The organism is Pseudofulvibacter geojedonensis (assembly GCF_042675745.1).
Lineage (GTDB): Bacteria > Bacteroidota > Bacteroidia > Flavobacteriales > Flavobacteriaceae > Pseudofulvibacter > Pseudofulvibacter geojedonensis.
Genome location: NZ_JBHTJM010000002.1, coordinates 57,672 through 115,342, shown reverse-complemented (window position 1 = coordinate 115,342; position 57,671 = coordinate 57,672). Strand labels below are relative to the sequence as shown.

56 protein-coding genes (2 of these 56 cut by a window edge) are annotated in these 57,671 nt (G+C 29.1%); 38 read left to right on the top strand and 18 right to left on the bottom strand.

Features of this window, described 5'->3' with window-relative positions; all coding sequences use genetic code 11:
* The 5 genes from secA to ACFQ1O_RS01270 all read right to left on the bottom strand — a co-directional run.
* Positions 1–1,629 carry the start of a preprotein translocase subunit SecA gene (gene secA, locus ACFQ1O_RS01290; protein ID WP_377712500.1) on the bottom strand. The gene continues 1,740 nt to the left of window position 1, outside the view, so only the first 1,629 of its 3,369 coding nucleotides appear in the window; it begins with the start codon at positions 1,627–1,629; the stop codon falls past the left edge of the window.
* A gap of 59 nt (positions 1,630–1,688) precedes the next feature.
* Positions 1,689–1,910, bottom strand: a complete 222-nt coding sequence (locus tag ACFQ1O_RS01285) for a DUF2795 domain-containing protein (protein ID WP_377712498.1) — start codon at positions 1,908–1,910, stop codon at positions 1,689–1,691.
* Positions 1,911–2,068: 158 nt separating this feature from the next.
* Positions 2,069–2,641: a cob(I)yrinic acid a,c-diamide adenosyltransferase gene (locus ACFQ1O_RS01280; protein ID WP_377712496.1), complete on the bottom strand. Its 573-nt coding sequence runs from the start codon at positions 2,639–2,641 to the stop codon at positions 2,069–2,071.
* A gap of 171 nt (positions 2,642–2,812) precedes the next feature.
* Entirely contained in the window at positions 2,813–3,589 is a 777-nt protein-coding gene (locus ACFQ1O_RS01275) for an O-methyltransferase (protein WP_377712493.1), read from the bottom strand.
* Positions 3,590–3,592: 3 nt separating this feature from the next.
* Positions 3,593–5,455: an ABC-F family ATP-binding cassette domain-containing protein gene (locus tag ACFQ1O_RS01270; RefSeq protein WP_377712490.1), complete on the bottom strand. Its 1,863-nt coding sequence runs from the start codon at positions 5,453–5,455 to the stop codon at positions 3,593–3,595.
* A 109-nt stretch (positions 5,456–5,564) separates the two neighbouring features.
* Between ACFQ1O_RS01270 and ACFQ1O_RS01265 the strand changes: the two genes are divergently transcribed.
* From ACFQ1O_RS01265 to ACFQ1O_RS01095, 35 genes are all read left to right on the top strand, one after another.
* The gene (locus ACFQ1O_RS01265; RefSeq protein ID WP_377712488.1) at positions 5,565–6,365 is read left to right on the top strand and encodes a polysaccharide biosynthesis/export family protein; all 801 of its coding nucleotides are present in this window, start codon (positions 5,565–5,567) and stop codon (positions 6,363–6,365) included.
* A 1-nt stretch (position 6,366) separates the two neighbouring features.
* Positions 6,367–8,814, top strand: coding sequence for a polysaccharide biosynthesis tyrosine autokinase (locus ACFQ1O_RS01260; protein WP_377712486.1), 2,448 nt, complete (start codon positions 6,367–6,369; stop codon positions 8,812–8,814).
* A 10-nt stretch (positions 8,815–8,824) separates the two neighbouring features.
* Positions 8,825–9,688, top strand: coding sequence for an ABC transporter permease (locus ACFQ1O_RS01255; protein WP_377712484.1), 864 nt, complete (start codon positions 8,825–8,827; stop codon positions 9,686–9,688).
* A gap of 3 nt (positions 9,689–9,691) precedes the next feature.
* A complete protein-coding gene (locus ACFQ1O_RS01250; protein ID WP_377712482.1) occupies positions 9,692–10,966 on the top strand; it encodes an ABC transporter ATP-binding protein in 1,275 nt (424 codons plus the stop codon).
* Between the two features lie 16 nt (positions 10,967–10,982).
* A complete protein-coding gene (locus ACFQ1O_RS01245; protein WP_377712480.1) occupies positions 10,983–12,482 on the top strand; it encodes a hypothetical protein in 1,500 nt (499 codons plus the stop codon).
* A gap of 140 nt (positions 12,483–12,622) precedes the next feature.
* Positions 12,623–13,468, top strand: a complete 846-nt coding sequence (locus ACFQ1O_RS01240; RefSeq protein ID WP_377712478.1) for an NAD-dependent epimerase/dehydratase family protein — start codon at positions 12,623–12,625, stop codon at positions 13,466–13,468.
* Positions 13,453–14,409: an ATP-grasp domain-containing protein gene (locus ACFQ1O_RS01235; RefSeq protein WP_377712476.1), complete on the top strand. Its 957-nt coding sequence runs from the start codon at positions 13,453–13,455 to the stop codon at positions 14,407–14,409. The genes ACFQ1O_RS01240 and ACFQ1O_RS01235 overlap by 16 nt, the downstream gene beginning before the upstream one ends.
* A gap of 5 nt (positions 14,410–14,414) precedes the next feature.
* The gene (locus ACFQ1O_RS01230; RefSeq protein WP_377712474.1) at positions 14,415–15,056 is read left to right on the top strand and encodes an HAD family hydrolase; all 642 of its coding nucleotides are present in this window, start codon (positions 14,415–14,417) and stop codon (positions 15,054–15,056) included.
* On the top strand, positions 15,053–15,685 hold the full coding sequence (locus ACFQ1O_RS01225; protein WP_377712472.1) for an acetyltransferase: 633 nt from the start codon (positions 15,053–15,055) through the stop codon (positions 15,683–15,685). The genes ACFQ1O_RS01230 and ACFQ1O_RS01225 overlap by 4 nt, the downstream gene beginning before the upstream one ends.
* A gap of 2 nt (positions 15,686–15,687) precedes the next feature.
* Entirely contained in the window at positions 15,688–16,818 is a 1,131-nt protein-coding gene (gene rffA / locus ACFQ1O_RS01220) for a dTDP-4-amino-4,6-dideoxygalactose transaminase (RefSeq protein ID WP_377712470.1), read from the top strand.
* A 3-nt stretch (positions 16,819–16,821) separates the two neighbouring features.
* Positions 16,822–17,973 (top strand): TDP-N-acetylfucosamine:lipid II N-acetylfucosaminyltransferase, encoded by a 1,152-nt coding sequence (locus tag ACFQ1O_RS01215; RefSeq protein WP_377712468.1) that lies wholly within the window; start codon positions 16,822–16,824, stop codon positions 17,971–17,973.
* Between the two features lie 10 nt (positions 17,974–17,983).
* Positions 17,984–18,766 (top strand): CatB-related O-acetyltransferase, encoded by a 783-nt coding sequence (locus ACFQ1O_RS01210; RefSeq protein WP_377712466.1) that lies wholly within the window; start codon positions 17,984–17,986, stop codon positions 18,764–18,766.
* 6 nt (positions 18,767–18,772) lie between these two features.
* Positions 18,773–19,774: a glycosyltransferase family 2 protein gene (locus ACFQ1O_RS01205; RefSeq protein WP_377712464.1), complete on the top strand. Its 1,002-nt coding sequence runs from the start codon at positions 18,773–18,775 to the stop codon at positions 19,772–19,774.
* A 14-nt stretch (positions 19,775–19,788) separates the two neighbouring features.
* Positions 19,789–20,952: a glycosyltransferase family 4 protein gene (locus ACFQ1O_RS01200; RefSeq protein WP_377712462.1), complete on the top strand. Its 1,164-nt coding sequence runs from the start codon at positions 19,789–19,791 to the stop codon at positions 20,950–20,952.
* A complete protein-coding gene (locus ACFQ1O_RS01195; RefSeq protein WP_377712460.1) occupies positions 20,939–21,871 on the top strand; it encodes a glycosyltransferase family 2 protein in 933 nt (310 codons plus the stop codon). Before ACFQ1O_RS01200 ends, ACFQ1O_RS01195 begins: the two co-directional genes overlap by 14 nt.
* A 1-nt stretch (position 21,872) precedes the next feature.
* Entirely contained in the window at positions 21,873–23,123 is a 1,251-nt protein-coding gene (locus ACFQ1O_RS01190; protein WP_377712458.1) for a UDP-glycosyltransferase, read from the top strand.
* Positions 23,116–24,204 carry an acyltransferase family protein gene (locus ACFQ1O_RS01185; RefSeq protein WP_377712456.1) on the top strand — a complete coding sequence of 363 codons (1,089 nt, stop codon included), beginning with the start codon at positions 23,116–23,118 and terminating at the stop codon, positions 24,202–24,204. Before ACFQ1O_RS01190 ends, ACFQ1O_RS01185 begins: the two co-directional genes overlap by 8 nt.
* Positions 24,205–24,207: 3 nt before the next feature.
* Positions 24,208–25,494: a hypothetical protein gene (locus tag ACFQ1O_RS01180; RefSeq protein ID WP_377712454.1), complete on the top strand. Its 1,287-nt coding sequence runs from the start codon at positions 24,208–24,210 to the stop codon at positions 25,492–25,494.
* A gap of 10 nt (positions 25,495–25,504) precedes the next feature.
* Positions 25,505–26,503 (top strand): N-acetylneuraminate synthase family protein, encoded by a 999-nt coding sequence (locus ACFQ1O_RS01175; RefSeq protein WP_377712452.1) that lies wholly within the window; start codon positions 25,505–25,507, stop codon positions 26,501–26,503.
* Positions 26,504–26,527: 24 nt separating this feature from the next.
* Positions 26,528–27,682 (top strand): UDP-N-acetylglucosamine 2-epimerase, encoded by a 1,155-nt coding sequence (gene neuC / locus ACFQ1O_RS01170; RefSeq protein WP_377712450.1) that lies wholly within the window; start codon positions 26,528–26,530, stop codon positions 27,680–27,682.
* A gap of 2 nt (positions 27,683–27,684) precedes the next feature.
* On the top strand, positions 27,685–28,377 hold the full coding sequence (locus ACFQ1O_RS01165; protein WP_377712448.1) for an acylneuraminate cytidylyltransferase family protein: 693 nt from the start codon (positions 27,685–27,687) through the stop codon (positions 28,375–28,377).
* A complete protein-coding gene (locus ACFQ1O_RS01160) occupies positions 28,378–29,316 on the top strand; it encodes an NAD(P)-dependent oxidoreductase (RefSeq protein WP_377712446.1) in 939 nt (312 codons plus the stop codon).
* On the top strand, positions 29,316–30,713 hold the full coding sequence (locus ACFQ1O_RS01155) for a hypothetical protein (RefSeq protein ID WP_377712444.1): 1,398 nt from the start codon (positions 29,316–29,318) through the stop codon (positions 30,711–30,713). The genes ACFQ1O_RS01160 and ACFQ1O_RS01155 overlap by 1 nt, the downstream gene beginning before the upstream one ends.
* Before the next feature lie 273 nt (positions 30,714–30,986).
* On the top strand, positions 30,987–32,147 hold the full coding sequence (locus tag ACFQ1O_RS01150; RefSeq protein WP_377712442.1) for an MBOAT family O-acyltransferase: 1,161 nt from the start codon (positions 30,987–30,989) through the stop codon (positions 32,145–32,147).
* On the top strand, positions 32,147–33,034 hold the full coding sequence (locus ACFQ1O_RS01145) for a hypothetical protein (RefSeq protein WP_377712440.1): 888 nt from the start codon (positions 32,147–32,149) through the stop codon (positions 33,032–33,034). Before ACFQ1O_RS01150 ends, ACFQ1O_RS01145 begins: the two co-directional genes overlap by 1 nt.
* Complete coding sequence (locus ACFQ1O_RS01140) at positions 33,031–34,104, top strand: glycosyltransferase family 4 protein (RefSeq protein WP_377712438.1); 1,074 nt, start codon at positions 33,031–33,033, stop codon at positions 34,102–34,104. Before ACFQ1O_RS01145 ends, ACFQ1O_RS01140 begins: the two co-directional genes overlap by 4 nt.
* Positions 34,095–35,240 carry a glycosyltransferase family 4 protein gene (locus ACFQ1O_RS01135; protein ID WP_377712436.1) on the top strand — a complete coding sequence of 382 codons (1,146 nt, stop codon included), beginning with the start codon at positions 34,095–34,097 and terminating at the stop codon, positions 35,238–35,240. Before ACFQ1O_RS01140 ends, ACFQ1O_RS01135 begins: the two co-directional genes overlap by 10 nt.
* The gene (locus tag ACFQ1O_RS01130) at positions 35,234–36,805 is read left to right on the top strand and encodes a glycosyltransferase family 2 protein (protein ID WP_377712434.1); all 1,572 of its coding nucleotides are present in this window, start codon (positions 35,234–35,236) and stop codon (positions 36,803–36,805) included. Before ACFQ1O_RS01135 ends, ACFQ1O_RS01130 begins: the two co-directional genes overlap by 7 nt.
* Complete coding sequence (locus ACFQ1O_RS01125) at positions 36,795–37,790, top strand: glycosyltransferase family 2 protein (protein ID WP_377712432.1); 996 nt, start codon at positions 36,795–36,797, stop codon at positions 37,788–37,790. The genes ACFQ1O_RS01130 and ACFQ1O_RS01125 overlap by 11 nt, the downstream gene beginning before the upstream one ends.
* Positions 37,791–37,793: 3 nt before the next feature.
* Entirely contained in the window at positions 37,794–38,345 is a 552-nt protein-coding gene (locus ACFQ1O_RS01120; protein WP_377712430.1) for a serine O-acetyltransferase, read from the top strand.
* Positions 38,345–39,457 carry a glycosyltransferase family 4 protein gene (locus ACFQ1O_RS01115; RefSeq protein WP_377712428.1) on the top strand — a complete coding sequence of 371 codons (1,113 nt, stop codon included), beginning with the start codon at positions 38,345–38,347 and terminating at the stop codon, positions 39,455–39,457. The genes ACFQ1O_RS01120 and ACFQ1O_RS01115 overlap by 1 nt, the downstream gene beginning before the upstream one ends.
* Positions 39,454–40,527 (top strand): glycosyltransferase family 4 protein, encoded by a 1,074-nt coding sequence (locus ACFQ1O_RS01110; protein WP_377712426.1) that lies wholly within the window; start codon positions 39,454–39,456, stop codon positions 40,525–40,527. The genes ACFQ1O_RS01115 and ACFQ1O_RS01110 overlap by 4 nt, the downstream gene beginning before the upstream one ends.
* Entirely contained in the window at positions 40,508–41,872 is a 1,365-nt protein-coding gene (locus tag ACFQ1O_RS01105; protein WP_377712424.1) for an O-antigen ligase family protein, read from the top strand. Before ACFQ1O_RS01110 ends, ACFQ1O_RS01105 begins: the two co-directional genes overlap by 20 nt.
* Positions 41,869–42,873: a glycosyltransferase family 4 protein gene (locus tag ACFQ1O_RS01100; protein WP_377712422.1), complete on the top strand. Its 1,005-nt coding sequence runs from the start codon at positions 41,869–41,871 to the stop codon at positions 42,871–42,873. The genes ACFQ1O_RS01105 and ACFQ1O_RS01100 overlap by 4 nt, the downstream gene beginning before the upstream one ends.
* An 84-nt stretch (positions 42,874–42,957) precedes the next feature.
* On the top strand, positions 42,958–44,337 hold the full coding sequence (locus ACFQ1O_RS01095) for a sugar transferase (RefSeq protein WP_377712420.1): 1,380 nt from the start codon (positions 42,958–42,960) through the stop codon (positions 44,335–44,337).
* A 19-nt stretch (positions 44,338–44,356) separates the two neighbouring features.
* On the opposite strand, the gene ACFQ1O_RS01090 is transcribed toward ACFQ1O_RS01095, so the two are convergent.
* From ACFQ1O_RS01090 to ACFQ1O_RS01080, 3 genes are all read right to left on the bottom strand, one after another.
* Positions 44,357–45,418 (bottom strand): acyltransferase family protein, encoded by a 1,062-nt coding sequence (locus tag ACFQ1O_RS01090; protein ID WP_377712418.1) that lies wholly within the window; start codon positions 45,416–45,418, stop codon positions 44,357–44,359.
* Entirely contained in the window at positions 45,415–46,590 is a 1,176-nt protein-coding gene (locus ACFQ1O_RS01085; RefSeq protein WP_377712416.1) for a lipoprotein N-acyltransferase Lnb domain-containing protein, read from the bottom strand. The genes ACFQ1O_RS01090 and ACFQ1O_RS01085 overlap by 4 nt, the downstream gene beginning before the upstream one ends.
* 150 nt (positions 46,591–46,740) lie before the next feature.
* Positions 46,741–47,820 (bottom strand): putative type IX sorting system protein PorV2, encoded by a 1,080-nt coding sequence (locus ACFQ1O_RS01080; RefSeq protein ID WP_377712414.1) that lies wholly within the window; start codon positions 47,818–47,820, stop codon positions 46,741–46,743.
* Between the two features lie 188 nt (positions 47,821–48,008).
* Between ACFQ1O_RS01080 and ACFQ1O_RS01075 the strand changes: the two genes are divergently transcribed.
* Together ACFQ1O_RS01075 and ACFQ1O_RS01070 are read left to right on the top strand one after the other, a co-directional pair.
* A complete protein-coding gene (locus ACFQ1O_RS01075) occupies positions 48,009–48,770 on the top strand; it encodes a CDP-alcohol phosphatidyltransferase family protein (protein WP_377712412.1) in 762 nt (253 codons plus the stop codon).
* A gap of 3 nt (positions 48,771–48,773) precedes the next feature.
* Positions 48,774–49,604: a glycoside hydrolase family 25 protein gene (locus ACFQ1O_RS01070; RefSeq protein WP_377712410.1), complete on the top strand. Its 831-nt coding sequence runs from the start codon at positions 48,774–48,776 to the stop codon at positions 49,602–49,604.
* A 142-nt stretch (positions 49,605–49,746) separates the two neighbouring features.
* Here the strand turns inward: ACFQ1O_RS01070 and ACFQ1O_RS01065 are convergent, their stop codons facing one another.
* The 3 genes from ACFQ1O_RS01065 to ACFQ1O_RS01055 are packed head-to-tail and all read right to left on the bottom strand — an operon-like array spanning position 49,747 to position 51,962.
* The gene (locus tag ACFQ1O_RS01065; RefSeq protein WP_377712408.1) at positions 49,747–50,790 is read right to left on the bottom strand and encodes a M28 family metallopeptidase; all 1,044 of its coding nucleotides are present in this window, start codon (positions 50,788–50,790) and stop codon (positions 49,747–49,749) included.
* A 59-nt stretch (positions 50,791–50,849) separates the two neighbouring features.
* A complete protein-coding gene (locus tag ACFQ1O_RS01060) occupies positions 50,850–51,170 on the bottom strand; it encodes a hypothetical protein (RefSeq protein ID WP_377712406.1) in 321 nt (106 codons plus the stop codon).
* A 15-nt stretch (positions 51,171–51,185) separates the two neighbouring features.
* The gene (locus ACFQ1O_RS01055; protein ID WP_377712404.1) at positions 51,186–51,962 is read right to left on the bottom strand and encodes a DUF3108 domain-containing protein; all 777 of its coding nucleotides are present in this window, start codon (positions 51,960–51,962) and stop codon (positions 51,186–51,188) included.
* 128 nt (positions 51,963–52,090) lie between these two features.
* Between ACFQ1O_RS01055 and ACFQ1O_RS01050 the strand changes: the two genes are divergently transcribed.
* Positions 52,091–52,432, top strand: a complete 342-nt coding sequence (locus ACFQ1O_RS01050; RefSeq protein ID WP_377712402.1) for a DUF4870 domain-containing protein — start codon at positions 52,091–52,093, stop codon at positions 52,430–52,432.
* A gap of 110 nt (positions 52,433–52,542) precedes the next feature.
* Here ACFQ1O_RS01050 and dnaN read toward each other — a convergent pair whose 3' ends face one another.
* The 7 genes from dnaN to ACFQ1O_RS01015 form a co-directional block, all read right to left on the bottom strand.
* A complete protein-coding gene (gene dnaN / locus ACFQ1O_RS01045) occupies positions 52,543–53,661 on the bottom strand; it encodes a DNA polymerase III subunit beta (RefSeq protein WP_377712400.1) in 1,119 nt (372 codons plus the stop codon).
* A gap of 98 nt (positions 53,662–53,759) precedes the next feature.
* The gene (gldG, locus tag ACFQ1O_RS01040; protein WP_377712398.1) at positions 53,760–55,430 is read right to left on the bottom strand and encodes a gliding motility-associated ABC transporter substrate-binding protein GldG; all 1,671 of its coding nucleotides are present in this window, start codon (positions 55,428–55,430) and stop codon (positions 53,760–53,762) included.
* Position 55,431: 1 nt separating this feature from the next.
* On the bottom strand, positions 55,432–55,980 hold the full coding sequence (locus ACFQ1O_RS01035; RefSeq protein WP_377712396.1) for a hypothetical protein: 549 nt from the start codon (positions 55,978–55,980) through the stop codon (positions 55,432–55,434).
* Position 55,981: 1 nt separating this feature from the next.
* On the bottom strand, positions 55,982–56,707 hold the full coding sequence (gene gldF, locus ACFQ1O_RS01030; RefSeq protein ID WP_377712394.1) for a gliding motility-associated ABC transporter permease subunit GldF: 726 nt from the start codon (positions 56,705–56,707) through the stop codon (positions 55,982–55,984).
* A 61-nt stretch (positions 56,708–56,768) separates the two neighbouring features.
* Complete coding sequence (locus ACFQ1O_RS01025; protein WP_377712392.1) at positions 56,769–57,251, bottom strand: hypothetical protein; 483 nt, start codon at positions 57,249–57,251, stop codon at positions 56,769–56,771.
* A 5-nt stretch (positions 57,252–57,256) separates the two neighbouring features.
* The gene (locus tag ACFQ1O_RS01020) at positions 57,257–57,553 is read right to left on the bottom strand and encodes a putative quinol monooxygenase (RefSeq protein WP_377712390.1); all 297 of its coding nucleotides are present in this window, start codon (positions 57,551–57,553) and stop codon (positions 57,257–57,259) included.
* Positions 57,554–57,555: 2 nt separating this feature from the next.
* A protein-coding gene (locus ACFQ1O_RS01015) for an SAM hydrolase/SAM-dependent halogenase family protein (protein WP_377712388.1) crosses the window boundary here: on the bottom strand, positions 57,556–57,671 show its 3' portion. It continues 718 nt past the right edge of the window; the window shows 116 of its 834 coding nt (coding positions 719–834); its start codon lies beyond the right edge, outside the window; its stop codon occupies positions 57,556–57,558.

Sequence of the window (57,671 nt, the reverse complement as noted above, 5' to 3'; positions counted from 1 at the left end):
ATTTTCTTTTGCCTCTATGGCTTGGTGAAGTCCGTCTGAATAACGACGACCATCCATGATACGACCAGTAGATTCGTCTACGATCATAACCTTGTTATCCATTACCACATACTCAACATCCTTTTCAAATAAAGTATATGCTTTTAATAGTTGATTTAAAGAGTGTATACGTTCACTTTTAATACTAAAGTCTCTGTATAATTCTTCTTTTAAATCTGCTTCTTCTTCTTTTTCTAAACCTTTAGATTCAATTTTAGCAATTTCGGTTCCAATATCTGGCATGACAAAGAAATCTCTATCTCCATCGTCTTTAGATAAAAAGTCAACTCCTTTGTCTGTTAAATCTATTTGATTGTTCTTTTCTTCGATTACAAAATACAATTCAGCATCAATCTTATGCATTTCACGATTGTTATCTGCCATGTATTTGTTTTCAGTTTTCTGAAGCAATTGCTTAATTCCTTCTTCACTTAAAAACTTAATCAAAGCTTTATTTTTTGGTAAACCTCTATATACACGTAATAAAAGAACACCACCTTCTTCTGTATTGCCTTCTTTAATTAGTTTTTTAGCTTCTGCTAATACACCAACCAAATATTTGCGTTGTACTTCAACAACGTTAGCAATTTTAGGTTTTAATTCATTAAACTCGTGACGGTCTCCTTGTGGTATCGGTCCAGAAATAATTAGAGGTGTACGTGCATCGTCTACTAAAACAGAATCTATTTCATCTACAATAGCAAAGTTGTGCTTTTTTTGCACCAAATCATCTGGTGAATGCGCCATGTTATCACGTAGATAATCAAAACCGAATTCGTTATTAGTTCCGTAAGTAATGTCGGCATTATATGCTGCTCTTCTTTCGGCAGAGTTAGGTTGGTAGTTATCTATACAGTCTACTGTTAAGCCGTGAAATTGAAATAATGGAGCCATCCAAGCACAATCTCGTTTTGCTAAATAGTCATTTACAGTTACTAAATGAACACCGTTACCAGTTAAAGCATTTAAGTAAACAGGTAAGGTTGCTACTAAGGTTTTACCTTCTCCTGTTTGCATTTCTGCAATTTTACCTTGGTGCATAGCAATACCACCAATTAATTGAACATCGTAATGAATCATGTTCCAGGTAACGGCAGTACCTGCAGCATCCCAAGAAGTTTGCCAAATAGCTTGATCTCCGTTTAATTCAACAAAATCTTTGATTCCAGAAAGTTCTCTATCATAGGCAGAAGCTGTAACAGAAACAGTATCATTTTCTGTAAAACGTTTAGCTGTTTCTTTAACTACAGCAAAAGCTTCTGGTAAAATGTCAATTAATACTTTTTCTGATATTTCGTAAGCTTCTTCGTTTAGCTTATCTATTTGAGTGTATAAATCTTCTTTTTTGTCAATATCTGAAGTGTCTTCAATTTCGGTTTTTAGTCCGTCAATTTTAGATTTTATGTCAGCTATTGCATCGTTGATTTTAGCTTTAAATTCAATTGTTTTATTTCTAAGTTCATCGTTAGAAATACCAACCAGAGTAGGTTCAATTTTTTTAATTTTATTAACTAATGGTTGAATATCTTTCAAGTCTTTTTTTGACTTATCTCCAACAAATACTTTAAGTACTTTATTAAGTAAACTCATAGTGTGATTTTATAATAAAAAAAGCCTCTAGAAGAGACTTTTTAGTTGTTTTTTATAGTTTAGTATTCATCCTCGTTCCAAAGATAGTCTTCTTCGGTAGGATAGTCTGGCCATATTTCTTCAATAGACTCATATTGATCTCCTTCATCTTCTATAGACTGTAAATTTTCTACTACTTCTAGCGGAGCTCCAGTTCTAATAGCATAATCTATCAATTCGTCTTTGGTTGCTGGCCAAGGTGCATCACTTAAATGCGATGCCAATTCTAAAGTCCAATACATAATTGTAACTAATTTTTAATTCTTCAGCAAAAATAATTTTTTATATGAAAAAATCAAGTAAAAAATCATATTTTAATTCATATATATAAGAACGTGTATTCTAAGTTGTCAATTTGCTAATTTACATTGAGCAAAAGGTTAAGTGCAATCGCCCAAAATTAGAGTTTTTCTGGAACCCATTTAACTTCTTCGGCTTGTAAGTCATGTGACAACTTTCGTGCCAATACAAAAAGATAGTCAGATAGTCGGTTTAAGTATTTTAAAGCTCTATCGTCAAATGGTTCTATTTCGAAAAGAGCGCTAGCTAAGCGTTCTGCTCTTCTGCAGACACATCGTGCTATATGACAATATGACACGGTTGTGTGTCCGCCTGGTAAAACAAAATGCGTCATTGGAGGTAAAGAATCATTCATAATGTCCATTTCCTTTTCTAACAACTCTATGTTTTCTTCTGATATTTTAGGAATATTGAGTCGTTCTTTACCGTTTTTTAGAATCATTTTCTCTGGATCGGTGGCTAAAATAGCTCCAAGGGTAAATAATCGATCTTGAATGTGGATTGAAATTTCTTTTGATCGGGGGTCTATTTCTTGGTCTCTTATAAGTCCAATATATGAATTAAGTTCATCTACAGTTCCGTAGCTATCTATTCTAATATGGTGTTTAGGAACTCTAGTTCCTCCAAATAAAGCAGTGGTTCCTTTATCTCCTGTTTTGGTATATACTTTCATGACTAATAATATTAAAATTGAAAGAAAATGAGTAAAAATTTATCTTCTCATTTTTCTTTTATCGAAAATAGTGTCTCTTTTACTTCGCTTTCTGTTTTTTCTGTTAACATATCCTTTTATAATAAGATAAAAGAAGATTAATGCTAATATAACCCAAAGATACGGCATTGTTTATAATCTTATTTTAAAATGTTTTTGATGAGTGTCTTCTGAATTAAAGAAAACTAAGCCCCAAAAAAATGTGTCTATAGTGGTTTTTACTCGAGTATCTTTTTTAATTACATCCCAAGCCTCTTCCATTTCTTTAGACCAGTGTATATCGTCAAAAATAAAGACAGAATTAGAATTAGAATGTTTTATTAATTTATTAAAATAATTAAGTGTGGCCTCTTTTTGGTGGTTGCCATCAAAATAAACCAAATCATATATACTTGAGGAGTCAATATCGTTAAGGTATTTGTTAAACTCGCCTATTACTAAATCAATGTTTTTAAAATTGAAGTTTGTAAATTGTTGTTGAGCTATGTTACCAGTTTCTGGGCAACCTTCTAGGGTTGTTATTTTTCCTTTTGGGTAGCCCAAATGTAAAGCAGCTGTGCCTAAACCTAAAGAAGTTCCTATTTCTAATGAGTGTTTAGGTTTGAAGTAATTTGCTAACTTGCTAAGCAATACCGCTCGTTTGGGGGCTAAGCCAGCATTTCTAGCAATAGCAGATATTTTTCGGGTATTGCTTTTAAAAACTCGACTCCCAGAACCAAAATCTGTTACTTGAATAGTCTGATGATTTTGATAAAGTTTATGGCGATATTTTTTTAAAGTTGTGTAGAGAGGAAAAAGTTCTTTATTGAGTAAACTCTCGTTTAAAACCTCATTAATAAAAAGCGATTTTGTTCGGAGTTTGCTTTTAGCGATAAATATAAATTTTATGTATGCTAATATTTGAAACATATATTACTCTTCTAGTTTCATAGATAATTCTAACCAACGATCTTCTTTAGTTTCAATACTTGTGATAATTTCTTGAAGCTTTTTAGATGCTTCTTGAATTTCTTCTTGGTTTAAATTTGGGTTGTTGAATATTTCTTCTGTTTCTTTTTTCTGTATGTTTAATTTTTTAATATCGTTTTCTAGTTTGTTAAACTCTTTTTGTTCGTTAAATGAGAGTTTAACTTTACTTTCCTTTTTCCAGGTGTTTTTTTCTTTTTTAGCCTCTATTTTTTTTTGTTCCGGAGGATTGCTGTCTTCATAAGATCTAAAGTCAGAGTAATTACCAGGAAAATCTTCAACGATACCTTGACCTCTAAAAACAAATAAGTGATCTACTACTTTGTCCATAAAGTATCTATCGTGAGATACTACTAGCAAGCAGCCTGGGTAATCTAACAAGAAGTTCTCTAATACGTTTAGTGTTATAATGTCTAAATCATTAGTTGGTTCATCAAGGATTAAAAAATTAGGGTTTTGAATTAACACTGTACATAAATAAAGTCTTTTACGTTCTCCACCTGATAGCTTTTCTACAAAATCATATTGTCTTTTTTTGCTAAACAAAAAACGCTCTAATAATTGAGCTGCAGATATTTTTTTGCCTTTTGCTAGAGGGATAAATTCTCCAAACTCCTTAATAACTTCAATTACTTTTTGTCCCTCTTTTATCTTGATGCCTTTCTGGGTATAATATCCAAATTTTATAGTATCTCCAATAATAACTTTTCCTGCGTCTGGAGTAAGTGAATGGGTTAGTATGTTAAGAAAAGTAGATTTTCCGGTTCCGTTTTTTCCAATAATACCAATTCTTTCACCTCTTTTAAAAGTATAGTTAAATTTATCAAGTATTGTTTTACTTTCAAAAGCTTTACTTACATTATGAAACTCAACAATTTTATTTCCTAAACGCTCCATGTTAATTTCTAGTTGCATAACATGTTCTTTACGTCTAGAGTGTGCTTTTTTCTTTATTTCAAAGAAATCGTCTATTCTAGATTTAGATTTTGTAGTTCTTGCTTTTGGCTGCCTGCGCATCCAATCGAGCTCTTTTTTAAAAACATTTCTCGCCTTGTCTATTTCTACATTTTCAGCAGTTACACGAGCTTCTTTTTTGTCTAAGTAGTAAGAATAGTTGCCTTTATAGCTATATAATTGTTCATTTTCTAACTCAATAATTTCATTACAAACGCGTTCTAAAAAATACCTGTCGTGAGTAACCATAAACAGAGTAATGTTTTCCTTTCTAAAATAGGATTCTAACCATTCAATCATTTCTAAATCTAAATGGTTTGTTGGCTCATCAAGAATTAATAAATCGGGTTTATTAATAAGGATTGTGGCTAATGCTAATCTTTTCTTTTGACCACCAGAAAGTAAATGAACTTTTTGGTTTAGGTTTTCAAGTTTTAATTTGAATAATATTTGCTTGTACTGAGTTTCAAAATCCCAAGCATTGTGTTGGTCCATTAAATCAAAAGCCTTTTGATATGCTTCTGTGTTTTCAGGATTTTCTAAAACTTTATTATATTGTTTAATTACCTGAAGTGTTTTGTTGTCTGAAGCAAAAATGGTTTCTTCTATTGTAAAGTTTTCATTTAACTTGTCTTCTTGAGAAAGAAATGCAACATACAGGTCTTTTCTTTTTACAATTTGCCCTGCATCAGCTTCTTCTAAGCCGGCAATAATATGCAAAAGAGTGGTTTTACCAGTTCCATTTTTGGCAATAAATGCTATTTTTTGATCTTTATTGATTCCAAAAGAAAGATTATTAAATAAAACTCTTTCTCCAAAAGATTTACTGATGTTTTCTACCGATAAATAGTTCACGTAATTATTTTTTTACAAATAAAAGGCAAAAAGCTTAGATAGAGAATATAAAGTTTTATTATTAGGCTTGAAAAGTTATATTTGTAACTTACTTAAATTTATGGGTAGAATGAATTTTAAACTATTTTTAGTTTTTTTACTAGGAAGTTTGTTTTTCACCTCGTGTATATCAAGGAAACAGACAGTATATTTTCAAAATAAAAAAAATGCAGAGTTAGAAAGCGCTTTTTTAAATAAACAATTACCTCCTTATCGTGTTCAGATTAACGATGTTTTGAGTATTAGGATAAAAGCTTTAGATCAAAAATTGGTAGGTATGTTCAATCCAATTGCTTCAGAAGATAATGTAAATGCTACTTCTGGTCAGAATTTATATTTTGATGGTTTTTTAGTAGATGATCATGGCGATGTAAATATACCGACTTTAGGAAAGGTTAATGTTTTGAATTTAACTGTAGAGGAAATTAAGGAGAAAATAAAAAGTCAATTACTTAAGGAATACTTTAAAAAAGAGGCAAATATTTTTTTAACAGTTAAATTATCTGGGGTAAAGTACACTATTTTAGGCGAGATAAAAAGACCTGGAACCAGTATACTATACCAAGAAAGAGTAAATATTTTTGAAGCCATAGCTAACTCTGGTGACATACCTGTTTTAGGAGATAAAAAAGATGTTTTAATTCTAAGACCTTTTCCGGGTGGACATAAAATTCATCATTTGGATTTGACAGATAGTAAAATTTTAGAATCTCCTTTTTTTTATGTTCAACCTAATGATATGATATACATTAAGCCATTGCCTCAAAAATCTTGGGGAACAGGAACAAATGGTTTACAAACTTTTACAACTATTATGTCGGTTTTTACAGCGTTAACTACAACAATTTTGTTGTTTAGAACACTTAACTAGTATGATGGAAGAAGAATTTAAAATTTCGGAAGTTAAGCCGATGCTTAATTTTAAAGACTTGTTTTTTAAGATTATAGCTTTTTGGCCTCTATATGCAATTTTTTTAGCAGTTAGTTTAGTAACTGCTTATCAAATTAATTTAAGAAAGCAATCAGTTTATCAAATGGCAACAAATGTTGTTGTTTCTAATGATAAAAACCCTTTTTTTACAAGTAATACGAGTTTGACTTTTAATTGGGGAGGGGCATCAGATAAAATACAAACAACAATTACTTTATTAAAGTCTAGAACCCATACAGAAAAGGTAGTAGAGTATTTACAGTTTTATGTTAACTATGTAAAAAAAGCAGAATATTGGTCGTATGATGCATATAAAAAAGTACCCTTTTTGGTTGAAGTTGATACCTCTTCATATCAGATTTTAAATCAGTCTGTAAAAATAAAACCAATAGATGATTACAAGTATAGTGTAACTTATACAGAGAAAACTTCTGCAATAGCTCAAAATTATAGTACTAAACATAAAAAGAGGGTACAACAAAAAGGAGAAAAAATAAGTAGAATATTTAATTACGATAGCTTGGTTAAATTACCAAACATGTCATTTAAGCTACATAAGCTATCTGGAGAATTAATAGAAGATTTGTCGCCCTTTAGTATCTATTTTGCTGATTTTGATGCTACGGTATCTCAATATAAAGGGATTTCTGTAAACAGTATGGATACAGGGTCGCCTATAGTTAATTTAGTACTTAGAGGGACTAATAAAAAAAGGTTAGTAGATTATTTAAACGCATCGGTAAAAGTACTTAGTAGAGATCAATTAGAAAGAAAGAATCTATATGCTACAAGAACTATTACATTTATTGATAAGATGCTAGATAGTTTACGATCTCATGTAAAAGATAACGAATCGAACTTAAATGATTTTAGAAGAAAAACGAAATCATTAGACTTGTCTTCTGAAGGAGCAAAATTGTCTGGAGAACTAACTTCTCTAGATATAGAAAAGCAAATGATTGATAAAAAATTTGATTATTTAAAAATATTAGAAGACTATTTAATTAACAGGAAAGAATACCAGCAGGTTCCTGCTCCATCAGTAGCTGGTATAGAAGATCCTAATATTACAGGGAACGTATCTAAAATTCATCAAATATCTATTGAGCGTTCAAAACTAAAGAACAGTTTTCAAGAGACATCACCAGTTTTCCAAGATTTAGATAGAAATATTTCAGCTATAAAAACGGTATTACTAGAAAATATTAATTCTTATAGAAATGCTTTGTCTATAGAATTAAAGTCTGTAAATAGTAGGTTGGCTAAAGTAGAAGGAAAGTTCTCTAAGCTTCCAGAAAATCAACAAAAGCTTATTAATATTGAACGAAAATATAATTTAAGTAATAATTTATATGACTTATTTCTAGCTAAACGAAATGAGGCTGGACTTATAAAAGCTGCTAATGTTTCTGACTTGTTGGTTATTGATACAGCAAAAGATGTAGGTGGAGGATTAATAGGACCGAATAAAAGGCTAAATTATATTTTTGCGTTAGCTATTAGCTTTATAGTACCAACTTTAATAGTGTTATTGTTATTCTTTCTAAACAATAAAATTACTGGACCAGACGATATAGAATTTTTATCTAAAATTCCAATTTTAGGAGCTATTGGTAAAAGTGATAGAACACTTGTAGTTTTTGAGAAAGGAAAATCTTCAGTAGCAGAGGCTTTTAGGTCTGTAAGGTCTAATTTAGAGTTTGTTTATAGAAAATCTCAGAAAGAAGACAGTACTAGAGTAGTATTGGTTACATCATCTGTAAGTGGAGAAGGAAAGACATTTACAACTATAAATATAGCTACAATGTACGCTATGAGTAATAAAAAAACGGTTTTGGTTGGATTAGATTTAAGAAAGCCAAAAATATTTGATGATTTTAAGTTACATAATAATTTTGGTGTTGTAAATTATTTAGTAAAAAATAAGGAATTGCCAGAAATTATACAAAAAACACACATACCCAACTTAGATTTAATTACATCTGGACCAATACCTCCAAACCCTTCTGAACTTTTAATTAGTAAGGAAATGGATGAGTTTATAAATGAGTTAAGAAAGGTGTACGACTATATAATATTAGACACTCCACCGTTAGGATTAGTTACAGATGCTTTAGATCTTACTCGATTTTCTGATGCAAACCTATATATGGTAAGGCAGAATTATTCTAAAAAAGGAATGTTAGGTCTTATTAATGAAAAGTATAAAAACGGAGAAGTTAATAATATAAGCTTCATATTAAATTACTACAAAGCAAAGTCTGGTTACGGTTATGGCTATGGCTACGGTTATGGATATGGTTATGGCGTGTATGGAAATGGATATCATGAAAATGATGTAGAAATACCGTGGTGGAAAAGAATCGTTAATATTTTTAAAAGAAAATAAATCACTTTTAATGAAAAGAGATAATGAGGATAGGTGGTTATACGAAATTAAACCTAGTACTAAACTTTTAAGTCTTAATTTAAAAGAAGTATGGAGTTATAAAGATTTACTTTTTTTGTTTGTAAAAAGAGATGTAATAACTGTATATAAGCAAACAATTTTAGGTCCGTTGTGGTATATAATTCAGCCTTTGTTTACATCTGTTATATTTACATTGGTTTTTAATAATATAGCTAATATTGCTACCGATCCTGTTCCTTCTTTTTTGTTTAACCTTGCAGGAATTACAGCTTGGAATTACTTTAAAGATTGTTTAGTGCAAACTTCTGACACGTTTAGAAAAAATCAAGCAATATTTGGTAAGGTTTATTTTCCAAGAGTTATTATGCCAATGTCTACAGTGGTTTCAGGTTTGTTAAAGTTTGGAATACAGATGCTGATGTTTATTATATTTTATGCAATTTATGCCTTTAATGGTATGCAAGTAAATATCGGATTAAGTGTGCTTTATTTACCCTTTTTAGTGTTGTTTATGGCAATGTTTGGTTTAGGTATAGGAATGTTAATATCATCTATGGTTACTAAGTATAGAGATTTAACTTTTCTAGTTAGTTTTGGGGTACAGTTGTTAATGTATTTATCTGCAGTAGTTTATCCATTAGAATTGGTTAAAACTAAGTTGCCAGCATATTCATGGATAGTTGAGTACAACCCGTTAACGACTATCATAGAATCTTTTAGAAGAATTATTTTAGGAACAGGAGATGTTCTTTTTGTTGATATGCTTAAAATCTTTGCTTTAGCATTGATAACATTGTTGTTTGGTATGGTTGTTTTTAACAAGACTGAAAAGTCCTTTATAGATACAGTTTAGTATATGGAAGATGTTATATTAAAAATTAGTAATGTCTCAAAACAATACAGATTAGGAACTATAGGTACCGGAACTATTAGTCATGATGTAAATCGTTGGTGGGCCAAAATTAGAGGAAAATCAGATCCTTATTTAAAGGTTGGAGAAGAAAACGATAGAGCAACTGCAGGAAGTACTCATGGGTATGTTTGGGCTATAAAAGATATTGATTTTGAGGTTAAAAAAGGAGAAGTGCTTGGGATTATTGGTAAAAATGGGGCAGGAAAATCTACTTTACTTAAAATATTATCAAGAGTTACTGGGCCAACAACTGGAAGCATTAAATCTAAAGGAAGAATAGCTTCTTTACTAGAAGTTGGAACAGGATTTCATCCAGAAATGACAGGAAGAGAAAATATTTATTTGAATGGAGCTATTTTAGGGATGACTAAAAAAGAAATCAATTTAAAGATTGATGAAATTATTGAGTTTTCTGGCTGCCAAAGATATATAGATACTCCTGTGAAAAGATACTCTTCTGGAATGAAAGTTCGTTTAGCTTTTGCTGTTGCAGCTCATTTAGAGCCAGATATATTAGTAGTTGATGAAGTTCTTGCTGTAGGTGATGCTGAATTTCAAAGAAAAGCCATTGGTAAAATGCAAGATATCTCTACCGGTGAAGGTAGAACTGTATTATTTGTAAGTCATAATATGGCTGCGGTAGAAACTTTATGTACAAGAGCTATATCTTTAAATAACGGAAAAGTTGAATTTGAAGGAAGACCTAGCGATGTAATTTCTAAGTACTTAAATTCAAGTGCTCAAAATGAAAAAATAATCGATTTTGAACAAAAAGGAATTTTTGAGGGGAACGATTCTGTACAGATTTTATATGCGGGTATAGAAAATACATCCTCAACAAATATTTATGATGTTATTGATATAACAAATGAATTTATACTTAAAATAAAACTGTTAAATAAAACTCAGAATAGCCAGATATCTGTAGGGTATGATTTAATGACATTAAAAGGCGATGTGGTGTTTGGTTCAGGTAGTATGATCAATTCAAATTTATCTAAAGAAACAATAGTTACTTGTACGATACCTTCTAATTTTTTAAACAATGATGTATACCAAATATGTTTATATATTCATGATGAAAATATGAAACGAATATATTTAAAATCTGAGTTATTGGTTTTTGAAGTGAAAGATGTAGAAAGAGAAAATGGATTTTTAGGAAAAGTGAATGGGGTTGTAAGACCAAAGTTGAACTGGAATGTTTTAAATTCATAATTTATTTATGAAATGGATGCATAAACTTTTTGAAAAGAAAATTTCTGCCACGGGTTTAGGGGTTTTTAGAGCTATATATTTTTTAAACTTTTTTTTTGAAGTTAAATATATTTACAATAATAGACAGCTTTTTTTTGACACTGTACCTTTTATAAAACCTTTTGAATTAGACTTTACTTACCCGTTAATTATATGGTTATCAATACTAATATTTATAGTTATTGGTTATCATACTCGATTCTTGGTTATTATAAATTACTTATTTTCATTAATATTTATTTCTACACTTAGTTCATTTGAGTATCATATGGATTATGTTTATTGTGGAATGAATTTTTTAGCTATGTTTTTACCTTTGTCTAAAGAGTTTTCTATAGACAAGCTTATAAGTCAAGATAATTCATCAGATCATAAAGTTTCTGTTTTGTATTATTATTTCCCTCTTTTTTTATGTGTAGGACTTTTGTATTTTGACTCTGTATTATGTAAGCTAACATCTAAAATGTGGTTAAATGGTTTAGGAGTATGGTTGCCAGCATCAACACCTCAAATAACTATTTTTAATGATCAGTGGTTGTTAAATCAAAAATACCTTATGTTATTTTTAGGGTATCTAACATTAGTTTTCGAGTTTATATTTGTTTTTGTTTTCTTTATTAAAAAACTCAGAATACCCATATTGATTATTGGGGTAGGTTTGCATTTAGGTATCTTATTAGAGTTCCCTATACCATATTTTGCTTTAGGAATGATGAGTTTTTATGTTTTAATGGTGCCTGTTTCTTTATGGGATAAATTATTCTTAAAAATAAGCTCCTGGGAAGTATCGACAAAATTGGTTTTTTATATAAAAAAGATCTTTAAATCAAATGTTTCTTATGGAGTAGTTCCCCAGAAAAGAAAGTTTATGATTTTAAAAGTCTTGTTTATTTCGATGCTATTTTTTCAAGTAAATACAAGCTTTAATGCAGCTTTTATGCAGCCTTTAAATAAAGAAGTTTACAAGGTGTTAAGTATGCTTAATTTAGATAGTAGGTTTAATATGGTAAATAAGAATATTGCTGCTTTTTCAAAAGTAACATTAGGCATAACAAATCATACAGTTTTTTTAGATGGGCATTTTGATGGTTACAATCATGTAGTAGGTATAACTTATGTAAAAGATGGAAAAGAAATTTGGTTGCCGTATGTAAATGAGAACGGTATGGCAAATAAAAATGCCACAGGATCTGTATGGGCTTTTTTAGGCTTTAGAACTAATGGAACACTAGTAAAGCCTAAAAAGTTTGAATATGGAATTGCTAGGTTTACTGCATTTTGGGCCCGTAAAAATGGAATATCATTAAATGATGCAACTTTCAAGATTAAGGTTAAAAAAATAGATTCTCCTAATTGGAAATGGGAAAAAGATTATTTATCAAAACAATTAGATAAACCTTGGCAAGATGCTGGAGAGTTAATTTGGTTAAAAGAAAAAGCACAGATTAATTTGATTAAAGCTATTGAAGAAATATAAAAGAGAATGATTAAACTCTTTTAATATTGAACATTATTAAAGCTATTTAACTAAATAGCTTTAATTTAGGTGTTTGAAAGTTATTTTTTAAAAATGAAAAAGAAGTTTACCGTTGTAAAAACTAAATCAAAGTTTTAAGAATGAAAAATGAAAATTTAGTTGTTGGAGCTAATGGTTTTTTAGGTAGTTATTTATGTAAATACCTTATTTCCCTTAATCAAAAAGTAACTGGTGTATATCATAAAAATAGAGCCAATTCAATAGAAGGTGTAGATTACATCAATATAGAACAAGCCTTGTCGAGTAAGAAAGAGTACACTACGGTTTATATTTTAGCAGCTTTCATACCTAATAGCGATTCTATAGATAATTTAGATAGTTTGTTTAATTCAAATGTTTCTTTGGTAAGCAAAATTTGTCAAAAAAATAAAAACGCTAGAATCGTTTTCAGCTCTTCAGTTTCAGTATACGATTTATCAAACCAAGTTCTTAAAGAAGATAGTGTTATAAGTCCAAAATCTTTTTATGGGATATCTAAGTTTTGGGGAGAACAAATAGTTAGTAAGCATAAAAATTACGGAATAGTTAGAATTTCATCTATGTATGGAAGCGGTATGTCAAATAGTACTTTTTTGCCAATTATTATAGACAATGCTATTAGTAAGAAAACTATTTGTTTGTTTGGTAATGGCGAAAGAGAACAAAATTATATTCATGTAAGTGATGTAGTAAAGTATTTATATAAAGCTTCTTTAGAGAAAAAAAATGAAATTTATCTCGCAGTGAATACTCTATCGCATTCTAATAGAGAAGTAGCAGAAATGATTAAATCGTATTTACCAGAAGTGAGTATTAAGTTTAACGGTTCAGATCTATCTCCTTCATTTGTTTATGACAATTCTAAAACAAATCTTATATTAGCAATTAACCCTAAAATAAATTTAGATAAAGGGGTATTATCTTTAATTGAATGGAAGAAAAAGTAGTACTTGTTACTGGAATAGGAGGGAATGTTGGTCAAGGAATTATTAGAAACATCCGTTCTTTATCTTATAATATTAAAATTATTGGAACAAATGTTATTGCTTTCACAGAAGGTAATCATTTGTGTGATGCCACTTATATTACTCCATATGCTTATGACGATGGTTATGTAGATTCAATAGTAAAGATTGTTAAAAAAGAAATAGTAGACTTAATTTTGCCTTCTACAGATTATGAATCATATTATTTGTCAAAATTTATCAATAAAATAGCTTGTACTGTAGTTACTTCACCATTTTCAACTTTAGAAGTTTATATAGATAAATACAAAACATACAACTTTCATAAACAGAATAATATTCCATTTGCTCAATCTGTTTTGCCATCTCATTATAAAGGAGAGTTTAATGAGTGCATAGCAAAACCAAGAGAAGGTAGAGGTTCTAGGGGAATTGAAATTAACCCAAAACAATATAATTATCTAGATAAAGATTACCTTATTCAAGAGCTACATAGAGGGAAGGAATTAACAACGGCATTTTATGTAACTAAAGATAATGAATTGCATGGTTTTATTTCATTAGAGAGAAGCTTGAGTAATGGTGCTACCAAACAATGTGAGGTAGTTACTGAATATGATGATAAGATTAAAAATATTTTATTAAAAATAATCAATTGCATTGATATTAAAGGGAGCGCTAATATGCAATTTATAGTTACTGATAAAGGAGAAATTGTACCTTTTGAAATTAACTGTAGAATTTCAGGAACAAACTCTATTAGACATAATTTCGGATTTCAAGATGTTAAATATACTTTGCAAGAGTATTTATATAAAGAAAAATTAGACCTACCCAAAATAACTAAGGGGAAAGCAATAAGAATATTGATGGATGTTATTTACCCAGATTTAAATGACGAATCAAATGCCTATATTTATTAAGAAGTATGATTAAAGCAGTTGTTTTTGATGCGGCAAATACCTTAATTTATAAACCAGAAGTTTATAAAGCTTATTTAAATGTATTAGTTGGTAGCGGTTTTGATATAGATATGAAAAAGTTTATGTTTCATCATAAACTAATTAGTGAATGTGTTTTTTTTCCAGATGTTACTGGCGAAGAGTTTTATAAGAAATTTAATAGTGAGTTATTGTTATCTTTAGGTATAATTCCTAAAGAACAATTGTTAAAAGATATATTCTACGCCTGTAAGAACCTACCTTGGGAGATATATGATGATGTTGCCGAACTCAAAGAAATAGATTTACCATTATTTGTCTTTTCAAATTTTAATAAAAATCTAATAAAACTGTTAAGCTCATTACTAGGTGTAGAGTTTAAAGCATATGCTATATCTGAAGAATTAGGTGTTGCAAAGCCTAATGAAAAGTTTTATAAAAAAGCAATTAGTTTAACTGGTTTTCAACCAGAAGAATTACTTTACATAGGAGATTCTATTAAATTAGATATGATTCCAGCTAAGGAATGTAATATGAATTCTGTTTTAATAGATAGAGAAGGATTTTATTCAAACTATAATAAGAGTATAAAGAGCTTTCAAGAAATTAAAGATTATTTAAAAGCATGAAAAGATTAGCTATTATAGGGTCGGGAGATTTAGGTCAACAAATAGCTTATTATGCTGAAACAGATAAGCAGTATAAAGTAGTTGGTTTTTTTGATGATTTTACTCCAAAAGGTGCTTTAGTTAAAAATATTCCAGTTTTAGGGAAAATAGCAGAAATTGAAGAGGCATTTAATAATAATGTTTTTGATGTTATTCTAATAGGAATTGGTTATAAACACATTGAATTTAAATCAAATATTTATAAAAAACTTAAAGGAGTAATTCCCTTTGGTAAATTGATACACAGTTCAGTTATAGCAGACGAAAGTGCAATTATAGCAGATGGTGTTGTAATTTACCCAGGTTGCTTAATAGATGCTCAGGTAGAGATACAGGAGAATAGCTTGCTTAATGTAGCTGTAACAGTTGCACACGATACCAAAATAGGAGCTCATAGCTTTTTGTCGCCTAGAGTAGCTTTGGCAGGTTTTTGTGCTGTTGGAGAAAAAAATATTTTAGGAATAAATAGCACAGTTATAGATAATATAACTACAGTTAACAATGTTCAACTGGGGGGAGGAACTGTGCTTATTAACAATATAGAAAAAGAAGGATTGTATGTTGGTAATCCTGCAAGATTTATAAGATAGTAATGATTCCATTTAACAAACCATATTTAACAGGTAACGAAACCAAATATATTGAAGAAGCAGTAAATTCAGGTAAAATTTCGGGTAATGGAATGTTTACTAAAAAGTGTCAGGCTTATTTCGAAAAGAAGTTAGGAGTAAAAAAAGCCTTGCTAACAACAAGTTGCACAGATGCTTTAGAAATGTGTGCTATATTACTGAATATACAACCTGGAGATGAAGTTATAATGCCTTCTTATACATTTGTTTCTACAGCTAATGCATTTATTTTAAGAGGAGCTAAAATTATTTTTGCAGATTCTAGAAAAGATAATCCTAATATAGATGAATCTAAGTTAGAAGACCTTATAACAAATAAGACAAAAGCTATTGTGGTTGTGCATTATGCAGGTGTAGCATGTGAAATGGATGCAATAATGAAAATAGCAAATACTCATAAGTTATATGTAGTAGAAGACGCAGCACAAGCAATAGATAGTTATTACAAAGGAAAACCTTTAGGAAGTATAGGTCATTTAGCGGCTTTCTCTTTTCATGAAACTAAAAATATTCAATCTGGAGAAGGAGGAGTGTTAGTTATTAATGACGATGAGTTTATAGAGCGATCAGAAATTATATGGGAGAAAGGAACTAATCGTTCAGCCTTTTTTAGAGGAGAAGTTGATAAATACGGATGGGTAGATGTAGGATCTTCTTTTTTACCTTCTGAGATTATTTCGGCATTTTTATGGGCTCAATTAGAAAATCTAGATAAAATACAAGCTAAAAGAAAGCAAATTTGGAATGCATATAATGAAGGGTTAAAAAAACTAGAGAAATCTAATCAAGTTAAATTGCCTACTATTCCAGAAAACTGTACCAATAATGCTCATATGTATTATTTATTATGTTCTTCTTTACAAGAAAGAACAGCGTTGATTCGTTTTTTAAAAGAAAGAGACATAACAGCTGTATTCCATTATTTATCATTGCATAAAAGTCCGTTTTTTAATGACATGTACGAAGGAAAAGAGTTGAGGGCAGTAGAGAATTATTCTGATACTTTATTGAGGTTGCCATTATACTATGAGTTAGAAAAAGAGGATCAAGTTTTAGTTATTAAAAATATACTCGAATTTTTTAATAAGAATTAGTTAATGGTTAACAGAGTTATACATATAGCAGAAGATAGAATATTTATAGATTCTGCAATTAGGCAATTTGAAAAGGTAATGCCTAGAAAGAATGTATTTTATGTGTTTACAGATGATGGAGAAAATAAAATAAAAAGAATAAAAAATATTAACGAGGTTATTGTTAATTCTCCTGAAGTCGAAATTTTTTCAACTATTAAAAGTTCAGATTTAGTCATATTCCATAGTTTAGTTCCTAGGTTTTATAATTTAGTAATAAACTTACCTAAAGAAGTAAAATGTGTTTGGTTATGTTTTGGATTTGAGGTTTATAATGATAAAAGATTGTTTCCGGATAAAATGTTATATGATCAAATAACGTTCGGTAAATACGGTCAAAAGAGAAGAGAATTTAAGACTCGTTTTAAAGAATGGAGCAGGCCTTATTATAGATTACTTAAAAAGAAATTGCCTTATTCTGAATATGAGCTAAAAAAACTAGCCATGGAAAGAATTGACTATTTAGGGAGCTCTTTTAAAAATGAATATGAATATATTCAGAAAATTATAGGTTATAAGAAAAAGTTTTTCCCTTTTTGGTATTATCCTCTAGAAGAAATAATAAATGTAAACGACTTAGCTGTAGAAGCAGATAAAACCAATATACTTATTGGTCATTCAGGAGTTCCTTATGCTAACCATATAGATACTTTTAAAAAACTAGAGAATTGTAACTCTTATTTTAAAGAAATAGTTGCTCCTTTAAGCTATGGAGACAACCATTATATAAAAGAAATACTTGAGTTTGGAGAGCGTTTATTTGGTGAAAAGTTTAGTCCATTGACTAGCTTTTTGGCTTTAGATGAATACAATAGCATAATAAAAAAATGTAAAGTAGTTGTTTTTAATAACAGAAGACAACAAGCAGTAGGGAATACAATAGCGTTAATTTGGATGGGAGCAAAGGTGTTTTTAAGTAAAAAAAATACTTTTTATCATTTTTTAAAAGAGAAGGGAGTAAATGTTTATTGTTATGAGAATGATTTTAATGAGCAAAATATTAAGAATCAATTACAAACGATAGAAATAGATCATAATAGAAATGTTTTGTTAGGTATACTGTCTTCAAGTGTATTGGAAGAAGAGTTAAAAACAGTGATATCTACGATCAATTAATATTTTTTAAATGCTTATTAGAATAAAAAATAAAATAATTAGGACTTTAAAAAAGGAATTAGATAAACTTAATTCTATAGCAATAAGTTATCCATCATCTACTAAAGTAATAGGAAGTAAAATATCTAATCAGGTAACTTTAGGAAATGAAAGTAAGGTTATAAAGTCTACTCTTTTTTTTAAGGGTTCTATTGGTAATAAAGCCTATATAGAAGAAGCTGTATTAGAAGGAAATTGCGAAATAAAAGAAAATACTAAGTTGTATAAGTGTAATTTAGTTGGAAATATAAAAATAGATAAATACTCCTCACTTTGGGGACCAAATATTGATATTATAACCAGAAAAGAACAAGAGGTTTCAATTGGGAGCTTTTGTTCTATTGCTCGTAATGTGTCTATGCAGGTATTTAATCATAACTATAAAAAAATTACGACCTATTTTATAGGGCAAAATTTATTTAATGAAAAATGGTCTAATGAGAGAGTAAGTAAAGGAAATATTGAAATTAAAAATGATGTATGGATAGGAGCTCATAGTGTTATTTTGGGAGGGTTAACCATTAATAATGGAGCAATAGTTGCAGCAAATAGTGTTGTAACTAAAGATGTTCCTGCCTATAGTATTGTTGCTGGATCTCCTGCTAAAGTTATTACTTATAGATTTGAAAAAGAGGTTATAGATAAACTTGAAGAGCTTGAATGGTGGAATTGGTCTATTGAAAAAATAGAAAAGAATAAATTTCTTTTTGAAGAAGAATTAACAATAGATAGTTTAAATAAAATAAACAATTAAGGAATAATGTTTACTCCTGAAGTTTCAATAATAATCCCATGTTATAATAGAGCGCATATCATTAAAGATACGCTCAATAGTGTTTTAAATCAATCTTATAAGAATTGGGAATGTGTTATAGTTGATGACGGGTCTACAGACGATTCATTAATAGTTTTAGAACATTATAAAAAACTAGACAGTAGGTTTAGGTATTATAATAGACCAGAGCAAGCAGTAAAAGGATCTTCATCTTGTAGAAATATAGGAATTAAAAAATCAAAAGGGAAGTATATTATTTTTCTAGATTCGGATGATTTGTTAGCATTCGATTCGCTTGAAAATAGGGTAATGTGTTTTAAAGAAACTCCTCAATTTGATTTTTTAGTTTTTCAGATGGAAATATTCCATGAGGAAATACCAGATTTAAAATTAAAGCAAGGGAAACAGAATTTAATGTCTCATAAAGAGATCTTTAATTCTTTTTTAAGAATGAGAAGTGAATGGCAAATTACTTGTCCTATATACAAAGCCGATTTTGTTAAAAAAATAGGAGGGTTTAGTGAATCACTGAAAATATTTACAGATTTAGAATTAGGCTTACGAGCTACATATTTTTCTAATTCCTATCAATTATACCCTATAATAGATTGTTTTTATAGGAATGATGAAAACTATGTAACTAAAAGAAAAACAAAAACCTTTCTTCAAAAAGCAGGAGATTCGTTTTATAATTATTGCTTATTATTTGATAAAAATATAATTGGATCTACTAATTCTAATGAAAAAAAAGAGACGCTAAAACGTAGTTTTTTAATGAATTACAAAAAGTTCTTTAAAACGTATGTGTTAGTAGAGATGCCTTTATTGTTTGAGCAAAATAAAAAGATTTTAAGGTATTTAATAAAACAGAATTATTTGACTAAAAGTGAAAAAATTAGATTTTCTATAGTAACAGATATTTTATTAAAAGCTTATAAAATAAAAGGGTTTGGTTTGTTTAGGATAATTAATAAGTTAATGCAATAATTATTTCAGAAGTTATGAATATTTTATTGTTTACTTCAGAATACAATCACCCTAAACTTAAGGCTTCAGGTGGTGCAGGAACTTTTTTTAAGATTCTAGCAAAAGAGTTGGTAAAAAAAGGTCACAAAGTGTATGTTTTTGGATTTGGAAAAGAAGCGATATCATTTTCAGACGAAGGAGTTTTTGTGAGTTTTAATAAAAACATAAAAAGCAATTTATTACTTAAAATAGCAAAAAGAACATTGCCGGTAGCCAAGTATAATTATTTAAAAGGTGATTTTGATAGATTTTTGTGGGCTAAACAATTAAAAAGATTCATAAAGGGAAAAAAAATAGATATAATTGAAACATGGGATTATAGAGCAAATTTTCTTTATTTAGATAAAATAGAATTGCCAGTCATAATTAGATGCCATGGCTCTGCAAATGTGTTAAAAAAGTATTTTGGCATTTCTCTTTTTGATGATGCTATTTTAAAGCTAGAACAAAAAGCGTTTAAAAGATTTCATAACATTATTGCTGTTTCTCAATATTCTAGAAAAATTAATAACGAGGTATTTAATAAAAATAATATTAAGGTAATTTATAACGGAATAAACACTGATTTTTTTTGCCCTAATACTCAAATAAGTAAAATAGAGCAATCTATTTTTTATTTTGGAACTTTAGCAGATAATAAAGGGTTGAAAGAATTAGTCTTTATTTTTAATGAACTTATTAAAACAACTCCAAAAGCCAGTTTGCACCTAATAGGTAAAGGGCAAAAATATTTCGATAATTTAAAATCACTGTTTTCTAAAGAAGCATTATTAAGAACTACCTATTATGGGGTAGTAGATAGAGCCTTGCTTCCAGAAATATTAAATAAAGCTCATGTTTTTGTTTTTCCTACTAAAGGAGAGAATTTTCCTTTTTCTTTTCTAGAAGCCATGGCTATGCAAAAACCAGTTATAGTTTCTAACATAGAGGTGTCTAAAGAAATCATTTCTAATAATGAAAATGGTTATATTGCAAGCTCAAAGGAAGATTTTGTAAAGCTAATTAATATTATTTTTAAAAATAATACCGATCAGGTAGCTTTAAGAGCTAGAAAAACGATAGTAGATAAATTTTCAGTAAGTCAAATGGTTGATAATACCTTAAATTTTTACAATAAAATTATTGATGAACATAAATAAAGTATCTATAATAATGGCTACCTACAATAGAGCGCATTATATTGTAGAAACTTTAGCCAGTATAAAAAAACAAACACATGAAAATTGGGAGTGTATTATTGTTGATGATGGAGGAACAGATAATACACAAGAAGTAGTATTAAGTTTTATAGAAAAAGACGATCGTTTTCAGTTTTTTAAGAGAACCAATAAATATGGAAAGGGGCTTCCAGGTGCCAGAAATTTTGGTTTAGATAAAGTTACAGGAGATTTTATTGTTTTTTTTGATGATGATGATATCATTCATCCTCAAGCCTTAGAAGTAACAGTAGCTAGTCTTGTTTCTTCTAAAAGAGATTTTTGCCATTATAAAAAGAAATCATTTACAGAAAAGTTTGATTACAATTTTAAAAAGATTCAAGGTTTTGATTTAGTAAATACTAAAGAAAATTTTTTGGAACAAATGGTATTAAATAAAATAGGGATTGCTTCTTGTACAGTATTATGGAAAAGAGAATGCTTTAAAGATATCAGATTTAATGAAAGTTTAATGTATGCAGAAGAATGGGAGTGTTACCAAAGGATTTTTAGTAATGATACCAAAGGAATAATAATTAATCCCGAACTGTATTTTAACAGAAAACATATTGCATCAAACACAGGAGAGTTTTGGAATAATGATCCTATTAGGGTTAACTCTAAAAAAAAGGCAATTTATTTAGTTGCTCAAAATTTAAAAAAGAAGAATAAGCTTTCAACAATATTGCAAAGTTACTTTTTAAACTGTGCTATTGCTTATAGAGATAAAAAACTTCTAATTGAGTTAATTAAATTAATGGGGTTAGGAAGTAAAGACTCCAGTAAGGTTAAAATCAAATACCTTATATTTCCAATCTGGAAAAGAGCAAAATCAATGTTAAAGAGTTTAAAAAATAAATAGTGTGCCTACAAAAAAAAAGATATTAGTTGTTGTAGAATCTATAGATGTAAACGATAGTAGTGGCTCTAAGGTAAATGTAGCTTTAATAAAAAACTTGGCCGCATTAAATTATATTGTTACAGTACTACATTATACACGCAAGAATATACAGTTAGGAGATTCTATAAGAACTATTTCTATTAAAGAAAGGAAAGCTAGTTGTACATATGTTTTGAGTAGAACTCAACGAGTTATAAGTCGATTATTAAAAATAAATATGTCAGTTTTTTTAGAAAATATATTCGGACATTCTTTTACCTTTTTTAATGATAGCAAAAGTATTAGTAAGGCTATAAAAAAGTATTCTTCTAACGAAGATTTAATATTAACCTTAAGTAAAGGAGCAAGTTTTAGACCTCACCATGCAATGTTGCGTTTTCCTAATTTATATAATAAGTGGATGGCATATGTGCATGACCCATATCCTTTTCATTATTATCCAAGACCTTACAATTGGGTTGAGAAAGGACATCGGTATAAAGAGTCTTTTTTTAGAAAAGTTTCAGAAAAAGCGAAGTATAGTGCTTTTCCAAGCTTGTTACTAAAAGAATGGATGGGAAGTTATTTTCCTAATTTTTTAAAAACAGGAATGGTTATACCTCATCAGGGAGTAGAAGTTAAAGGTGAAAAAAGCTTACCAAGCTACTTTAGCCTAGACAAATTTACCTTATTGCATGCTGGTAACTTAATGTCTAAAAGAGATCCTAGAGGTTTAATAGCTGGTTACAAAATGTTTTTACAAAATAATCCCCAAGCAAAAGATGATTCTATTCTATTGTTGTTAGGGCCAGCAAGTTATCATCAAAATTTTCTTGAAAATGAACTGAACGATAATGTTTTTTGGAGTAAGGGATCTGTTCCTTTTGATGAGGTATATACAATTCAAAAGAATGCCAGTGTAAATATTATTTTAGAAGCGAAATCTGAGATAAGTCCTTTTTTACCAGCTAAGTTTACACATTGTGTAAAAGCTAATAAGCCTATTTTATTATTAGGCCCTTTTTATAGTGAAACTAAACGATTGTTAAAAGACGATTACCCTTATATAGCTGAAATAGATGATGCTAGATTAATTGCAATTTTAATTGAAAAATTATATTTGCAATGGGGTAAAAGCTCTAATGACTTAAAATTAAATAGAGCAGATTTAGATGATTATTTGAGTATAGAGCATTTAGGAAAAACTTTAGCTCCAATATTTGCAAATGAGTAGTGATAAACCAATTTATTTTAAAGGACTTAATGGTATAAGAGCAATAGCTTCTTTACTAGTTGTTATTTGGCATACTGATAGGTTTGTTAGTTTGTTTGGTGTTATTCCTAAAGGTTTTTATAATACCGGAATGGCTTCAAGAGCTGTAGATATATTCTTTGTTTTAAGCGGTTTTTTAATTACTTATTTATTATTTGCAGAAAAAGAAAAAACAGGAACAATTAACTTTAAAAAGTTCTATTTGCGTAGAGTGTATAGAATATGGCCTATTTATTATATCATAACATTCCTAACATTAATTTTAATGCATTTTGAAATTATTCCTAAAGTAAATTATGCTTTAGAAAGTACTGTTTTATATATATTTATGTTAGCTAATGTAGCGTATGCTTTAAAAATAGCAATAACCTCTATTAACCCTCTTTGGTCTATAGGAGTTGAAGAACAGTTTTATTTAATATGGCCTCATATAATTAAACGAGCATCTAATTATTTAAAAGTTTTCATTTGGTTTTATTTGGCGGTTTTAATTGTTAAAATTGTTTGCTTTAAACTGTTTTCGGTAAAAATGCCAAGTTTAGTATCGTTCTTTTATCATTGGAGATTAAATATTATGGCTTTAGGAGCTATGGGTGCTTATTTGGTATTTAATAAGAAAAAAATATTAAGCCTTGTCTATAGAAAAGAGATCCAATTATTAGCTTGGGGAATTTTACTCTATTCGTGTTTAGTGAAACCAATACATTTTTACACAATTATTGATTCAGAAATTAATTCTATATTTTATCTGATAATTATTTTAAACGTAGCTACCAATAGTAAAACCTTAATATCTTTAGAGAATAAAGTTTTTAATTTCATAGGTCAAATTTCATACGGAATTTATATTTACCATTTAACAGTTATTTATGTACTAGTTTATCTTTTTAAAGGGGTGGGAATAAATTATTTTTTAGTACACATTCTTACTTTGTTAATAACAATAGTTGTGGCAAAATTATCATATCGTTATATTGAAATTCCTTTCTTAAAAATTAAAAAGAAGTTTGCTGTAGTAGAAAGTTCAAATGTTAAACAATAACCAGTGATTAAAAGACTCATTATTAGTGCATATGCAGTTTATCCAGAGATAGCTTCTAGTGAAGGTATTGTAAACAAAAATTGGATTGATGTATTAGAGAAAAATGGAGTAGAAACCAAAGTTATTTCATCTCATAAAACTATACATAAAAGCCAAGTTACTAAGTTGTCTAAGTATTTATATTTTATCTATAAATATTACAAAGCAAATAAGTCCAGTTTTATAGGTGTGACCTATAAAATACTTAACAAGTTTTTTAAACGATTTTTTGGTTCAGAAAAAGTTGATTCACTCTATCAGTTTTTGTGGATAAAATTCCAACGAAATAAACTAAAACCTAATTTAGAAATATCAGATCAAGTTATTTGGTCTAGAGTTTTACCAGTCTTTTCATTATTACCAATTCCCCAAAAAGAAAACACGCCATTAATTATCAATATAAATGATCCATTTTCAGTAAAGGAAGATGGAGAAAAGTTAACAGAGGGAAAAATACTAACGGATTATAAAGATCAAACCCAATGTTGGACATTTCCATCTCATAGGTTAGCCATGTATATGGCAGAAAAATATAAGTTAGATAAAAATAGATGTTTTGTGATACCTCATGCTATGGCTAATCAAAATTCGCTATATAAAGGAGGAATAAAAAATCAAAATAATAAAAAATTAAAATACATTTATACAGGAACTTTTTATAAAAGTGCTTTTACTGAAGAATTTAATAGCGGATTACAACGTTTTTGTAAAACTGAAGCAGCAAAAGAAATAGAGTTTACATTTATACTTTCTCAATATGATGATTCCTCTATTCAGTGGTTAAGAGAAGCGATACCTAACGTGAAAATTTTGTTTAAGTTGAGCAGAGAAGAAGTTCTTAAAATAACCGCTACTGCTGATTGTGTTTTGGTGTTAGACGCAATCACTCATCAAGATTTATTAAAAGGAAAATTTGCAGAAGCTATTTCGTTTGGAGTACCTATTTTTGGAGTTACATATCAAAACTCGGTAATGGACTCAGTTATAAAAGAGTACGGGTCTTTATCAGGTTACCAGGAAATTGAAAATGATATTTTTAATAAATTAGAACAGACCTATAAAAACTTAAAAGATGAACTTTGGTTAAAAAGTTTTTATATTAAGCGTCAAGAGGTAATATATAAAATGTCTGAAGAATATATATATCAGGCAACATTAGATATATCTAATTATGCATATGATAGATTTTTATGGAAATCAGGAAAAATAGAAGTTGAACCCAAAAGTCCAGCCCAATATAATTGGCCTTAAATTTTTAAATATGACATTAATAATAGCAGAAATAGCTCAAGCGCATGACGGTAGTTTAGGTATGGCTCATGCCTATATAGATGCTGTTGCCAAAACAGGAGCAAACGCTATAAAATTTCAAACTCATATAGCTGAAGCAGAGAGTAGCATTTTTGAGCCATTTAGAGTTAAGTTTTCTAAACAAGATGATTCTAGAATGGATTATTGGAAACGTATGGAATTTACTTTGCAGCAATGGAAAGGTTTAAAAGCGCATTGTGATGAGGCAGGGCTAGAGTTTATGAGTTCTCCGTTTAGTAATGCTGCAGTAGATTTATTAGAAGAAGTTGGTGTTAAAAGATATAAAGTTGGATCTGGAGAAGTAAATAACTTTGTATTATTAGAAAAAATAGCTCGAACAGGAAAACCCGTTATTATTTCATCTGGAATGAGTTCGTACAAGGAATTAGACGCTACAGTACAGTTTTTAAAAGAAAGAAATGTATTATACTCTATATTACAATGTACAACATCTTACCCAACTTCTCCAGAACAGTTTGGATTAAATGTAATTCAAGAATTAAAGGAAAGGTATCAAGTTTCTATAGGTTTTTCAGATCATTCAGCGTCACAAGAAGCTTGTATAGCAGCTACAGCTTTAGGAGCAGAAATTTTAGAGTTCCATGTAGTTTTTAATAAAGAAATGTTTGGACCAGATGCAAAATCATCTTTAACAATAGATGAAACCACCAAATTGGTAGGAGCAGTTAGAAATATAGAAAGAGCACTGACAAATCCAATAGATAAGGCAGATAATTCAGAGTATGCTACTTTAAAGCAAATATTTGAAAAATCATTAGCTATCAATAAAGACTTACCTGCTGGCCATATAATAACTTTTTCAGATTTAGAAACTAAAAAGCCGAAGGGATATGGTATATTAGCTAGCGATTATAAGACAATAATAGGAAAAAAGCTAAAGCAATCAATGCCTAAATGGAGCTTTTTGAATGAAGAAGATTTATTATAGAATTTATGTTGAAAATTAGAAGTAATGCTTAAAAAAATATGTGCAGTTGTAACTGCTAGACCCTCATATAGTAGAATTAAAACAGCGTTAAGAGCCATCCAAAATCATTCAGAATTAGAACTACAGTTAGTTGTAGCTGGTTCAGCTTTACTAGGTAGGTATGGAAATGCGGTTGATTTTATAGAACAAGATGGTTTTGTTATAGCAGAAAAGGTGTATATGGTTTTAGAAGGAGAGAACCCAACTTCTATGGCTAAAACTACTGGTTTAGGTGTTATGGAATTGGCTAACGTATTTCATAAGCTACAACCCGATGCAGTAATAACTATAGCAGATAGATTTGAAACTATAGCAACAAGTATTGCTGCTTCATACCAAAACATACCTTTAGTTCATATTCAAGGAGGAGAGGTAACAGGCAATATAGATGAAAAAGTACGTCATGCTAATACTAAATTAGCAGATTTACATTTGGTAGCTTCAGAAGAGGCTAAAGAAAGAGTCTTAAAAATGGGAGAAGAACCTAACACTGTTTTTAATACTGGCTGTCCATCTATAGATTTAGCTCATTATATTAAAGAAAATCCGGAGTTAAATTTTGATCCGATTAAAAAGTATGGAGGAGTAGGTGAAGAAATTTTATGGAAAGATGGATATTTGGTTGTTATGCAACACCCTGTTACAACAGAGTATCATTCAGCAAAAAAAGATGTTTTAAAGACCTTAGAAGCTATTAACGAATTACAAATACCAACTTTTTGGTTTTGGCCGAATGTAGATGCAGGATCTGATGGAACATCAAGTGGTATAAGAACTTTTAGAGAGTTGCAAAAACCTAAAAATATTCATTTCTTTAAAAATATGGAACCCAATGATTTTTTAAGGTTATTGGTGAATAGCAAATGTTTAATAGGAAACTCTAGTGTAGGAATTAGAGAATGTTCTTATTTAGGTGTTCCTACAGTAAACATAGGAACTAGACAAAACAGAAGGCAAAGAGGAAGTAATGTTGTAGATGTTGCTTATGATAAAGAAGCAATTAAAGAAGCAATATTAGAAAGAATATCAGCTACAAACATTAAAAAAGAAGTTATTTATGGAGATGGTACTTCTGGAAACAAAATCGCCGAAATATTAGCTAAAACCTCTTTAAGCTTTCATAAAACAATAGTATACTAACAATGAAAACCTTAGCTATTATACCTGCTAGAGGGGGATCTAAAGGTGTAAAAAATAAAAACATAAGAAATGTTGCTGGTAAACCTTTACTATTTTATGCGGTAGATGCAGCTAAAGAGAGTAAACTATTAACAGATTATTTAGTTGCTACAGACAGTGATGATATTATTGAAGTTACAAAAAAGTATACCCAAAATATCTTTAAAAGGTCTGCTGTTACAGCTCAAGATAATAGCCCAATAGAACAAGTTATTGAAGAAGTTTTAAAAACGACAACAACTCAATATGATATAATAATTCTTTTACAACCAACAGCACCTATAAGAACAGGTGAAGATATAGACAAAGTAATAACAATGTTTATAGAAGATAATAATCTTGATAATGTTGTATCGGTTATTGAGCTAGAAGATATTCATCCAGCAAGAATGTATAATTTGGGTGCTCGTTTAGAAATGACTCCTTTAGAAAAGAGTAAAGAAAGAGCTAGAAGGCAAGATTTATCACCAGTTTATTTAAGAAATGGTTGTATTTATGCAATAAAAACAGAAGCCTTTAAGCAAACTAAAAAGTTAATGACAGATAATAAAAAAGCTTATGTAATGCCAGAGTCTTTATGGGCAAATGTAGATACAGAAAGAGATTTATTGCTTGTTGAAGTTTTGATTAAGGAATGGAAATTAGGAAAATTATAAATGGAAAGATATATTACTCATATCTCTGGAATTGATGAAATTTCTAGTGCAACTTATGCAAAATTGCATGCAGTGTCTGATATTAAGTACATTAGTATTTCTAACCATTTAGAATTAAAAAAAGCTTTAAATGAGTGTGATATTTTTTGGTTTAGACTAAACCATCAACTTACAAGAGATATTTTAAAAGATGTTAATTGTAAGTACATTATTTGTGCAGCTACAGGTTTAGACCACATAGATATTAATGCATGTAAAGAGTTTGGAATACAAGTTATAAGTTTAAAAGGAGAGTCAGAATTTTTAAAAGAAGTAAGAGCTACTGCAGAGCATACTATAGGATTGTTATTAACACTTATTAGAAAATCAAAAAATGCCTATAAACATACTGAACAAGGGAACTGGAACAGGTATTTGTTTCAAGGTTCAGAATTGTATAAAAAAAGTATAGGTATTTTAGGCTTAGGAAGACTAGGAAAAATAGTAGCTGAATATGCCTCTGTTTTTGGTATGGAAGTTTATTATTTTGATACAACAGAACAAAATGTACCTTATCATAATTGTAAAACAATAGAAGAGCTATTTGAAAAGGTAGATGTTCTTTCTATTCATTTGCCTTATAATGAGGAGAATCATTTTATAGTTAATAAATCTCGTTTAAACTTAATGAAACCTAATGCTTATATAGTAAATACAGCTAGAGGAGGTTTAGTAAATGAAAATGATCTAATTGAAAAACTAAATGATAATAGTTTAGCAGGTTATGCAACCGATGTTTTATATGGAGAACCTAACATTAGTGAGCATCCGTTAATAGAGTACGCTAAAAACAATAATAATGTAATTATTACACCTCATATAGGTGGTAATACTTATGAGTCTATAGAAAAGACAGAAAGTTTTGTTGTAGATAAAATACTTGATATAATTAAAAAATAATGAAGAGATTAGGAGTTGTTATAGCTGATGGAGTAGGTTATAGAAATTTTATTTTAAGTGATTTTTTAAAAGAAGCATCTGCATTAAATGATGAAGTAGTTATATACTCAGGCTTATTAAAGTCTGTTTACCACCATCAAGATATACCCAATAATGTTACTATAAAAGAATTAAAAATATATAGAGAAACTTCTTTTACTTGGTTATACCGTAAGCTAAAGGAAGTAGCTCATATGCAGCTGCACAAGAAGCATTTTGGTATAAAATGTAGTTTAGAAAATGGTTACCCAAAGAAACTAAAATCAAAGAGAGATTATTTAACCTTATTAGTTTATTGGTTAACTACAGTTTTTAAAAGTGAATCTTGGATAAAAAGATATGAAAACTGGCAGTATAAAACATATACAAGTAATAATACGTATAGAGAATACCTATCTGTTATTAAAGAAAATATACCGTCACATATTTTTTTCTCTCACCAACGCCCAGCTAATTTAGCTCCTTTTTTGGCTGCAGCTAAGGCTTGTAATATTCCATCTAGTTCATTTATTTTTAGTTGGGATAATTTAGCATCTAAAGGTAGAATGTTAGGTGATTTTGATAGTTATTTTGTGTGGAGTGATTTAATGAAAAAAGAATTATTGCATTTTTACCCTTCTGTTAAATCAGAAAAAGTAACAATTGTAGGAACTCCTCAATTCGAACCATATGTTTTAGAAGCATATAAGAAGAATAAAGAATATTATCATGAGTACTTTAATTTAGATAAAGATAAAAAGACCATATATTACAGTTGTGGAGATAAGTCTACCAGTAGATTAGATCCTTTATATATAAAAACAATAGCCGAAGCTATTAAAAATAACAAAATCAAAGAAGAAGTAAACTTAATAGTCAGAACATCGCCAGCTGAAGATGAAACCAGGTTTTTAGATTTAATTGATGAATACCCATTTATTAAGTGGAATTTTCCAGATTGGCCTTTAACAAGAACAGATCATCCAGAAACATGGTCGCAAAGAGTACCATCTTTTAAAGATTTATGTGATTTAAGAGCTTTATTAGCTTATTCAGACATAAATATTAACATGTGCTCAACAATGAGTTTAGATTTTATTTTATTTGATAAGCCAGTTATTAATGCCGTTTTCGGAAATAAAGAAAATGGTTTATACAACGATCAAAAATATTTAAAATATGTTCATTATAGTCATGTTATAGATACAAAGGGAGTAGTTGTAGCTAAAAATGAAGATGACTTAATAACAGCTATAAATTTAGAGTTAGCTTCTCCAGAGAAAAATAAAGTTAATAGAGATAAAATATTAGCTTTAGAAATCGGCAAGCCACTAAAAGGAACTAGTAAAAGAATTGTAGAGGCTCTTAATCAAATTTAAATGCTATTTAACTCTTTAGTTTTTTTATGCTTTTTGCCAATTGTATTTTTTTGTTTTTGGGCACTAAATAATAAAAAGTTACAATATCAAAACGCTCTCCTCCTTATTGCTAGTTATGTTTTTTATGGTTGGTGGGATTGGCGTTTTTTATTTTTAATACTATTTAGTACAATAGTAGATTACCTTATAGGTTTAGCTATAAGTAAATCTATAAATCTTAAAAAAAGAAAACTATTATTATATACGAGTCTCTTTGTAAATTTAGGACTTTTATTGTTTTTTAAATATTTCAATTTTTTTATTGATAGCTGGGTTAATGCTTGGGCAACTTTTGGAGTTCAGATGCATAAGACTTCTTTAAATATTATTTTGCCTGTAGGAATATCATTTTACACTTTTCAGACATTAAGTTATACTATCGATATTTATAGAGGAAAGTTAAAACCGAGTAAAAATTTTATAGCTTTTGCAACTTTTGTTGCTTTTTTTCCTCAATTAGTAGCTGGTCCAATAGAAAGAGCTACAAACTTATTACCTCAGTTTTATAAAAAGAAAAAGTTTAATTTATCTCAGGCTATAGATGGTATTCATTTAATGTTATGGGGGCTATTTAAAAAAATAGTAATAGCAGATAGTTGTGCAACTTATGTTAATGCCATTTTTAACACTTATGAGAGTGCAAGTAGTTTAACACTTTTGCTTGGAGCATTTTACTTCGCATTTCAAATTTATGGTGATTTTAGTGGTTATTCTGATATTGCTATAGGTGTAGCAAAGCTTTTTAACTTTGATTTAATGACCAATTTTAAAAAGCCTTATTTTTCTAGAGATATAGCAGAGTTTTGGAGACGTTGGCATATATCTTTATCAACGTGGTTTAGAGATTATCTCTATATTCCTTTAGGCGGAAGTAGAGGAAGTAAGCTTAATCAGTTTAGAAATGTTGCTATTATATTTTTGGTTAGTGGTTTTTGGCATGGTGCCAATTGGACCTTTGTAGTTTGGGGAGCTTTGCACGCATTATTTTTTATGCCACTATTGTTTTTAAATAAAAACAGGAAAAATGTTGGTCCTATTGCTTCAGGAAAGCTGATGCCATCATTCAAAGAGGGCATTAATATGATGACAACCTTTTTAATAGTTTGTTTGGCGTGGATTTTTTTTAGAGCAGATAATATTGCTATGGCTTATAATTATTGTAAGAATATGTTCATTAAGATGAGTTTCGATATTCCATATTTGAGTATGGATAGATATTCTATAGAAATGTTACCTTTGATCTTTGTTTTATTACTATTTGAATGGTTTCACAGAGAGAAAGAACATCCATTTACAGGTAATTATAAAACGATTAAAATACTTTTTATAATTGTTTTAATGTTGGTTTTTGGAGTATATTCTAACCATCAAGATTTCATTTATTTTCAGTTTTAATGAGAAAGTTTTGCATTTATTTACTTAAGTTATTAATTGTAATTATAGCATGTTTATACATATTAGATTACTCATATTCTTATGTATATAAAAATAGAAATCCAAGAACCAAGATTAGCTATTTGTTGTCTCAAAAAAATAAGGAAATAGATTATTTATTTATAGGTTCTAGTAGGGTTGACAACGGGATAGATCCAGAAATTATCACTTCAGAAACAGGTCATTCAGCATTAAATTTAGGAATTCAAGGAGGTAGTGTTGAAGATTACCTATTAATGCTAAAACTGGTAGAGTTTTGTAAAATTAAAACTAAGAAAATTTTTGTTCAAATTGACTTTTCATATAATTCGAACAACTACTCAGATATTATCAATAGTATGTTAATACCATATATAGATGATCCTTTTGTATATAGCGAGTTAAAAAGAAGACAGCCTAATGCTTGGTTTTTAAGGTATATACCTTTTTATAAGTATATGGTATTTGATTATAAAATTGGTTTTAGAGAGTTTTTTAGTACTTTGATTAATAAAAAAACTAGAACTTCAATGGAGTCTGGTTATTACCCCCTTTATCGTAATTTAAAAAGAGAGGGAGGTTTACCTAAAACAATTATTTCAAAAAATGTAGCTTTTGAGTCTATTAAGGGCTTAGTGAAAAAGAATAAATGGAATGTGGTATACTACACAGCACCTATATGTATTGAGGCTACCAATAAAAATTATCTAACTAAGTTAGAAGAGAAAATACCTAAATTGGTTAATTTGGCATCTGTTTTTAATAACAAGCCAGAATATTTTCATGATTGTACTCATTTGGTAGACGCAGGAGCAAAAGCATTTACAAAAATAATGGTAGATAAATTTATAGAGAATACCGATAAATGAAGAAAAGGATAGCAATAGTATGTAATTATACACTTCAACCTGATAGGTTAGGAGGGATGGATCGTTTTTATAAAATGTATGATGAAGTATTAAAGAAGAAGGAATATGAAGTAGAATGGTTTTTTACTAAAGCAGAAAAGTATAACTTTTATAAAGACTTAACTATCTATCATGCTAATGGGGCAAGTGTAGAAATGTATTTTTTAGATCATATAAAAAATAATAAAGTTAAATACGATACAGTTGTTTCACACTTTACAGAATTATGTACTCCTTTTTACAAGAAGTTAAAACAAGTTATTAATCCGTATATCATATGTGTAGATCATAACCCTAGACCATTAAATGGTTTTCCTCTAAAAAAGCGTTTAAAGAAAAGGTTATCAGGGTTTTTATACAGTAAATATATAGATGCTTTTATTGGAGTTTCTCAATATACTGTTAATCATATTATAAATGATTTTGGAGCACATTTAAAATCAAAAACAAAAGTGGTTTATAACGGTATAGATACTAATGTTTTTAATAAAAGAATAACCGAAAATAAAAATACCTTTATTGTAGCTTCTCATTTGCGTGAGTCTAAAGGAATTCAAGATTTATTAAAAGCACTTAGTCTTTTACCAAATAAAATATTAAAAGAAGTAGAAATAGATATTTATGGAGAAGGTCCTTATGAGGATGACTTAAAGAAAATGTCTAATGATTTTTCATTAAATAACACTGTCTTTTTTAAAGGTAGTTCACCTAATTTAAATGAATTGTTTTGCAAGTATAGATACATGTTGCAACCTACTTATATGGAATGTTTTAGTTTATCGATATTAGAAAGTTTATCGGCTAACATTCCTGTAATAACAACAACAGTTGGAGGAAATTTAGAGGTAATTAAAGATGGTGTAAATGGATATATTCATAACCCAGGCGATGTAAATAAACTGTCAGTTATTATAAAAGATATAGTAGAAGAAAAGAAAGCTATAAATATCGATACTTCAGATATAATAAAAGAGCAATTTTATTTAGAAAAAATGGTTGATGACCATGTAAATCTTTTGCCATGCATGTAGGATTTATTACTTCAGAATATCCTCATGAACTATTTAAAAAAGGTATTGGGGGTATAGGAACATTTACTAAGAATTTAGCTAACCAATTGCATAAAGGCAATTATAAAGTAACTGTTTTTGTTCATAGTCATACAGAGAGTAAAGTTTTTGAAGATAACGGTATTAAAGTTCATTTTATAAAGCAGAAAAAACTAAAGGGGTTTACTTGGTGGGTTAATAGAAAGTACATTCAGCAATATATATCTTCAGTAGTTAAAAAAGATAATATATCTATTCTAGAAGCTCCAGAGTGGACAGGTATAACAGCTTTTATGAAATTTTCCATTCCGCTTGTGATACGCTTACACGGTTCAGATACTTATTTTTGTCATTTAGATAAAAGAAAAGTAAAGTTCAAGAATAAGTTATTTGAAAAAAAGGCTTTAAAAGGAGCTACTAAAATTGTAGGAGTAAGTCATTTTGTAGCAGAAAAGACTAAAGAATTATTTAAACTAAGCATACTAGTAGAAACGATTCATAATACCATAAACCCAAATCAATTTGTTCCAGATCATTCAAAAATAGAAAGAAAAACATTGTTGTATTTTGGTGCTTTAATACGAAAAAAAGGGGTATTAGAATTGGCTTCTATTTTCAACAAGGTTATAGAAGAAGATAAAGAAGTTACAATTACCTTGTTAGGAAGAGATACTATAGATGTATTTACTCAAGTTTCTACTTTAGAAATGTTTAAAAATCAATTAACAGCAGAAGCGTTAAAAAGGTTTATATACATACCTAGCGTGCCTTACGAAGAAGTAGATAGTTATATCAAAAAAGCGAACATAGTGCTATTGCCAAGTTTTGCAGAAGCTTTTCCTATGACTTGGTTAGAAGCAATGGTTTTAGAAAAGCAATTAGTGACATCTAATATAGGATGGGCTAACGAATTGATGATAAACGGAGAAACGGGTTATTGTGTTAATCCAATCGATCATCAACTATATGCAGATAAAATTTTAGATTTGTTATCTAACCCGACAAAAGCAAAGCAGATGGGAGAGAAAGCCAGACAAGTTATTAAAGATAAATTTAATAGTGAAACTAGCTATCAAGAGAACGTATTATTATACAAAAAAGTAATAGCTGAATGTTAGTTGTCTTTCATCAAAATAATATAGTTGTAAAAGTTTATGATGCTGAAAATAAAACTTCAATAAGTTTTAATAAAGAATTATCAATACAAGAAAATTTGCTGCTTTTAGCAAAGCAATATTCAAACAAACTACTTATTTGGGCTAACCTAAAACATGAAACTAATATAGCTTATGATAAGATAAAAGATATATTTCATCATAATTTAATTATGGCTTCTTATTCTAATCAGAAAGATTTTGCTATTAACGCTAGAATAGGATATGTAGAGCAATCTGTTTTTATAAATGTTAATAAAGAAAAAACCTATCCTACTTGGTTAATGTCATCAGAAGTTGGAGGTGTTTATTCTAAAGTTCTTTTAAAATATGAATACTTATTAACTTATAATTTTAGTTTTAATTATTTTATAAACTATATATCTAAACGAGCTATGCCTAATGGACTACTATGTACCTATGAGCCTCGCTTATTAATTCATAAACAAGATATTAATGCTGAGACTGAGAGTTCAATAGATAAAGCATTTTTTATATTTTTAAAAAGTAATTATAAATATGTATGGCAATATTTATTTTTATTGAATGGATTAATTTTTGAAAGAAAATTATTTCTTATTCCATTTGTTCAAGCTCTTTTTTCAAAAAAGATTCCTTTGGTTAAAAATGATTTTAGTACTATCAGAATTCAATCTAACAAAGATGAGGTTTTAACTAAAGATTTTACTTTAGACGTTATTATTCCTACTTTAGGAAGGAAAGGTCCTCTATTAGATGTATTAAAAGATCTAGCACAACAAACCCTTTTACCTAAAAGTGTTATAATAATAGAGCAAAATCCAGAAAAAGGTTCAGAAACAGAATTAGATTATTTAACCAATAATAGTTGGCCATTTCAAATTAAACATAAGTTCATACACCGAACAGGAGCTTGTAATGCTAGAAATTTAGCTTTAAACGAAGTAACTAGTAATTGGGTGTTTTTTGCTGATGATGATATTCGTTTTAATGAAGATTTACTAAGTAGTTCAATGCGTAAAATTAATAAGTACGGAGTAAAAGCTTTAGTAATAAATTGTTTGCAAAAGGGAGAAAATATAAAGGATTCTTTTGTTAAACAAAGCGCTCATTTTGGTTCAGGTACAAGTATCGTTAAATCTGAAGTTATAAAAGATTTAAATTTTAAATCTGAACATGAGTTTGGTTATGGTGAAGATGCAGATTTTGGTATGCAAATTCGAAAAAAGGGAGTAGATATTTTATTTGCCCCAATGATAAGTATGTTACACTTAAAAGCCCCAATAGGAGGTTTTAGAGTAAAAAATGTTAATAGTTGGGATTTAGACGAGGTGCAACCAAAGCCATCACCTACAGTAATGGCTTTTAATATAAAGCATCAAACTGAATATCAACTTAGAGGTTATAGGGTAATGTTGTTTTTAAAGTATTTTAAAAAGCAACAAATAAAAAATCCTTTTAAGTATATTAGAGTAATGAATTTAAGATGGGATAAAAGTATCTTACTGGCCAAATCTTTAATTCAGAAAAGTAAGGTTGATGAAGTTTAGTTTAATTGTTTGTACTTATATGCGTCCAAAAGCTCTAATAACACTATTAGAGTCTGTAAAAGCCCAAAGTTTGTATCCTAACGAGATATTAATTATTGACGGATCTATTAACGATGATACTAAAAAAGCATTAGAGCTTAATGTATTTAATGAACTAAAGTATTTTAAAGTATTGCCAAAAGATAGGGGTTTAACCAAACAACGAAATTTTGGAATAGCTAAAGTAGATGAACATTCAGAAATAATTTGCTTTTTAGATGACGATACAATTTTAGAGACTAACTATTTTAAAAATATTATAAGTACATATAACGATAAGCCTGATGCTTTAGCAGTAGGAGGCTATATTACTAATGAAGTTAGTTGGAAGCAAGCTTCAAATGAAGTATTGAATAATGAGTTTTATTATGATGGTTGGGTTAGAAAAGACTCGAGTAGATTTTTATTAAGAAAAAAACTTGGGCTTATTGACAAAACGAATCCTGGATTTATGCCAACTTTTTCAAATGGAAGGCCTATAAGTTTTTTGCCTCCTAGTAACAAAATATATCAGGTAGAACAGTTTATGGGGGGAGTTTCTTCATTTAGAAAACAGATTTTTGAAGAAATGAAATTTTCTACATATTTTGAAGGATATGGCTTGTATGAAGATGCCGATTTTAGTTTACGGTTAGCAAAAAAAGGGAAGTTATATGTAAATACTTCGGCAAGATTGGAGCATCATCATGATGAATCTGGAAGACCAAACCAATTTAAATACGGAAAAATGGTATTAAGAAATGGTTGGTATGTTTGGAGAGTAAAATATATTAATCCATCTTTAACAGCTCGTTTTAAGTGGAATGCTATAGCACTATTATTAACTTTGCTAAGGTTTACCAATGTAATTACTACAAATAAGAAAAAAGAAGCTTTTACAGAGGCATTAGGAAGAGTTTATGGGTGGTTTAGTTTATTATTTAACAAGCCATCTGTTTTAAGATAATTTATGAAGAAGTTTAAATTAGATATTGAAAAATACAAGAAGTATAGTGGTAATAAGCCTTCTTTAATATTAATAATAACAACACAAGGTTTATGGGCCTTATTTGTTTACAGGATATCTAATGGTATTTATAAAAGCAAAATACCCTCATTAATAAAAAAGATATTGTTGTTAATGGCTGTCTGTTTTCAAAAGTTTATTGAAATAATTACAGGTATATCTTTGCCTTATGCAGCAACAATTGGTACTCGTTTTTATATAGCTCATCACGGACATATTATTATTCATCCTAAAGCAATAATAGGAGACAATTGTAATATTGCACAAGGAGTTACCGTTGGTGTAAGCGGTAGGGGAGATAAGAGAGGTGTGCCAGTAATAGGAAATAATGTTTTTATAGCAGCAAATGCTGTTATCGCTGGTAAAATAACTGTTGCAAATAATAGTGTAATAGGAGCTAATTCTTTAGTAGTTACAGATGTTAAAGAAGGCACTACTGTTGTAGGTGTTCCAGCTGTAGCTATTAACAATAATAATTCTGAAGCATATATATAATGAAGTTTTTAGTAGTTACTTTGGCTCCAACTCTAAAAAATGAAGGTAAATACTCTTCTTATGCTCCTTATGTGTATGAAATGAATTTATGGTCTAAACATATTAATGAGTTAGGTGTCGTTTCTCCTGTAAAATATGATAAAGAATTATTACTCTCTAATTTTGATAAAGAACCTACGATATTTTCAACTCCATCTTTATTTTTTAATTCTTTAAAAGGAGTTGCTACAAGTTTAGTAAATCTACCTTTAATTATTTATAAGATATATGTTGGGATGAAATGGGCAGACCATATTCATTTAAGATGTCCAGCTAATATTAGTTTATTAGCTTGTATAGTTCAAATATTATTTCCTAACAAACCTAAAACAGCTAAATATGCTGGAAATTGGGATCCTAATGCGAAACAGCCCTTAAGTTATAAAATTCAAAGATGGATTTTATCAAACACTTTTTTAACTAAAAACATTAAAGTATTGATCTATGGTGAATGGCCTAAACAAAGTAAAAACATTAAACCATTTTTTACCGCAACTTATTTGGCTTCAGAAATAAGTCCATTAAAAATTAAATCATTTGATGGAAAAATTAATTTTATTTTTGTTGGAGGATTAACCCCAGGTAAGCAGCCATTAGTAAGTGTTAAAGTTATTCAACAATTATTTAAAAGAGGTTATGATGTAGTTTTAAATATATATGGGGATGGTGCAGAGAAAGGAAAAATAGTAAATTACATTCAAGAAAATGATTTAGATGAGATTATAAAACTTCATGGTAATGTAAATAAAGAAGTTATTAAGGAGGCTTTTCAACAATCACATTTTTTAGTATTTATTTCTAAGTCAGAAGGTTGGCCAAAAGTGGTTGCAGAAGCAATGTGCTCTGGTTGTTTGCCTATAAGTACTCCAGTATCTTGTGTACCATATATGTTAGGTGAAGGTGAGAGAGGAAGTATTGTTTCGTCTAACGTAAATGAAATAGAACAAGAGGTGATAGCTTATTTAAGTAACCATATGCTATATAAAAAGAAATTACAACAAGCTTATAAATGGTCAAGTCAATTTACATTAGATAAGTTTGAAACAGAAATTAAGAAATTGCTAGTAGAATGAGAGTACTTCAGTTAATAGACTCACTAGAACCAGGAGGAGCAGAAAGACTAGCTGTAACCTTAGCAAACGGCTTGCAAAGTAAGGTTGCCTTTTCGGCAATATGTGCTACTAGAAAAGAAGGTCCATTTAAAAATAATATAAAAAAAGAGGTTCCTTATTTACTTTTAAGAAAGAAAAGTGCATTCGATTTTGCTTCATATTTTAGACTTCGCAAGTTTATTAAGCAACATAGAATAAGTATAATTCATGCACATTCATCCTCTTTCTTTACAGCTTTTGTGATGAGGTTATTTGGACTAAGAGTCAAGATAATATGGCATGATCATTTTGGAAATAGTGAGTTTTTACACAATAGAAAGCATGGGGCTTTAAAAATTGCTTCACTTTTTTTTTATAATACTATTGTGGTTAATCACAATTTAAAAGTTTGGGTTGAGCAAAAACTTTTCGTTAAAGAAGCTATTCTTTTAAATAATTTTATACCTAGCGATACAGAAGAAATAAAAACTACGAAGCTTCAGGGAGAAAAAGGTAAGAGAATTGTATGTTTAGCAAATTTAAGACCACAGAAAGATCATTTATTACTTTTAAATGCATTTAAAACTGTTTTAGAGAGTTATCCAGATTGGACACTACATCTTTTAGGTAAAGATTTTGAAGATGAGTATTCACAAGACATAAACAATATTGTCAAAGATTTAAAAGATAAAGCTTTTGTGTATGGAAGTGTACCAGACGTAATTAATACTATTTCTCAGGCAGAGATAGGGGTTTTATCTTCAAAATCAGAAGGTTTACCTATAAGTTTATTAGAATATGGTAAGAGCAAATTAGCTGTAATATCAACAGATGTTGGCGATTGTAAAAAAGTAATTATTGATCATAAAACAGGACTTTTAGTTCCAAAAGAAGATGAAAAAAAATTATCTGACTCTTTGTTAAGGTTGATAAAAGATAGTAATTTGAGGAATGATATAGGCAACGAACTTCACAGACATGTTATAGCCAATTTCAGTGAGCAAGCTGTTTTAGACAAAGTAATAAATATTTATGCTAAAAAGACTATTTAAAAATAAAAGAGAGCTTTTTTTGATATTATTGCACCTAGCTATTGGTTTTTCAGTTTTCGTGCTGCCATTTTTATCTAAGTTACTTAGTTTAATAGTTTTATTTGGGAGTTTTTTTGTTGTTTTAGTAGCGAGAAATAAAACTTTTGCAGTTTTATTGTGTTGTGCTTATGTAGCCACTAGCGATGTGTTTTTTAGAATGACGGGGGGCTTGTTTTTTTATGAGCTTCATAAGTATTTATTAATAGCACTACCTTTATTGGCTATAGTGTATGATTTTGCTTCTGTTAAAGGATATGTTTATTTAGTTTATATTTTATTGCTACTTTCTACAATAGTAATTACTGAATATAATTTAAATGATGAGGTAAGAAAAATGATAGCATTCAACTTAAGCGGTCCAGTTTCTTTAGGTTTTTTTGCTTTCTTTTGCTACAAGAAAAAAGTTACTATGAAGCAACTGTCAAAGGTGTTTCTTTATAGTGCATTGCCAGTTGTTTCTATAGCGGTTTATTTATTTTTATACAACCCTAGTGTTAAAGAAGTAGTAACAGGTACGGCTTCTAATTTTGCTACTTCAGGAGGTTTTGGTCCAAATCAAGTAGCAACAATATTAGGAGCAGGTATATTTGTATTTATAACAAGACTGATAATAAATAAAATGAGTAAAATTCAGATGTTAATTGAATTTTCAATTTTATGTGTTATTGTGTTTAGAGGCCTGGTTACTTTCTCAAGAGGAGGAATATTAGTGGCCTTAATAGCATCTATTGTATTTTGTGCAATGGTATTTTTAAAAGGGAACTCTAAGTATGTTTTAAAAGTAGTTAGAATGTTTGCGTTTTTTGTTATATCAGGGGTTGTACTTTGGTTGTATACAGTTAGTAGAACTTCTGGCTTAATAGAAAATAGGTATACCAATAAAAATGCATTAGGACAAGAGAAAAAAGATGTAACAACAGGAAGGAAACAATTAATATTAGTAGAGTTTCAAGCTTTCTTTGAGAATCCTGTTTTTGGAATAGGAGTAGGAAAAAATAAAGAATATAGACAAGAAAGGACAGGTATTGTAGCAGCTTCTCATAATGAATTTAGTAGAATTTTAGCCGAGCATGGTACATTTGGTTTAGTAGCCTTTTTAATATTGTTATTAACCCCTTTAATATTGCGATTAGAAAATAGAAATAATATATACTTCTATTCATGTTTAATAATTTGGTTATTAACAATAAACCACTCTGCTATGCGTATTGCATTTCCCTCATTTATTTACGGTTTGGCGGTATTAGACGTTCATTTTGAAAAAAAGAGACCTATAGAAGCAAAAAAGAAAGCGTTACAATCATGATACTGTATATTGGAAATAATGTCAAATCAAGTAACGTTACGGTAATGGCTCAGTTAAGTCAATTATTGAGAAAAGAAGGTTATACTGTAACTGTAAGTTCATCAAAAGAGAATCAATTTTTACGTTTATTTGAGATGCTTTTTTCGGTGTTAAAATGGAGTAAACAAGTTGATTATGTTTTAATTGATACCTATAGTACTAAAAATTTTTATTATGCATTTTTAGTGAGTCAATTATGCAGAGTTTTAAAGTTAAAATATATACCTATCTTACATGGTGGTAAGCTGCCAACTAGACTAAAATCATCACCAGGTTTAGCAAAGATGATTTTTAATCATTCTTATATTAATATTGCACCATCTTACTATCTAAAAGAAGCTTTTGAGAAAGAAAATTTCTCTGTTAAATTTATACCCAATAATATAGAAGTTTGTAAGTATGAATTAAAGAAAAGAATGTTGTTTAAACCCAACTTGCTTTTTGTTAGATCATTTAGCAAGATATATAACCCACAATTGGCCATACAGGTTTTACAAGAATTAAAAAAAGATTATCCAACTGCTAGTTTATGCATGGTTGGGCCTGAAAAAGATGGAACTTTACAAGAGTGTAAAGAGCTTGTTAATAAATTAGATTTAGAAGATTCGGTTGTATTTACAGGAAAACTATCAAAACAGGCTTGGCACCATTTGGCTAGTGAATATGATATATTTATCAACCCTACAGATTTTGATAACACACCAATAAGCGTTATAGAAGCAATGGCTTTAGGATTACCAGTAGTTTCAACTAATGTAGGAGGAATGTCGTATTTAATTAAAAATGATATAGATGGTCTTTTAGTAGAGGCCAATAATGTTTTACATATGACAAATGCAGTTAAATCGCTTATAGAAACCCCTAGTAAAGCAATAAAAATTGTTGAGCAGGCAAGAGTAAAGGTAGAAGGTTTTGATTGGAAAGAGGTAAAAAAGGAGTGGTTATCTGTTTTAGCTAGTTAAAAAGCATAAATAATCGACTATTGACTAGTTTAAACAGTATTAATATAATTATCTTAGCCCCCCCAATATAGCTCGTAATTATAAATGCAGAAAAAGGGTACTTTCCACTTTGAATTATCAGAACGTAAACTATTACTCCGTTTTTTAGATGTAATACTTAGTTTGTTAGGTTTACATTTAATAGGTAGCGTTTTTGAATTTGATTATTTTACTCTTCAAGAAGGAAAATGGATATGGTCTATTCTTTTAGTAAGTTATTTACTATTCTTTGGAACTGTCTTTGAATTATATGATTTAACAAAATCGAGTGATTTTTTTAAATCCTTTAAAGCTATTGTTTTAGCAGTTTCAGTTACTGTTTTATGTTATATTTTAACCCCTTTTCTAACTCCAGAGTTGCCAGAAAGTAGGGTTCAAATTATCTATTTCTTCATTTCAATTGTAATATCTATATGCTTAGGTAGGCTAGCTTATATCAATTTAATTAACGCCCCTATTTTTAGAAAAAATGTTATTTTAATAGCTGATGGAAATCGATTAAAAGAGATTGAAAAAGAAATTAAAGAGGCAGATACTAATTATAATATTCAATATGTCATTAATTCTGATGAGAGTAATACAAAATTTCATTCTAAAGCCATTTCATCTGATAAATTATTAACTGTATTAGATAAAGGAATACATGAGATAATAGTAACAAGAAGTTCTAAATTTTCATCTAAAAAGTTATATAACGATTTATTGCAAGCCTTTAATAATGGGTACTTAGTTAAAGAATATGCAGAGGTATATGAAGATTTAACCAATAGAGTACAAGTAAGTTTTAAGGATAATGAATTTTACAAGCAATTTCCTTTTAGTAAATACAATAATAAGCCACTATATATATGGGTACATAGATTTTTTGATATTGTTTTTGGACTTATTGGAGGATTGTTTTTGGTTCTAACTATAATTCCATTGGTGTTTTTAGGAAATTTATTTGCTAATAAAGGACCAATGTTTTATACCCAAGAGCGAGTTGGTAAGAACGGAAAAACCTTCAATATTTACAAATTAAGAAGTATGGTGGTAAATGCAGAGAGAGAAGGAGCTGTATGGGCTCAAAAAAATGACTCTAGAGTTACTCGTTTTGGTAAGTTTTTAAGGAAAACTAGATTAGATGAATTTCCTCAATTTATAAATATTATTAAAGGAGAGATGAGTGTTATTGGTCCTAGACCAGAAAGACCAGTTTTTGTAGGCGAATTGGCTAAGGAAATACCGTTTTACTCTACAAGACATATTATAAAGCCAGGTTTAACAGGTTGGGCACAAGTAAATACCAGTTACGGAGCTACTGTAGAAGATAGCCTATTAAAATTACAATACGATTTATTTTACATTAAACATCGAAATATTTTCTTAGATTTTAAAATAGTACTCAAAACCTTAAGTACTGTCATTTTTTTTAGAGGACAGTAGAGTAGTAAGCCGTTTTAATTTATCCTTCACTCTTTGTAAGAGATACTTTTTTAATTTTATTTCGCAATGGCTTTTCAAAGTATATGTAGCTAATTATTGATAAAAAAATAAGTATTACAAGTCTTAAAAAAAATGCTTTGGTAAAATCTATATTTTTATCTAACCCAAGGTATTTATTAAGTCTATAGTCTGAAAATATAATCCAAACAGGTGCTTGAAGTATATAAATACCAAAACTAATTTCGCCCAAAAAAACAAAAGGTTTTTTAGAAGTAAGTTTAGAAATATACCCGTTACTTAGCGAAATAAATAAAATTAAAGGAACAAATAATATTGCTAATAAACCGTTATGAAAGTTGAGTCCTATTGGGTATTTCAAAAGAATGATAATAGACAATATAATTACAGATATAATTAAAAAATAATTATGCTGTTTCTCTTTAAGCTTATTTATGAAAAATAAACCAGCTAAATTTCCAACTAAAAATTGATTTAAATGCATAATAGGGTGATATGCCAAATCTACTATGTTATAATATGGAATGTGAATTATTTTATAAATGAGTAAGTGATGTATTACTTGACTAATAATCCAAAAGCTAATTATAATATAACTTATTTTAGAAAGGGATTTCTTAGAGTATAGGTAGTTTAATAAAATAGGAAACAAAATATAAAAGAATAACTCAACAGATATAGACCAACCCGGTGTATTAATAGTTAATGCTTTTTCTGGAATCCAAGTCTGAAACATAAATATGTTTAATAGAAGATTGTAGTAATCTATTTCTTTAAACAATCTAATAGCTATAATTAAAAAAATAGCTAAGAAGTATACTGGGTATATTCTAGCTAACCTATTTTTTAAGTATAATCCGGAGTCGATTTTATTTTTATTCCCATAAGCAATAACCATAACAAAACCAGAAAGTATATAAAAATAACTTACGCCAATGTTTGCTTGATTAAAAAGAAATGAAACAGTCTCATTATTAAACAAGGAGCTTCCAGATCCATAATGAAAGATTACAATAGATATTGCAGCTATAAAGCGAGTAAATGTTAATTGCTCTATTCTCAAAATAATTCTTGTTGTAATTTAAAATATCTATTTAAATACAAGTACCTTATTGCTAAGGCTATTAAAAAAGGAATTAAACTAATAGCAAACTTTTCAATTTTAAGTATCCATACAAGTCCCATAACAACCATTAATATAAAGGCAAGTAAAAAATATTTATCATGCCATTTTCGGTTTTTAAATATGCTAAATGTAATAATTATATTAGGAGTAAAAGCCCAAAGTAAATTAAAGTTGTTAGCAGTAGCTGTGTGGTCTGTAGCAAACCATAGCAGTACTATAAAAAAGCCTATAGTTCCTGTTATAAACAGAATAAAAAAGTCGAATATTTTACTTCTAGTCTTATTTCTAAAATCACGAAAAGTTATAATTATTGTAAAGAGACCTAATATTGAAAATATAAATATTGGACTTGTATAGAAGTTACTTGTTGGAATTCTAGATTCCTCTTTTTTAATTAACGTTTTTGGAACTTTAACCAATGGTTTTTTATTAAGTTTAGCTGCTTGCAATGAATGAAAAACATAACTGGGTAAAAAATCGTGCTGCTCTTTAGTAGCCTTTACATCTATAACACTTCCTAAAGCAATATTAATACCTACGTTTGCCCATGTGTTATAAGGAACGTGGTTGTTTATTAAATCTCTAAAAGTATAATGGGTAGTAATATGATTTCTATTGTATACAACTTTATGTTCTAATACTTCATTTAAAACTTCTGTAATTTTGGTAGCACAGTTATTAAACAAAAAATCGTATTGATATTTAGTGTTTTCTGGTTTTATGTTATTCTGTAAAAAGTTAATAAGTTTTCTTTCTTGCATAGGGGTTAAGTTTAAAACTTGCTCTTTAACTTCTCTATTTTCCCATTGATATTGGGCATAAAAATTAGCAATATCTGTATACCCCATTTTGTATATAAGTTTTCCTTTGGCAAAGTTGGTATAGAAATTCGGGTCATCAAAATCAAAAACACCATAGTTATAAACCAAATCTAACCCTGTCTGATGATCTTTTATTCTAATAGCACTGTGTCCAAATTGACTGTATAGTTCATCTCCAACTCCACATGTTAATACAGAAATCGTGGTGTTGTTAGAAAATGTTACTCCTGGCTGACTAAATACTAAACAGCTAGTTAATAATAAAATGTAAAGAAATATTCTATTCATATTTTATTTATAAAAAAGACCTTATAAGAAAGCAAACTTATAAGGCCTAAAATACTATTTTTTAATCGCGGGGCGATAACTAGATATATAATTTATTAAATAATTTTCGTGCCCTTACTAAATAAGCTTTAAATACTTAAATCGAGATGATTAATTATTTTTTCCAAAAACACTCCAGTCTAACTTTAATGAGAAAATATTAGAATACAACGCCTCGTCTGTTTCACCTAAATTAGTAAGAGAGTAGTCTATAGATATTCCTTTATAATGAAACCCTAAACCAATGTTTGGCTCTACACCTAATTTGTCTCCACCATCTAACTGAGAAACATTTTGAAAATTACCAATTCCACCACGTAAGAAAACTATTTTTTTATAATCGAATTCAAAACCTGCAGCAGGAGTCATACTTGCAAAAGATGAAGAGATAACATCATTTGTTTCTGCAAAACGAACATCTAAATCTACTTCAGCTAATAAGGTTAAATCATGCTTAAAAGTAAATGTTCTGGCTACACCTATTTGCAATTTTGGCAAGGTAAGCTCTGTATCTTCAGGTAACTCTTGGTTCTCTCCGGGAATAGCGTTTTTAATATCCTCAAATTTATCTTCGTCTATACTCCAAGTATTAAATGTGGTTGTAATATCTCGAGCCATTACTCCAAAAGTAAACTTTTTATAGTCGTATTGTATACCAGCATCAAAACCAAAACCCCATGAGTTAGCAAAATCTCCAATAACTCGACGAATAATTTTAGCATTTGCTCCAAAACGTAGGTTTTCTATTCCTAAGTTTTTGGCATAAGAAAATGTTGCTGCATAATCTGCAGCAGAAAATAAGCTAATTCTAGTATAGTCTATATTTCCATCACTATCTATTAATTGTGTAGTATCTAGAATATCATCTACTCCAAAACGAATTAACGATATAGCAAACGCACTTTTTTCATCAATTGGCATAGCAAAACCCGCATAATTATAGGTAGCTATATTGGCAAAGTAATTAGCGTGCATTAAAGAAATTTGCTTGTCTTTTAATTTTAACAATCCAGCTGGATTCCAGTAGCCAGAATTGACATCGCTTGTGTTGGCAACTACAGCCTTAGACATACCAAAAGCTCTAGCATCTACACCAATGTTTAAAAATTCATTAGAATACTTTCTTGTTACTTGAGCTTGAGTATTTAAGAGCCCAGTTAGTAAGAATATAATTAAATAGTAATTCTTCATTTATTTTTTGTAATTGAAAACAAAAATAACATTTAAACTAAAACCATTTCATAAAAATGTGTTTTTTGTTGCTCGCTTAGATAACTACTTTTTAGCAATATTATTGCTTACAACTAAAAATGTAATTCGTTTAAGTAAGTTTAGACGTAAAATCTTTGTTATTTTTACAGCTGCTTAAAAAAAATAAAATGAAAAAACATATTCCGAACCTAATTACCTTATTAAATCTATTTTGTGGATGTATAGCTGTGTTATATGCTGTTACTGGAGATATGTTTAACACGGCGTTATTTGTGGTGTTAGGAATTGTATTCGATTTTTTTGATGGTTTTGCAGCAAGAATGCTAAAAGTACAAAGCGAGTTAGGTTTACAGTTAGACTCTTTAGCAGATATGGTTACGAGTGGAGTTGTACCTGGTATCGTGATGTATAAACTATTAGGTAATTCTATAGTTGAGGAAAATAATGTATGGTTAGATAGCTTAAATCTTTCTGATGAATCTAAAGGATTAATATGTTTTTCTGGAGAAAGCTATATCACTTTTATAGGTTTATTAGTAACTCTTGCCTCTTGCTACCGATTAGCAAAGTTCAATTTAGATACCAGACAAACCGATTCTTTTATAGGAGTGCCAACTCCAGCCAATACTTTATTAGTTTTAAGTTTACCTTTAATTATTATGACTAATGATATAGAGTGGATTAACAACCTAATACTTAATAAATGGTTTTTAATTGGCTTTACGCTACTTAGTTGTTATTTATTAAATGCCGAGATACCCTTATTTGCATTAAAACTAAAAACTTTTGGTTTTAAGGAGAATGCTGTAAAGTATTTGTTTTTATTGGCTAGTTTATTACTAATTGTATTTTTACACTTTTTAGCTATACCAATAATTATAGCTTTATACATAATTGTTTCATTGGTGTTAAATGCTAGAGATAGTTAACGATTGAAAAAAAATAAAAGGAAATATCAATCTAAAAAAAAGGCTTTTTCATTTAAGAAGCATATTGTTTTTCCTATAGTTTTAATAGCGCTATTGTTTGCTGTTTGGCATTACAGATATGCCTTATATTATTTGGCTTATCAACGAATAGAAGAAGCTCCAGATATAAAAAAATCATCTGTAACTACTCAGTTGAGAATTTTTGATGTATTGCAACATCATAAAACTAAGGTGTATGGAATAGATGTGTCTCATTATCAAGGAAAAATAAATTGGAACAAAGCTTTTAAAATACAAGATAGTTTTCCTATTAGTTTTGTTTTTGTAAGAGCAACAGCAGGTAAAGATAGAGTAGACAGAAAATTTAAAAGAAACTGGAAGCAAGTAAAAAAGAAAAACATAGTTAGAGGAGCTTATCATTATTATAGGCCTAACGAGAATTCTTTATTACAAGCAAATAATTTTATAAATGCCGTAAGATTAGAAAAAGGAGATTTGCCTCCAGTTTTAGATATAGAAGATATACCAAGAATACAGAGTATAAAGAACTTAAAAATAGGCTTAAAGCGCTGGTTGAATAGGGTAGAAAAGCATTATGGAGTAAAACCGATTATTTATTCGGGCGAATCGTTTTATAACGATCATCTATATAAAGATTTTTCTGAATATACCTGTTGGATAGCGAATTACAACTATTATGTAGAAAATATTGATAACGATTGGGATTTTTGGCAGTTTACAGATAAAGGAAGTGTAAGAGGCATTAAAGAGTATGTAGATGTCAATATTTTTAATGGAGATAAAGAAAAGTTATTGAAGCTGACTAAGAAGTAAATAGAAGATTTTATAACTTTTTATAGTTGTTTTAAATCATGGCAGTCATTTGGTTTTTTAGATTGCTACAATTTTCTTAATAAAGTGCTTATAAAAAAATATCCCCTCAAAAGAAGGGATAGGAGTATGTTATAAATAGAAATTAATTACCATCTCTATCAACTTTAATTCTTTCTTTACTATTTACTAGCTCCCAAGCGGTATAGAAAATTAGTTTAGTTCTTTCTGTCATTAATGGGTAATCTATTTTATCAGGAGTATCGGTTGGTTGGTGATAATCTTCATGCAATCCACTAAAGAAAAATACAGCTGGAACTCCTTTTTTAGCGAAGTTATAATGATCTGAACGGTAGTAAATGCGTTGCGGATCATTTCTGTCGTTGTATTTATAATCTAAATTAAATCCATCTAGGTTTTTATTTGCTTCAGTCACGGCAGCATCTAGACCTGTACTTAACCTGTCTGCACCAATAACATAGATATAGCGTTTTTTGTCTTCGTGCTGAGGGTCTACACGACCAATCATATCAACATTAATGTTAGCTACAGTATTGGCAAGTGGAAACACAGGGTTTTCTGCATAAAAACGAGATCCAAACAATCCTTTTTCTTCTCCAGTAACATGTAATATTAAAACAGAACGTTTAGGACCAACACCTGCATATTTAGCTTTTTTAAAAGCTTCTGCAATTTCTAATAAAGCAACGGTTCCAGAACCGTCGTCATCTGCTCCGTTGTATATTTGTCCATCATGATAACCTACGTGGTCTAAGTGAGCAGAAAGAACAACAACTTCATCAGGTTTTTCAGTTCCTTTAATATAGGCTAATACGTTTTCTGAGTCGCCATATGCTTTTCCTTCGAAATAAGCTTCAGGAATTGGTTGGAAATAATTATCACTTCCGTCTACAGACGAAATCCCCATTTTTTTGTATTGCTTTTTCAACCATTCAACCGCTTTCTTTTGTCCAGGTGCACCAGTATCTCTACCTTCAAATTCATCTGAGGCATAAATATATAAATCTGTTTTCATCTCATCAGCTGTAATAGTATTTGCATAGATTTCAGCCGTGTTTTTAATTGTATTGTTAGATGTTGTTTCTGAACCAGTTTTTTTTATTACTGTTTTTTGTGCACAACAAGCAGTTAATGCTAAAACAGAAACTGTAATGAAAATCTTTCTCATTTAAGGTTAATTTAGTTGATCTAAAAAAGGATCTATTTGTAAAGCTAAAATACTTAAAATTACTCTAATTCTTCTAAGTCTTTTACAGCATCTTGTTTTGACTTTTTTTCACGTTGTTCCATTTCTATATCATTGTCTATTGTATCGTCTATTAACACGTTTTTGCTAATAGAAATTAAAGCACTAACAAGTGCCAAGCCAATAATTATTTTAGGAAACAGAGTAGACCTTTCATCGTGTTTGTTTAAGCGATATAAAATAAAACCACAGACAAGGGTTATAATAGCAGGAAAAATAGTTAAGCTACCTACCGGAAAGATGGTAAAAGCTATAGTGATAATTAATCCTATAATAGCAATAATCAGTGCTAATAATCTCATAATAAATATTAGGTTTTAGTATTTTAAATTTTTTGCTTGAGTTAATTTTAATTGTCCGTTCCCTACAGGAATATTAAATTCAATTAAAACAGGAACTTTATTTTTGTCTGCAGTTAAATAGATAATATTATTTCCTTTTAATAGATTTTCTCTTTTAAGAGCTACAGAAATTTTATAACATTCTTTTTCTCCTAATACAGTATTGATTTTTTCTTTACCTAAAAACTGTAGGGTTACTTTTTTAATCTTTCTATCAAAAACCACATTAAAATCTTTATTATCACCAACTCTAGCTGTATGAATTGGTAAATTTCTTAAATAATAAAGAGTAGAAACAACATCCTTAGTTTCTGGACTAATATTAAAGGTAGCAGGAATAACTCCAGATTGTCCTCTAACATAAGTAGCATCTACAATATTACCTTTATATTTATAGGTTTCTTTTCTAATGGTACCTTTTTCATTGGTATCTCTTTTATATAAATATGGAGTAGAAGTATACGGATTGATATATGCTTCATAAAGGTCTCTTATTTTAAAAAAATCATCCCACTTTTTATACGTATATGCAGTGCACTTTAAGTGCATGTAACTTTTCTTTTTTGTACGTACAGCCGCGGTTTTCATATCAACTTGAGCAAAGGTTGTTAATAAACCAGACATGTTGTAAGATGCTTGGTAGGTTAGGTGCTCACCAGATTTAAAGGCTTTAGAATTTAATTCTTGAGCTCTAATACCAATAGAACTTATTAATAATAAGTTAATGATGATAAGTTTAAATAGATTATTCATAGAACAGTTTAAATATTAATGCCAAAATAACGATTTTTTATAGGTAATATTTTAATAAAATCTTAAAATATGTAACATGTTGTTTGTTTTGTCGTCAAATATATTACATCAATCAATTATATATTATTATGTTACAAGAAGACAGAAGTATCTTATCGTTATTGCATTTTAGTCAGTTATTAGATTTTATTACAGGTTTTGGTGGATTACTAGTTCCGTTATTTATCTGGTTATTTAAAAAAGATGAAATTTATAAGTTAGACAAAGAAGGAAAACAAGTTATCAACTTTCAGTTGAGTATGTTATTATTAGGGATCATTGCTATTCCTTTGATATTGGCATTAGGTTTAGGCTTATTAATCTTATTCGTTATACCGTTTATTATTGGAATTTATTCTATTATTAATGGATTTAAAGCGAAAAGAGGAGAGGATACTTATTACCCTTTAACTTATGAGTTTTTAAAATAATATTACTTGTTAAAGTAAAGATTTTAATAGATTTTATTTGAAGAACATTTAAATAAAATAAAAGCCAACCTTTTTAGGTTGGCTTCTTTATATAATTACGCTAAAAGTGTTTAGCTGTTAAGCATTACTGGCATTACAAGCATCGTTACTTGTTCACCTTCGTCCAAACCATCTATAGGAGTTAAAATACCTGCCCTGTTAGGTAAAGACATTTCTAAAGAAACATCATCTGCGTTTAAGTTGTTTAACATTTCTGTTAAAAAGCGTGAGTTAAAGCCTATTTGCATATCGTCTCCTTGGTAATCACAAGTTAAACGTTCTTCAGCTTTGTTAGAATAATCTATATCTTCTGCAGAAATATTTAATTCTGCTCCAGCAATTTTTAAACGAATTTGGTGTGTTGTTTTATTCGAGAAAATAGAAACACGTTTAACAGAGTTTAAAAATTGATTTCTAGCAATAGTTAATTGGTTAGGATTTTCTTTAGGTATTACTGCTTCGTAATTAGGGTATTTACCATCAATTAGTCTACAAACTAAATCAATATTATCAAAGGTAAAACGAGCGTTAGAGTCGTTGTACTCTATACTTACATCACTATCATTAGCAGCTAAAATACCTTTCAATAAATTTAAAGGCTTTTTGGGCATAATAAACTCTGCAGTTTCAGAAGCAGTAACGTCGTTTCTTTGGTATTTTACTAATTTATGAGCATCTGTAGCAACAAACGTTAGACTTTCTGTAGAAAATTGAAAAAACACACCACTCATTACAGGTCTTAAATCATCGTTACCAGCAGCAAATATTGTTTTACTGATTGCAGTGGCTAAAATCTCTCCTTTTATAATGGTATTACTTGGGTTTTCTAAAACAACAGCTTTAGGAAACTCTTCTCCACTAGCATATGCTAAAGCATATTTACCGTGATTAGAACTAATTTCAACAGTATTATTATCTCCAACAATAAAAGTTAAAGGTTGTTCAGGAAAAGTTTTTAAAGTATCTAATAGTAATTTTGCTGGAATTGCTACACTACCTTCAGATTCAGATTCTACATCTAGTGTAGCAGACATGGTTGTTTCTAAATCACTTGCAGAAACAGTTAAACTTGTTTGGCTTAAGTCAAATAAGAAATTATCTAAAATAGGTAACGTATTGTTATTATTAATAACCCCTCCAAGTACTTGAAGTTGTTTTAATAAATATGAACTTGAAACAATAAATTTCATTTGTTAGCTTTAATTTAATGAAGAACAAATATATTGTAATTCCACGGTTTTAAGAAACAAACTTATTAACAAGATTAAAGGGTTTTTAACAGAAATTACTATGTATATTTCTTTTTTCTGATATAGTTGTATACAAAACCAAATACAGCTAATAATATCAATGGAATAACCATATTAATAATTTGCCATTTTCGTTTTTCGCTGGCTATTCTTTCCACGTCTAATTGTGGAATTTTAACTTCTTTGTTTCTAACTTTTAAGAGTCCTGTGTCATCTAATAAGTAATTGACAGCGTTTTCTAGAAATTCCTTGTTCCCGTAAGTCTGCCCCGTATACTTATCAAAACCTAAAGCAAGAGGTTCGCCTTTGTTTAATTGGTTCTTAACTAAATCACCATCTGCAGCAACTATTATTTTTGCATCATTACCTTCATCTATATGTTTTTTTAACTTAAACGGTTTTATTCTGTTTTTAAAAGTAGAAGTGAATTTTCCTTCTAATAAAGCAGCTAATACCTGAGGTTTTTTATTGAATTTACTAGCAAACTCTTTATTGACTGTTTGACTAATTTCGTTTAGACTTATTAGTTTAGGTAAACCAACAGTTGCAGTAAGCTGAGATGAGTGTAATAAAGGTGTTTTTTTAATATTAATTCCTTGTTTAAGGAGGTCTATATTTGTTGTAAACTCAAATTTTACTGGATTTATATTATTTATTATTTCATGGTGTTTACCAGGTATTACTAATGGATTATAGAACCAAGGATATCTATTAAATTGCTTTCCGTCATTCAGCATAATATCACTAGCGTACATATCTTTTACAAGTACAGGGTTAATTCTAAATCCGTATTGAAAAAACATATCTTTTAGATTTAAATCTCTAGGCATTCCTAAGGTTTTTTGTTGTAGAAATAAACTATCCATTTCAGCAGTAGTTTTATCAACTAGCCATAAAGATTTACCACCATTCATGATATACTGGTCTACCACATACTTTTCTGAATCAGAAAAGGCTTCTGTAGGTTTAGCAACTATAGCTAAATCAAACTTTTTTAACTGATCAAGTGTTTTGTTTGGTTGTATTTGTACAGAATCTAATGTAAATGAAGTTACTCTATAGTTTTTGCTTAATGTATTAAGAAAATCAAAAGCATATTTACTTTCTAACTGGCCATTGCCAATTAAGTAAGCAATGTTTTTAGCATTATTTTCAATAACAGTTTTAAAAGCATTGGCAAATGCATACTCTAAATGTTGTACTGAATTATTAACTCTTTCTACAGTAGATTGAGTTAATAAGTTGTTTTTTAATAACGGAACTACTTTTCCTTTTTTATTATAGATAATTTCTGCCCATGGAAAAACTATTTCCTGAGAAGTTTTACCATTTTCTCTAATATCAACTTTGGCAGGTACCATACCAAACTGGCTCATTTGCCCGATTAATTGATCTATATCGTCTGTTAATGTTTTTGGATCGACATAGTTAACTACTATATTACTATTTAAAGCTGTAAACTCTTCTAATAATTGTTTGGTTTCTATTTGTAAACGCTGAAATTCTGCAGGTAAATTACCAGCTAAATAAACATCTATAGTAATTAAGTCGTCTATATTTTCTATAGTAGACTTTGATGCTTTAGATAAAGTATAACGTTTATCTTGAGTCATATCAAACCTTGTAAAAACAAAATTCGAAAGCATATTAATTGCTATAACAGCAACTAAAGCTATGGCTATGGAAACAATATTTTTTTTAAACCACATATTATTTCTTGAATTGAGTATTTATAGAATCTAATACTTTGTTTGATTCTGGAGCTTTCTTAGGTTCATAAGTATATTCTGATTTGCTCAGTATAACTTTAGAAACTTTGTTGTTGCTAAAAATAATTTCTACATCCTCCTTTTGATCTGTAAAGGCACCAGGAGTTAATCCTAATCCATAATTCCAAGCATCAGGGTTGTAGTTATTTGCATCAAAATCCCAACTAAGCCACTGAACTTCTCCAAGCATGTTGGCTACTTCATTTTTAGACTTACCAATTAAGAAATTGGTTTCAATCATATTATCAATCATTTCGTATCGTAAACCTGGTTTTTCTTCCCAAGCTTCTGCATCAAATTTTTTATGATGATGATAAGGTATAAATATATTTGAAATGGGGTACCAAATATAAAAGTAAACTAAAGGAGTAATTATGATAGCTAAAACAATATTTAATATCTTTTTACTATTATCTATTGCATTTAAAAATAAATATAGTAATACAACTATTATAATACATGAAATAATAAGAACTGGAGTAATAATCATGTTATTGCTTGCTTAAAGTTAATTTAGTTAAGAATAAGAAAAAAGCACTTATACTTATAAAGTAAATAATATCTCTAGTGTCTAATACGCCTCTACTTATACTGTTAAAGTGAGCTTTAACGCCTAAGTTTTCTATAGCAAAACTCGATACACCAAAAAGCTCATATTCAGCAAAACCTTCAAAGCCAAAGTATAATATAAAACACAATAGTATTGCTATAATAAATGCTACTATTTGGTTGTTACTAATAGCAGATGTAAACAATCCAACAGCACTAAATATGGCAGCAATACCAATTAAGCCAATATAAGCTCCAGTTGTTGCTCCCAAATCGATATTACCAATTGGGTTACCTAATTGATAAATGGTGTATATGTATAATAGGGTAGGTAGTAAAGCCAAAGAAGCTAAACTAAGTATACCTAAATATTTACCTATTACTAGTTGCCAAGAGCTTATGGGTTTGGTTAACAAAAGTTCTAGGGTTCCTTGTTTTTTCTCTTCAGAAAAACTTTTCATACTAATGGCGGGAATAAGGAAAATAAAAACCCAAGGAGCTAAGAAATAATAACCGGAAAGATCTGCAAAACCGTAATCTAAAATGTTAAAATCACCTTTAAAAACCCATAAAAATAATCCGTTAGCCAGTAAATAAATACCAATAACTAAATAGCCTATTGGGGAGGCGAAAAAGGATTGTATTTCTTTTTTTAAAATAGCAAACATAGAGTTCGATTCGAGATTAAAAGATTAAAGATTCAAAGATTGAAAAAAAAACGCTGAAAAGCTAATCAATTATTGTAAGGCTTTTGATGTTTAAAATATCTTTAAATCGTTTTATGCCATTGTTTGTTAATTTTTTAAAAAACAAACCAATAAAAAGATACCTGATAACGAGTAAGAATACTAAAAAAGGAATTAATTGTGGAATTAAACTTTCAAAGTTTTCTTTTGCTCCCATAAATAAAATAAAACTGAAGAATCCAATAGCCCAAATAGAAATTAAAACTTTAAATGGAGTGTTAACGGTAGTTGTTACTTGTATTTCATTATTTTTTACGTTACCAGTAAAAACACATAAGGCTCCTTTTCCTATTTCAGAGCTAATCAATTTAAAGTTGTTAGTTTCAACCTTGCCAATAAATGTTTTATCTGTATAGCTTGATATTAATGAGTTAGATTTTTTTGTTCGTTGTTTTAACTTTTCTAAAGACACTTCTTTATCTTCAGCTAATTCAATAGTAAAAGTTTTAGACGGAAATAGTTTCATGTTTTTTATTTTAAACTATGTAATTTATCTACACTCCAAGCTTGAGGTTTGTCGGCAAACATAGGTTTTGTAATAGCCCATATTCCTTTAAATAAATTAGAGTTTCTATAATTGTTTAAGGCTTCTTCATTGTCCCAGTAACTATAGGTAAAAACAACATTTTTATGATACTTATCTTGATATAGTTCTAAAAACTGGCAACCTTCAAAGTTTCTTATAGAGTCTTTTTGTTGCTCAAAGTTTTCTAAAAAAGTAGGTATGTGTTTACTTTCTAAGCAAAGTTTTACAATTCTAACGAGCATGTTTATGAATTAAATTTTACCGAAATAGTATCTCTATAACTTAGTCCTAATAGAGATGATGCCCCTCCAACAGTATTCAAGTTACTTTTATAGATTGCTATTTCTAAATTATTATTAG

Excerpts from the sequence above, each read along its gene's own strand:
- ACFQ1O_RS01285 (WP_377712498.1), bottom strand. The coding sequence starts at position 1,910 with ATGTATTGGACTTTAGAATTGGCATCGCATTTAAGTGATGCACCTTGG.
- ACFQ1O_RS01280 (WP_377712496.1), bottom strand. The coding sequence starts at position 2,641 with ATGAAAGTATATACCAAAACAGGAGATAAAGGAACCACTGCTTTATTT.
- ACFQ1O_RS01275 (WP_377712493.1), bottom strand. The coding sequence starts at position 3,589 with ATGTTTCAAATATTAGCATACATAAAATTTATATTTATCGCTAAAAGC.
- ACFQ1O_RS01265 (WP_377712488.1), top strand. The coding sequence starts at position 5,565 with ATGAATTTTAAACTATTTTTAGTTTTTTTACTAGGAAGTTTGTTTTTC.
- ACFQ1O_RS01260 (WP_377712486.1), top strand. The coding sequence starts at position 6,367 with ATGATGGAAGAAGAATTTAAAATTTCGGAAGTTAAGCCGATGCTTAAT.
- ACFQ1O_RS01255 (WP_377712484.1), top strand. The coding sequence starts at position 8,825 with ATGAAAAGAGATAATGAGGATAGGTGGTTATACGAAATTAAACCTAGT.
- ACFQ1O_RS01250 (WP_377712482.1), top strand. The coding sequence starts at position 9,692 with ATGGAAGATGTTATATTAAAAATTAGTAATGTCTCAAAACAATACAGA.
- ACFQ1O_RS01245 (WP_377712480.1), top strand. The coding sequence starts at position 10,983 with ATGCATAAACTTTTTGAAAAGAAAATTTCTGCCACGGGTTTAGGGGTT.
- ACFQ1O_RS01240 (WP_377712478.1), top strand. The coding sequence starts at position 12,623 with ATGAAAAATGAAAATTTAGTTGTTGGAGCTAATGGTTTTTTAGGTAGT.
- ACFQ1O_RS01235 (WP_377712476.1), top strand. The coding sequence starts at position 13,453 with ATGGAAGAAAAAGTAGTACTTGTTACTGGAATAGGAGGGAATGTTGGT.
- ACFQ1O_RS01230 (WP_377712474.1), top strand. The coding sequence starts at position 14,415 with ATGATTAAAGCAGTTGTTTTTGATGCGGCAAATACCTTAATTTATAAA.
- ACFQ1O_RS01225 (WP_377712472.1), top strand. The coding sequence starts at position 15,053 with ATGAAAAGATTAGCTATTATAGGGTCGGGAGATTTAGGTCAACAAATA.
- rffA (WP_377712470.1), top strand. The coding sequence starts at position 15,688 with ATGATTCCATTTAACAAACCATATTTAACAGGTAACGAAACCAAATAT.
- ACFQ1O_RS01215 (WP_377712468.1), top strand. The coding sequence starts at position 16,822 with ATGGTTAACAGAGTTATACATATAGCAGAAGATAGAATATTTATAGAT.
- ACFQ1O_RS01210 (WP_377712466.1), top strand. The coding sequence starts at position 17,984 with ATGCTTATTAGAATAAAAAATAAAATAATTAGGACTTTAAAAAAGGAA.
- ACFQ1O_RS01205 (WP_377712464.1), top strand. The coding sequence starts at position 18,773 with ATGTTTACTCCTGAAGTTTCAATAATAATCCCATGTTATAATAGAGCG.
- ACFQ1O_RS01200 (WP_377712462.1), top strand. The coding sequence starts at position 19,789 with ATGAATATTTTATTGTTTACTTCAGAATACAATCACCCTAAACTTAAG.
- ACFQ1O_RS01195 (WP_377712460.1), top strand. The coding sequence starts at position 20,939 with ATGAACATAAATAAAGTATCTATAATAATGGCTACCTACAATAGAGCG.
- ACFQ1O_RS01185 (WP_377712456.1), top strand. The coding sequence starts at position 23,116 with ATGAGTAGTGATAAACCAATTTATTTTAAAGGACTTAATGGTATAAGA.
- ACFQ1O_RS01175 (WP_377712452.1), top strand. The coding sequence starts at position 25,505 with ATGACATTAATAATAGCAGAAATAGCTCAAGCGCATGACGGTAGTTTA.
- neuC (WP_377712450.1), top strand. The coding sequence starts at position 26,528 with ATGCTTAAAAAAATATGTGCAGTTGTAACTGCTAGACCCTCATATAGT.
- ACFQ1O_RS01165 (WP_377712448.1), top strand. The coding sequence starts at position 27,685 with ATGAAAACCTTAGCTATTATACCTGCTAGAGGGGGATCTAAAGGTGTA.
- ACFQ1O_RS01160 (WP_377712446.1), top strand. The coding sequence starts at position 28,378 with ATGGAAAGATATATTACTCATATCTCTGGAATTGATGAAATTTCTAGT.
- ACFQ1O_RS01155 (WP_377712444.1), top strand. The coding sequence starts at position 29,316 with ATGAAGAGATTAGGAGTTGTTATAGCTGATGGAGTAGGTTATAGAAAT.
- ACFQ1O_RS01145 (WP_377712440.1), top strand. The coding sequence starts at position 32,147 with ATGAGAAAGTTTTGCATTTATTTACTTAAGTTATTAATTGTAATTATA.
- ACFQ1O_RS01140 (WP_377712438.1), top strand. The coding sequence starts at position 33,031 with ATGAAGAAAAGGATAGCAATAGTATGTAATTATACACTTCAACCTGAT.
- ACFQ1O_RS01135 (WP_377712436.1), top strand. The coding sequence starts at position 34,095 with ATGCATGTAGGATTTATTACTTCAGAATATCCTCATGAACTATTTAAA.
- ACFQ1O_RS01130 (WP_377712434.1), top strand. The coding sequence starts at position 35,234 with ATGTTAGTTGTCTTTCATCAAAATAATATAGTTGTAAAAGTTTATGAT.
- ACFQ1O_RS01125 (WP_377712432.1), top strand. The coding sequence starts at position 36,795 with ATGAAGTTTAGTTTAATTGTTTGTACTTATATGCGTCCAAAAGCTCTA.
- ACFQ1O_RS01120 (WP_377712430.1), top strand. The coding sequence starts at position 37,794 with ATGAAGAAGTTTAAATTAGATATTGAAAAATACAAGAAGTATAGTGGT.
- ACFQ1O_RS01115 (WP_377712428.1), top strand. The coding sequence starts at position 38,345 with ATGAAGTTTTTAGTAGTTACTTTGGCTCCAACTCTAAAAAATGAAGGT.
- ACFQ1O_RS01110 (WP_377712426.1), top strand. The coding sequence starts at position 39,454 with ATGAGAGTACTTCAGTTAATAGACTCACTAGAACCAGGAGGAGCAGAA.
- ACFQ1O_RS01105 (WP_377712424.1), top strand. The coding sequence starts at position 40,508 with ATGCTAAAAAGACTATTTAAAAATAAAAGAGAGCTTTTTTTGATATTA.
- ACFQ1O_RS01100 (WP_377712422.1), top strand. The coding sequence starts at position 41,869 with ATGATACTGTATATTGGAAATAATGTCAAATCAAGTAACGTTACGGTA.
- ACFQ1O_RS01095 (WP_377712420.1), top strand. The coding sequence starts at position 42,958 with ATGCAGAAAAAGGGTACTTTCCACTTTGAATTATCAGAACGTAAACTA.
- ACFQ1O_RS01085 (WP_377712416.1), bottom strand. The coding sequence starts at position 46,590 with ATGAATAGAATATTTCTTTACATTTTATTATTAACTAGCTGTTTAGTA.
- ACFQ1O_RS01080 (WP_377712414.1), bottom strand. The coding sequence starts at position 47,820 with ATGAAGAATTACTATTTAATTATATTCTTACTAACTGGGCTCTTAAAT.
- ACFQ1O_RS01075 (WP_377712412.1), top strand. The coding sequence starts at position 48,009 with ATGAAAAAACATATTCCGAACCTAATTACCTTATTAAATCTATTTTGT.
- ACFQ1O_RS01065 (WP_377712408.1), bottom strand. The coding sequence starts at position 50,790 with ATGAGAAAGATTTTCATTACAGTTTCTGTTTTAGCATTAACTGCTTGT.
- ACFQ1O_RS01060 (WP_377712406.1), bottom strand. The coding sequence starts at position 51,170 with ATGAGATTATTAGCACTGATTATTGCTATTATAGGATTAATTATCACT.
- ACFQ1O_RS01055 (WP_377712404.1), bottom strand. The coding sequence starts at position 51,962 with ATGAATAATCTATTTAAACTTATCATCATTAACTTATTATTAATAAGT.
- ACFQ1O_RS01050 (WP_377712402.1), top strand. The coding sequence starts at position 52,091 with ATGTTACAAGAAGACAGAAGTATCTTATCGTTATTGCATTTTAGTCAG.
- dnaN (WP_377712400.1), bottom strand. The coding sequence starts at position 53,661 with ATGAAATTTATTGTTTCAAGTTCATATTTATTAAAACAACTTCAAGTA.
- gldG (WP_377712398.1), bottom strand. The coding sequence starts at position 55,430 with ATGTGGTTTAAAAAAAATATTGTTTCCATAGCCATAGCTTTAGTTGCT.
- ACFQ1O_RS01035 (WP_377712396.1), bottom strand. The coding sequence starts at position 55,980 with ATGATTATTACTCCAGTTCTTATTATTTCATGTATTATAATAGTTGTA.
- gldF (WP_377712394.1), bottom strand. The coding sequence starts at position 56,707 with ATGTTTGCTATTTTAAAAAAAGAAATACAATCCTTTTTCGCCTCCCCA.
- ACFQ1O_RS01025 (WP_377712392.1), bottom strand. The coding sequence starts at position 57,251 with ATGAAACTATTTCCGTCTAAAACTTTTACTATTGAATTAGCTGAAGAT.
- ACFQ1O_RS01020 (WP_377712390.1), bottom strand. The coding sequence starts at position 57,553 with ATGCTCGTTAGAATTGTAAAACTTTGCTTAGAAAGTAAACACATACCT.